The sequence below is a fragment of the Cytobacillus firmus NBRC 15306 genome (assembly GCF_001591465.1).
In the GTDB taxonomy this organism is placed as follows: domain Bacteria; phylum Bacillota; class Bacilli; order Bacillales; family Cytobacillaceae; genus Cytobacillus; species Cytobacillus firmus.
The window spans coordinates 1-45,457 of sequence record NZ_BCUY01000026.1 but is presented as its reverse complement, the minus strand read 5'-3'; the positions used below and the strand labels follow the sequence as shown (position 1 = coordinate 45,457).

At 40.5% G+C, this 45,457-nt stretch carries 53 protein-coding genes, 1 pseudogene and 1 riboswitch; of the genes and pseudogenes, 45 read left to right on the top strand and 9 right to left on the bottom strand.

All coding sequences use genetic code 11. From position 1 onward, the window contains the following. Window positions 1-113: 113 nt before the first annotated feature. On the bottom strand, window positions 114-248 hold the full coding sequence (gene mciZ / locus BFI01S_RS22440; RefSeq protein WP_082804499.1) for a Z-ring formation inhibitor MciZ: 135 nt from the start codon (window positions 246-248) through the stop codon (window positions 114-116). A 77-nt stretch (window positions 249-325) separates the two neighbouring features. On the opposite strand from mciZ, the gene BFI01S_RS09860 reads away from it, so the two are divergent. Together BFI01S_RS09860 and BFI01S_RS09855 are read left to right on the top strand one after the other, a co-directional pair. Beyond that, window positions 326-877, top strand: a complete 552-nt coding sequence (locus BFI01S_RS09860) for an NUDIX hydrolase (RefSeq protein WP_061792467.1) — start codon at window positions 326-328, stop codon at window positions 875-877. 1 nt (window position 878) lies between these two features. Next, window positions 879-2,045: an endonuclease Q family protein gene (locus BFI01S_RS09855; RefSeq protein ID WP_061792466.1), complete on the top strand. Its 1,167-nt coding sequence runs from the start codon at window positions 879-881 to the stop codon at window positions 2,043-2,045. Between the two features lie 31 nt (window positions 2,046-2,076). Here the strand turns inward: BFI01S_RS09855 and BFI01S_RS09850 are convergent, their stop codons facing one another. Further along, complete coding sequence (locus tag BFI01S_RS09850; protein WP_061792465.1) at window positions 2,077-2,640, bottom strand: GNAT family N-acetyltransferase; 564 nt, start codon at window positions 2,638-2,640, stop codon at window positions 2,077-2,079. A 174-nt stretch (window positions 2,641-2,814) separates the two neighbouring features. Here BFI01S_RS09850 and spoIIM point away from each other — a divergent pair, with 174 nt between their 5' ends. The 17 genes from spoIIM to lysA all read left to right on the top strand — a co-directional run bounded on the left by spoIIM (window position 2,815) and on the right by lysA (window position 17,208). Beyond that, on the top strand, window positions 2,815-3,459 hold the full coding sequence (spoIIM, locus tag BFI01S_RS09845) for a stage II sporulation protein M (RefSeq protein ID WP_035330065.1): 645 nt from the start codon (window positions 2,815-2,817) through the stop codon (window positions 3,457-3,459). Window positions 3,460-3,691: 232 nt separating this feature from the next. Further along, window positions 3,692-4,159, top strand: coding sequence for a ferric iron uptake transcriptional regulator (fur, locus tag BFI01S_RS09840; RefSeq protein WP_061792464.1), 468 nt, complete (start codon window positions 3,692-3,694; stop codon window positions 4,157-4,159). A gap of 275 nt (window positions 4,160-4,434) precedes the next feature. Then, complete coding sequence (locus tag BFI01S_RS09835; RefSeq protein ID WP_061792463.1) at window positions 4,435-4,662, top strand: YqzK family protein; 228 nt, start codon at window positions 4,435-4,437, stop codon at window positions 4,660-4,662. Between the two features lie 9 nt (window positions 4,663-4,671). Beyond that, window positions 4,672-5,565: a site-specific tyrosine recombinase XerD gene (xerD, locus tag BFI01S_RS09830; RefSeq protein ID WP_061792462.1), complete on the top strand. Its 894-nt coding sequence runs from the start codon at window positions 4,672-4,674 to the stop codon at window positions 5,563-5,565. A gap of 259 nt (window positions 5,566-5,824) precedes the next feature. After that, entirely contained in the window at window positions 5,825-7,009 is a 1,185-nt protein-coding gene (gene deoB / locus BFI01S_RS09825) for a phosphopentomutase (protein WP_061792461.1), read from the top strand. A 32-nt stretch (window positions 7,010-7,041) separates the two neighbouring features. Further along, a complete protein-coding gene (locus BFI01S_RS09820; RefSeq protein WP_061792460.1) occupies window positions 7,042-7,863 on the top strand; it encodes a purine-nucleoside phosphorylase in 822 nt (273 codons plus the stop codon). 106 nt (window positions 7,864-7,969) lie between these two features. After that, complete coding sequence (locus BFI01S_RS09815; protein ID WP_061792469.1) at window positions 7,970-9,274, top strand: pyrimidine-nucleoside phosphorylase; 1,305 nt, start codon at window positions 7,970-7,972, stop codon at window positions 9,272-9,274. A 147-nt stretch (window positions 9,275-9,421) separates the two neighbouring features. After that, window positions 9,422-10,585 (top strand): D-alanyl-D-alanine carboxypeptidase family protein, encoded by a 1,164-nt coding sequence (locus BFI01S_RS09810; protein ID WP_061792459.1) that lies wholly within the window; start codon window positions 9,422-9,424, stop codon window positions 10,583-10,585. 82 nt (window positions 10,586-10,667) lie between these two features. Next, window positions 10,668-10,796: a hypothetical protein gene (locus tag BFI01S_RS24345; protein ID WP_268875321.1), complete on the top strand. Its 129-nt coding sequence runs from the start codon at window positions 10,668-10,670 to the stop codon at window positions 10,794-10,796. Between the two features lie 13 nt (window positions 10,797-10,809). Beyond that, window positions 10,810-11,160, top strand: coding sequence for an anti-sigma F factor antagonist (spoIIAA, locus tag BFI01S_RS09805; RefSeq protein ID WP_061792458.1), 351 nt, complete (start codon window positions 10,810-10,812; stop codon window positions 11,158-11,160). Between the two features lie 3 nt (window positions 11,161-11,163). Continuing rightward, window positions 11,164-11,604, top strand: coding sequence for an anti-sigma F factor (gene spoIIAB, locus BFI01S_RS09800; RefSeq protein WP_061792457.1), 441 nt, complete (start codon window positions 11,164-11,166; stop codon window positions 11,602-11,604). 12 nt (window positions 11,605-11,616) lie between these two features. Then, window positions 11,617-12,375 (top strand): RNA polymerase sporulation sigma factor SigF, encoded by a 759-nt coding sequence (gene sigF, locus BFI01S_RS09795; protein ID WP_061792456.1) that lies wholly within the window; start codon window positions 11,617-11,619, stop codon window positions 12,373-12,375. A 191-nt stretch (window positions 12,376-12,566) separates the two neighbouring features. After that, window positions 12,567-13,187 carry a stage V sporulation protein AA gene (locus BFI01S_RS09790; protein WP_061792455.1) on the top strand — a complete coding sequence of 207 codons (621 nt, stop codon included), beginning with the start codon at window positions 12,567-12,569 and terminating at the stop codon, window positions 13,185-13,187. Continuing rightward, window positions 13,177-13,599, top strand: coding sequence for a stage V sporulation protein AB (locus tag BFI01S_RS09785; protein ID WP_061792454.1), 423 nt, complete (start codon window positions 13,177-13,179; stop codon window positions 13,597-13,599). Before BFI01S_RS09790 ends, BFI01S_RS09785 begins: the two co-directional genes overlap by 11 nt. Before the next feature lie 53 nt (window positions 13,600-13,652). Continuing rightward, on the top strand, window positions 13,653-14,240 hold the full coding sequence (spoVAEA, locus tag BFI01S_RS09780; protein WP_061792453.1) for a stage V sporulation protein SpoVABEA: 588 nt from the start codon (window positions 13,653-13,655) through the stop codon (window positions 14,238-14,240). Then, the gene (locus tag BFI01S_RS09775) at window positions 14,215-15,699 is read left to right on the top strand and encodes a spore germination protein (RefSeq protein ID WP_061792452.1); all 1,485 of its coding nucleotides are present in this window, start codon (window positions 14,215-14,217) and stop codon (window positions 15,697-15,699) included. Before spoVAEA ends, BFI01S_RS09775 begins: the two co-directional genes overlap by 26 nt. Before the next feature lie 189 nt (window positions 15,700-15,888). Beyond that, window positions 15,889-17,208: a diaminopimelate decarboxylase gene (gene lysA / locus BFI01S_RS09770; protein WP_061792451.1), complete on the top strand. Its 1,320-nt coding sequence runs from the start codon at window positions 15,889-15,891 to the stop codon at window positions 17,206-17,208. A gap of 26 nt (window positions 17,209-17,234) precedes the next feature. Here the strand turns inward: lysA and BFI01S_RS09765 are convergent, their stop codons facing one another. Further along, window positions 17,235-18,104, bottom strand: coding sequence for a DUF1002 domain-containing protein (locus BFI01S_RS09765; protein WP_061792450.1), 870 nt, complete (start codon window positions 18,102-18,104; stop codon window positions 17,235-17,237). Between the two features lie 480 nt (window positions 18,105-18,584). Between BFI01S_RS09765 and BFI01S_RS09760 the strand changes: the two genes are divergently transcribed. Beyond that, entirely contained in the window at window positions 18,585-18,932 is a 348-nt protein-coding gene (locus BFI01S_RS09760; RefSeq protein ID WP_061792449.1) for a GNAT family N-acetyltransferase, read from the top strand. A 103-nt stretch (window positions 18,933-19,035) separates the two neighbouring features. On the opposite strand, the gene BFI01S_RS09755 is transcribed toward BFI01S_RS09760, so the two are convergent. Both BFI01S_RS09755 and BFI01S_RS09750 read right to left on the bottom strand, forming a co-directional pair. Beyond that, the gene (locus BFI01S_RS09755) at window positions 19,036-19,557 is read right to left on the bottom strand and encodes a DUF309 domain-containing protein (RefSeq protein WP_061792448.1); all 522 of its coding nucleotides are present in this window, start codon (window positions 19,555-19,557) and stop codon (window positions 19,036-19,038) included. Between the two features lie 192 nt (window positions 19,558-19,749). Further along, entirely contained in the window at window positions 19,750-19,848 is a 99-nt protein-coding gene (locus BFI01S_RS09750) for a YjcZ family sporulation protein (RefSeq protein WP_061792447.1), read from the bottom strand. A 211-nt stretch (window positions 19,849-20,059) separates the two neighbouring features. Here BFI01S_RS09750 and BFI01S_RS09745 point away from each other — a divergent pair, with 211 nt between their 5' ends. From BFI01S_RS09745 to BFI01S_RS09655, 19 genes and pseudogenes are all read left to right on the top strand, one after another. Continuing rightward, the gene (locus BFI01S_RS09745) at window positions 20,060-20,821 is read left to right on the top strand and encodes a segregation/condensation protein A (protein ID WP_061792446.1); all 762 of its coding nucleotides are present in this window, start codon (window positions 20,060-20,062) and stop codon (window positions 20,819-20,821) included. Between the two features lies 1 nt (window position 20,822). Then, window positions 20,823-21,410, top strand: a complete 588-nt coding sequence (scpB, locus tag BFI01S_RS09740) for an SMC-Scp complex subunit ScpB (protein WP_061792445.1) — start codon at window positions 20,823-20,825, stop codon at window positions 21,408-21,410. A gap of 105 nt (window positions 21,411-21,515) precedes the next feature. Beyond that, complete coding sequence (locus BFI01S_RS09735; protein ID WP_061792444.1) at window positions 21,516-21,938, top strand: hypothetical protein; 423 nt, start codon at window positions 21,516-21,518, stop codon at window positions 21,936-21,938. Between the two features lie 28 nt (window positions 21,939-21,966). Next, on the top strand, window positions 21,967-22,455 hold the full coding sequence (locus BFI01S_RS09730; RefSeq protein ID WP_061792443.1) for a YpuI family protein: 489 nt from the start codon (window positions 21,967-21,969) through the stop codon (window positions 22,453-22,455). A gap of 143 nt (window positions 22,456-22,598) precedes the next feature. Continuing rightward, a complete protein-coding gene (locus BFI01S_RS09725) occupies window positions 22,599-23,489 on the top strand; it encodes a superoxide dismutase (RefSeq protein ID WP_061792442.1) in 891 nt (296 codons plus the stop codon). A 224-nt stretch (window positions 23,490-23,713) separates the two neighbouring features. Further along, window positions 23,714-24,865: a D-alanyl-D-alanine carboxypeptidase family protein gene (locus BFI01S_RS09720; RefSeq protein ID WP_061792441.1), complete on the top strand. Its 1,152-nt coding sequence runs from the start codon at window positions 23,714-23,716 to the stop codon at window positions 24,863-24,865. Further along, window positions 24,858-25,445: a nucleoside recognition domain-containing protein gene (locus tag BFI01S_RS09715; protein ID WP_035330092.1), complete on the top strand. Its 588-nt coding sequence runs from the start codon at window positions 24,858-24,860 to the stop codon at window positions 25,443-25,445. The genes BFI01S_RS09720 and BFI01S_RS09715 overlap by 8 nt, the downstream gene beginning before the upstream one ends. A 6-nt stretch (window positions 25,446-25,451) precedes the next feature. Continuing rightward, the gene (locus tag BFI01S_RS09710) at window positions 25,452-25,988 is read left to right on the top strand and encodes a spore maturation protein (RefSeq protein ID WP_048008123.1); all 537 of its coding nucleotides are present in this window, start codon (window positions 25,452-25,454) and stop codon (window positions 25,986-25,988) included. Window positions 25,989-26,198: 210 nt separating this feature from the next. Continuing rightward, window positions 26,199-26,924, top strand: coding sequence for a 23S rRNA pseudouridine(2605) synthase RluB (gene rluB / locus BFI01S_RS09705; protein ID WP_035330095.1), 726 nt, complete (start codon window positions 26,199-26,201; stop codon window positions 26,922-26,924). A 184-nt stretch (window positions 26,925-27,108) separates the two neighbouring features. Continuing rightward, window positions 27,109-27,633: a thiol-disulfide oxidoreductase ResA gene (gene resA, locus BFI01S_RS09700; RefSeq protein ID WP_061792440.1), complete on the top strand. Its 525-nt coding sequence runs from the start codon at window positions 27,109-27,111 to the stop codon at window positions 27,631-27,633. A gap of 19 nt (window positions 27,634-27,652) precedes the next feature. Further along, a complete protein-coding gene (gene resB, locus BFI01S_RS09695) occupies window positions 27,653-29,284 on the top strand; it encodes a cytochrome c biogenesis protein ResB (protein ID WP_061792439.1) in 1,632 nt (543 codons plus the stop codon). Between the two features lie 12 nt (window positions 29,285-29,296). Continuing rightward, window positions 29,297-30,478 carry a c-type cytochrome biogenesis protein CcsB gene (ccsB, locus tag BFI01S_RS09690; RefSeq protein WP_061792438.1) on the top strand — a complete coding sequence of 394 codons (1,182 nt, stop codon included), beginning with the start codon at window positions 29,297-29,299 and terminating at the stop codon, window positions 30,476-30,478. 236 nt (window positions 30,479-30,714) lie between these two features. Further along, on the top strand, window positions 30,715-31,431 hold the full coding sequence (locus BFI01S_RS09685; RefSeq protein ID WP_061792437.1) for a response regulator transcription factor: 717 nt from the start codon (window positions 30,715-30,717) through the stop codon (window positions 31,429-31,431). After that, window positions 31,428-33,213: pseudogene (locus BFI01S_RS09680) on the top strand (ATP-binding protein). The gene BFI01S_RS09685 and the pseudogene BFI01S_RS09680 overlap by 4 nt, the downstream one beginning before the upstream one ends. A gap of 254 nt (window positions 33,214-33,467) precedes the next feature. Continuing rightward, window positions 33,468-34,019: an RNA polymerase sigma factor SigX gene (gene sigX, locus BFI01S_RS09675; protein WP_061792436.1), complete on the top strand. Its 552-nt coding sequence runs from the start codon at window positions 33,468-33,470 to the stop codon at window positions 34,017-34,019. Beyond that, complete coding sequence (locus BFI01S_RS09670) at window positions 33,994-35,256, top strand: RsiX family anti-sigma factor (protein WP_061792435.1); 1,263 nt, start codon at window positions 33,994-33,996, stop codon at window positions 35,254-35,256. The genes sigX and BFI01S_RS09670 overlap by 26 nt, the downstream gene beginning before the upstream one ends. A 215-nt stretch (window positions 35,257-35,471) precedes the next feature. Further along, window positions 35,472-36,371: a M23 family metallopeptidase gene (locus BFI01S_RS09665; RefSeq protein WP_061792434.1), complete on the top strand. Its 900-nt coding sequence runs from the start codon at window positions 35,472-35,474 to the stop codon at window positions 36,369-36,371. Between the two features lie 68 nt (window positions 36,372-36,439). Beyond that, entirely contained in the window at window positions 36,440-37,252 is an 813-nt protein-coding gene (locus BFI01S_RS09660) for a histidinol-phosphatase (RefSeq protein ID WP_061792433.1), read from the top strand. Between the two features lie 157 nt (window positions 37,253-37,409). Further along, a riboswitch (FMN riboswitch) is annotated at window positions 37,410-37,581 on the top strand. 163 nt (window positions 37,582-37,744) lie between these two features. Next, complete coding sequence (locus BFI01S_RS09655; protein ID WP_035330106.1) at window positions 37,745-38,329, top strand: ECF transporter S component; 585 nt, start codon at window positions 37,745-37,747, stop codon at window positions 38,327-38,329. A 134-nt stretch (window positions 38,330-38,463) separates the two neighbouring features. Here BFI01S_RS09655 and BFI01S_RS09650 read toward each other — a convergent pair whose 3' ends face one another. Continuing rightward, on the bottom strand, window positions 38,464-38,712 hold the full coding sequence (locus tag BFI01S_RS09650) for a ferredoxin (RefSeq protein ID WP_026584182.1): 249 nt from the start codon (window positions 38,710-38,712) through the stop codon (window positions 38,464-38,466). Window positions 38,713-38,971: 259 nt separating this feature from the next. Here BFI01S_RS09650 and BFI01S_RS09645 point away from each other — a divergent pair, with 259 nt between their 5' ends. The 5 genes from BFI01S_RS09645 to BFI01S_RS09625 all read left to right on the top strand — a co-directional run bounded on the left by BFI01S_RS09645 (window position 38,972) and on the right by BFI01S_RS09625 (window position 43,480). Beyond that, window positions 38,972-40,030 carry a YpbB family protein gene (locus tag BFI01S_RS09645; protein ID WP_061792432.1) on the top strand — a complete coding sequence of 353 codons (1,059 nt, stop codon included), beginning with the start codon at window positions 38,972-38,974 and terminating at the stop codon, window positions 40,028-40,030. After that, window positions 40,027-41,526 carry a RecQ family ATP-dependent DNA helicase gene (locus BFI01S_RS09640; protein ID WP_061792431.1) on the top strand — a complete coding sequence of 500 codons (1,500 nt, stop codon included), beginning with the start codon at window positions 40,027-40,029 and terminating at the stop codon, window positions 41,524-41,526. The genes BFI01S_RS09645 and BFI01S_RS09640 overlap by 4 nt, the downstream gene beginning before the upstream one ends. Window positions 41,527-41,532: 6 nt before the next feature. Continuing rightward, window positions 41,533-42,132 (top strand): CPBP family intramembrane glutamic endopeptidase, encoded by a 600-nt coding sequence (locus tag BFI01S_RS09635; protein ID WP_061792430.1) that lies wholly within the window; start codon window positions 41,533-41,535, stop codon window positions 42,130-42,132. Between the two features lie 56 nt (window positions 42,133-42,188). After that, on the top strand, window positions 42,189-42,935 hold the full coding sequence (locus BFI01S_RS09630) for a LysM peptidoglycan-binding domain-containing protein (RefSeq protein WP_061792429.1): 747 nt from the start codon (window positions 42,189-42,191) through the stop codon (window positions 42,933-42,935). 86 nt (window positions 42,936-43,021) lie between these two features. Beyond that, window positions 43,022-43,480, top strand: a complete 459-nt coding sequence (locus BFI01S_RS09625; protein ID WP_061792428.1) for a YpbF family protein — start codon at window positions 43,022-43,024, stop codon at window positions 43,478-43,480. A gap of 54 nt (window positions 43,481-43,534) precedes the next feature. Here the strand turns inward: BFI01S_RS09625 and cotJC are convergent, their stop codons facing one another. From cotJC to BFI01S_RS09610, 3 genes are all read right to left on the bottom strand, one after another. Continuing rightward, window positions 43,535-44,104: a spore coat protein CotJC gene (cotJC, locus tag BFI01S_RS09620; protein ID WP_061792468.1), complete on the bottom strand. Its 570-nt coding sequence runs from the start codon at window positions 44,102-44,104 to the stop codon at window positions 43,535-43,537. A 75-nt stretch (window positions 44,105-44,179) separates the two neighbouring features. Next, a complete protein-coding gene (locus tag BFI01S_RS09615; protein ID WP_048008141.1) occupies window positions 44,180-44,440 on the bottom strand; it encodes a spore coat protein CotJB in 261 nt (86 codons plus the stop codon). Then, window positions 44,440-44,667, bottom strand: coding sequence for a spore coat associated protein CotJA (locus BFI01S_RS09610; protein WP_061792427.1), 228 nt, complete (start codon window positions 44,665-44,667; stop codon window positions 44,440-44,442). Before BFI01S_RS09610 ends, BFI01S_RS09615 begins: the two co-directional genes overlap by 1 nt. 146 nt (window positions 44,668-44,813) lie before the next feature. On the opposite strand from BFI01S_RS09610, the gene BFI01S_RS09605 reads away from it, so the two are divergent. Further along, a complete protein-coding gene (locus BFI01S_RS09605; protein ID WP_061792426.1) occupies window positions 44,814-45,446 on the top strand; it encodes a CBS domain-containing protein in 633 nt (210 codons plus the stop codon). Window positions 45,447-45,457 lie beyond the last annotated feature (11 nt).

Below are 45,457 nucleotides of genomic sequence, written 5' to 3'. Positions count from 1 at the left end.
CCCGAAATAAGGACAAAGACTAAGAACGCCACATCCTGTGGCAACGTCTTTGTGACCCACTTCCTGTGGGCCTCAACTAACAATCAGGGGGATAAGGCCCCCTGATTGAAGTTTCACTTTATTATGTTCTGAGATTCAATCCAGTCTTTTACAAGGACATACTGCCTGCTGTATTGTTTTAGTTTCTCACGGATTTCCCAGGCTTTGCCGGCCAGAATAACTCCCCTATTATGGACATACACCTTCATGCCATACTCCCCCTCATCAAGTATGATAAAATGTATGAGCAATCATTACCGGAATAGAACAGGAGTGACTGAAAACAATGAGCCGCCTAGAAGAAAAAACAATTAAAACGGAAAAAATCTTCACTGGTAAAGTCATTAGTCTGCAGGTGGAGGATGTTGAGCTGCCGAATGGCAAAACATCGAAGCGGGAAATTATCAAACATCCCGGTGCAGTAGCTGTATTGGCAGTAACAGAAGATAATAAAATAGTGATGGTTGAACAATATCGAAAAGCGCTGGATAAGATTATTGCTGAAATTCCTGCCGGAAAGCTTGAAGCAGGAGAAGAACCCAGCATTTGTGCAGAAAGGGAACTGGAAGAAGAAACGGGGTACGTCTGCACGGAAATGGAATGGCTGATCTCATTCTACACTTCTCCCGGATTTGCCGATGAGCTTGTACATCTATATATAGCAAAGGGTCTTAAGAAAAAAGAAAATGCCGCTTCGCCTGATGAAGATGAATTTGTGAACCTTTTGGAGGTAACCCTTGAGGAAGCTATATCCCTGCTGAAGCAGCAAAAGGTTTATGATGCGAAAACTGCTTATGCAATCCAATATCTGCAGCTTCAAGAGGCGCTGAAAAAATAGCATGAAGCGCTTTTTTGCTGATCTTCATATCCATATTGGACGTACTTTTACGGGAAAGCCAGTTAAAATAACAGGCGCTAAATCCCTAACCTTCACTAATATCATCAGGCATGCCCGCAATGAAAAGGGGCTTGATATCATTGGCATTATTGATTGTCATTCTCCTGAAGTCATCCTTGAAATCGAGGACTTGGCCCAAAAAGGCTTTGTAACCGAACATAAGGATGGGGGACTTCAATATGGAGATTTAACGGTTATTCCCGGGTCGGAACTTGAAATATATGATGAATCCTGTAAAGGCCCAATTCATGTCCTGTGCTACTTTCCAACTCTATCCGCAATGAAGGATTTCTCTTCCTGGCTGACAGGGTATTTGAAGAACATAACATTAAGCTCTCAAAGAATTTATGCCTCAGGCAGAATGCTGCAGGAAAAAGTAAAGGAACTGGATGGGCTTTTTATTCCTGCCCATGTTTTTACCCCGTTTAAGAGTCTATTCGGGAAAGGCGTAGAGCGGTCGCTGTCAGAGGTTTTTGATCCTGACTTAATTGATGCAATTGAGCTGGGGCTTAGTGCAGATACGATGATGGCTGATCAAATAGCTGAACTTCATAGATATACATTCTTAACAAATTCAGATGCCCATTCACTAAAAAAGATCGCCAGAGAATATCAGGTTCTGGAAATGGAAGCACCTACATTTGCTGAACTGCACAAGGCTTTGGCCGGAAAAGAAAAATGCAGGGTTAAAGCCAATTACGGGCTGGATCCTCTGCTCGGAAAATACCATCAGACTGTTTGTTCCGAATGTTTTGGCCCCTTTGATGAAGAGAATGGTAAATGCCGAAATTGCAATCACCACAAATTTATCAAAGGCGTGGCTGACCGGATCTCTGAACTAAAATCTTCAGGAGGATTGCCCGATGTACGGCCGCCTTATATTCATCAGGTCCCTCTTGAGTTCATACCAGGGTTAGGCCCGAAAATGCTCGAGAAGCTCCTGAATCATTTCGGAACTGAAATGGCCATTCTTCATGATGTTCCTTTCTCAGAAATCAGCAAAGTAATTCCTGAGAAAACAGCCATGCTTATTGGAAAAGCGCGTGAAGGAAAGCTAAACCTCCAGGCAGGGGGCGGAGGCAAGTACGGCAGAATTGTTGATTCATAAAAAAAATAGAGCCCATCGAGGCTCTATTTTTTTAGCTGCTGATTTTAGCATAAATACAAGTATCTCTAAGCTCTTTTCCATCTGCGCTTAGACTGTCATTAATCAGGATTCCTTCAAGCGTGTACCCCAGCTTTTCGGGAATTCTCCGGCTGTTAATGTTTCTCGGATCACATCTGATTTCCACTCTGTTTGCTTGAAAATGCTCAAAGGCAAACTTCGTCAAGCCTTTAGCAGCTTCAGAAATATAGCCGTTCTTCCGAAACCTTACATCTCCCCAATAGCCAATTTCAAATTTACGGACATCCCAGTCTATGCGATGCAGGCCCGTAGAGCCAACAAATACATCGTCTTCTTTCCTATAAATATGGATACGGAAATCTTCCCTTTGAATAAAATGTGCATATGACTTGCGGATGCCAGACTCCACTTCGTCTGCTGATTGTTCATTTTGTGCAAAGGGAAGCCACTTTTTAAGCTCGGAAGCAGAAGCTGAGATGGCCTCATGAACTGTTTTGCCGTCTCCGGGCAAGGCAGGCCTCATATAAAGTCTTTCTGTTTCAATTCGTTCTGGAAACTCTTTTAAGATCGGGTCCATTTTCTGAGCGCCTCCAATGACAATTTCAATAATTTTGAAAATTATAGCAAGAAACACTGGAAGTATTCAAGAACTTTTTTATCCATTAACAAGTAGCCCAATTCGTTGTCATACAATTCCGGGACAGGCATACAATTTAATATCTAATTCAGTTTTGCCTTAGGAGGAAGAGCAATGAAGAAAAAAATGTACCAGAACGCCGCAGCAGCCCACTTTCGCGAACATTCCTCAATCTACTTATTTGTTATTGTATTATTTCTCATGGGTGTCATTTTTGGGGCTATCGTTGTAAATAGCTTGAGTTTTACACAAAAAGAAGACTTATTTTATTACCTGTCTCAGTTTTTTGGACAAGTATCAGATGGGCATATTGCAGCAGCAGATGAATTATTTAAACAAAGCTTTTTCCATAATACAAAATTTATAGGGTTGATGTGGATTTTGGGAATCTCCATAATTGGACTGCCGGTCATTCTGATTCTGCTTTTTATGAAAGGCATGGTGGTTGGCTTTACAGTTGGCTTTCTCGTTAACCGCATGGGATGGGAAGGATTTTTGCTTTCCTTCGTATCGGTCCTTCCCCAGAACCTGATCATCATACCTATTTTTATAATAGCAGCAACTCTGGCTGTGTCTTTCTCTTTAAAAATGATAAGAAGACAATTTATGAAAAAAGCCGGCCAGCCCATGATGCCACTTTTCGGAAGATACATGATTGCTTTTGCTGTAGCCATTCTGTTTCTAATCGCTGCAGCCGGGGTAGAGGCGTTTATCTCGCCTGTCTTAATGAAGTCTGTTGTTAATTCAATCCAATCCTAATAGAAATCATTGCTGAAGGCAGAGCGGCAGGCTCTGCCTTTTTGCTGTACGGGAAAAGGATAAAAATTATAATATAGGGTACATATAAAGAGGTTTCAATCTATTTTGGACAATATTATAATTATTATTATATTGAATTCATTATCGTTTGTTATTTATAATTATTTTATTTTGAATGTGATCTCATTTCTGTTATAATGAGAATGTTAGTGGCGAGGGAGGGACTTTCGGTATGGAAAGCAGAATTGAAAGAATCAAAAAACAGTTGCATTCATCCAGCTATAAACTAACACCACAGCGAGAGGCAACAGTTCGCGTCCTGTTAGAACACGAAGAGGATCATTTAAGTGCGGAAGATGTCTACCTCCTAGTAAAAGAGAAATCGCCTGAGATAGGCTTGGCAACTGTATATAGAACACTTGAATTGCTGACTGAATTAAAAATTGTCGATAAAATCAACTTTGGTGATGGAGTTTCCCGGTATGACCTGCGTCAGGAAGGGGCAGCCCATTTTCACCACCATTTAGTCTGTATTGAGTGCGGAGCTGTTGATGAAATACAGGAAGATTTGCTTGAAGACGTAGAGGAAGTGGTTGAACGCCGCTGGAACTTTAAAATAAAGGATCACCGCCTTACGTTCCATGGCGTCTGCTACCGCTGCCAGGATAAACAAACAGAAACCGAAGCAGATGAAAATTAATATGATTATTGACAAAGCTTATTCTACATTAGGATAGGCTTTTTTATTTTGGTTGTTTTCGAAAGGATTGTTACTTTTTGTATCTTATTTACTGTGTTGATTGGAGCGGAAATCAACGGGCAACATTTATTTGGGCTGTTTTCAAAAAGGCAAGTGCCCTGAAGAAACATCATTTATACAAATTCAGGTATAATTCTTGTCCAAAATGGCATACCTTTTAATAATAGAAAGCTGACTATCTTTCTTTTTTATTAAAAGTTATGGAGGACCAAACCATGAAATCCTGGCTGGGCATGGCTTTTCAGACCATTAAAGTATTTGTGATTTTTACTGGATGCACAATCCTTTTTTATTATGGTATTATGTGGTTAAACGAAGAATACCAGGATTATCACCGCTATGACGAACCAAGGGGAGCGGCTGTTAAGGTGTCTGCGAGCGGAACTCATGAAGATAGGAGCTTGCTGGACCGGTTAATTCTTTTCTACTTAAACGGGGAGTAATGCAATCATATGGATGATCAGTTAAAAGACTTTATTCATTATTTACTTGTAGAAAAAGGCCTCGCCAAAAATACAATTATCTCTTATGAAAGGGATTTGAAAAGTTATCTGAAGTATCTCAAGTCGGAAGAGAAGATTACAAGTCTTGAAAATGTGCAGCGCACGCATATTGTCCAATTTCTCGGCTTTTTAAAAAAACAGGGCAAATCCTCAAAAACACTGGCCCGTCATATATCCTCCTTAAGGGCCTTTCACCAATTTCTGCTCCGCGAAAAAGCAGTTGGCCATGATCCTTCTGTCCATATAGAAACACCGCAAATGGAACGTTCGCTTCCAAAAGTATTAAACATGCAGGAAGTGGAAACTTTATTGGATCTTCCAGAAATTAAGAATCACTTTGGTCTGCGGGATAAAGCCATGCTTGAACTTTTATATGCTACAGGCATTCGGGTAAGTGAACTGATAGGCTTGAACTCAGGTGATGTTCATTTAACGATGGGCTTTGTAAGATGCATTGGCAAAGGGAACAAGGAACGGATTGTGCCTATTGGCAAAACAGCTTCTGAAGCGCTTGAAAGGTATTTAACTGAAGGAAGAGGCAAGTTTGTTTCTAAAAAGCATAGGGATGAAGCATTATTTTTAAATCATCACGGCAAACGTCTTTCGAGACAGGGTTTCTGGAAAATACTGAAGCGGCTGGCTCAGGAGGCAGGGATCGAGAAGGAGCTTACTCCACATACGCTGAGGCATTCATTTGCCACTCATCTGCTTGAAAATGGTGCTGATTTACGTGCAGTCCAGGAAATGCTTGGACATGCCGATATTTCAACCACGCAAATTTATACGCATGTAACCAAAACTCGGCTTAAAGATGTGTACAGTAAATATCACCCGCGTGCTTAAAAATAGAATCAAATCAAATGTCATAAAGCTGCCATGAAAAATAGGCAGCTTTTTCTTGTCATTTTACCTGTTTATTAGGTAAAATATAGATGTCAGACTTCTGACAAATGAAAGGGCTATGCTTTATAAGTTTTTAGAATGCAGGAATGGAGGTTTGTTCTCCTGGTCCAGCAAGAGAATCAGTGTTAAATAAACCTAAAAAGGGTACTATACGAATATGATTTTTGTAACCGTATTCAAATAATTAGGAGGTTTTCAAATGTCTGCATATACATATAAGCGCGTTTTTTTAATTGTCATGGATTCAGTGGGAATCGGAGAAGCGCCTGATGCCGATAAGTTCGGTGATAAAGGTGCCGATACGATCGGCCACATCGCAGAAAAAATGAATGGCCTGAAGATGCCGAATATGGGCAAACTGGGGCTCAGTAATATTCGCGAAATCAAAGGAATCGAAAAAGCGGATAACCCTATGGCGTTTTACACAAAGATGCAGGAAGCATCAAACGGAAAAGACACAATGACTGGCCATTGGGAAATTATGGGTTTGAATATTCAAACTCCATTTAGAGTCTTTCCTGATGGATTTCCGGAGGAATTGATTTCAGAGCTTGAATCACGCACCGGCAGGAAGATTATTGGGAATAAGCCTGCAAGCGGAACAGAAATCCTGGTTGAACTGGGAGAAGAACATATGAGAACCGGAGCTCTGATTGTCTATACATCAGCCGATTCAGTTCTGCAGATTGCAGCACATGAAGATATAATTCCAATTGAAGAACAGTACAAAATCTGCAAAATCGCACGCGAGCTGACACTTGATGAAAAATATATGGTAGGCCGTGTGATTGCCAGACCATTCGTTGGCGAGCCGGGAAATTTCCAAAGAACATCAAACCGGCATGATTATGCGTTAAAGCCATTTGACCGCACAGTAATGAATGAAATGGCAGATGGCGGACTAGATGTAGTGGCTATTGGGAAAATCTCCGACATTTATGATGGAGAGGGAGTAACTGAGGCCATTCGCACAACATCAAATATGGATGGAATGGATAAGCTGATCGAAACGTTTGATAAAGAGTTTACAGGCCTGAGCTTTGTAAATCTGGTGGATTTTGATGCATTATTTGGCCATAGACGTGATCCGGAAGGGTATGGAAAAGCTCTTGAAGAGTTTGATGAACGCCTGCCTGAAGTCTTTGCAAAAATGCAGGATGGCGACTTATTAATGATCACGGCAGACCACGGCAATGACCCTGTCCATCATGGGACAGATCATACGAGAGAATACGTTCCGCTTCTTGTTTATTCAAAAGATATGAAAGAAGGAAAAGAGCTTCCGGTCAGTGAAACCTTTGCAGATATTGGGGCGACTATAGCGGATAACTTTAAAGTAAAAATGCCGGCCTATGGCAAAAGCTTTTTGGACCAACTGAAATAATTACAATAAAAAAGCAGATGAGGAGATTGATGATGGATTACAGTAAAATTCAAAATGCGGCTGAATTTCTTAAAAATAAATATACAGGCAAGCCAAAGATTGGGCTGATTTTAGGCTCAGGACTTGGTGTATTGGCAGATGAAATCAAAGAACCGGTTAAGATTCCATACAATGAAATCCCTGATTTTCCTGTATCAACAGTAGAGGGCCATGCAGGACAGCTTGTATTTGGACGCTTGAACGGGATTGAAGTGGTTGCTATGCAAGGCCGATTCCATTATTACGAAGGATACTCATTTGATAAGGTAACCTTCCCTGTAAGAGTTATGAATGAGATGGGTGTTGAGAAGCTCATTGTTACCAATGCGGCTGGCGGAGTGAATGAAACCTATTCTCCAGGTGATTTAATGCTTATTTCAGACCATATCAACAATATGGGCAGCAATCCTTTAATCGGTCCTAATGATTCCCGCATGGGTCCGCGTTTTCCGGATATGTCAGAAGCATATTCCAAAGAATTGAGAAAACTTGCCAGAGGACTAGCCGAAAAGCTGAACCTGAAGATTCAGGAAGGAGTGTATGTCGGCAATACAGGCCCAACATATGAAACACCTGCAGAAGTTCGCATGCTGAGAACAATGGGCGGAGATGCAGTCGGCATGTCAACTGTTCCGGAAGTCATCGTTGCACAGCATTCAGGCATGAAGGTACTTGGAATCTCCTGCATCTCAAACATGGCAGCAGGCATCCTTGACCAGCCCCTTAACCATGAAGAAGTAATCGAAACAACAGAAAAAGTCAAAGCTGACTTCCTTCGTTATGTGAAAGCAATTGTTAAGGAATTTGGTGCATAACTTTTAAATTATTTTGGCGGTTATGCGGCTGACTTTTTAAGCAAAACAATAAACGATTAGAATAAAGCCATAAGAATAGAATAAATGAAAGCAGTGGTGTTTGATGATGAGAATGGTAGATCTTATTGAAAAGAAAAGAGATGGACTGGAGTTAACGGCAGAAGAAATTCAATTCGTCATTAAAGGATACACAGACGGTTCGATCCCGGATTATCAGGTAAGTGCTTTAACAATGGCTATCTTCTTCCAGGGGATGACAGAGAACGAAAGAGCCAACTTAACTATGGCAATGGTAGAATCCGGTGATCAAATTGACTTATCCAAAATAGAAGGAATTAAAGTAGACAAACATTCAACTGGCGGTGTAGGCGATACAACAACACTCGTACTGGGGCCGCTTGTAGCTGCAGTAGGTGTTCCGGTTGCGAAAATGTCAGGGCGCGGGCTTGGACATACAGGCGGAACAATCGACAAGCTTGAGGCTGTTGAAGGATTCCATGTGGAAATTGAGAATGAAGAATTTATTAAGCTTGTTAATCAAAATAAAATTGCAGTCATTAGCCAGAGCGGCAACTTAACGCCTGCAGACAAAAAGTTATATGCACTGCGCGATGTAACAGCCACAGTGGACAGTATCCCTCTCATTGCAAGCTCGATTATGAGCAAAAAAATCGCTGCAGGTGCTGACGCCATTGTCCTTGATGTTAAGACAGGCGCCGGCGCATTTATGAAGACACTTGACGATTCACGTGAATTAGCAAAAGCGATGGTCCGCATTGGAAATAATGTTGGCAGAAACACCATGGCTGTTATCTCGGATATGAGCCAGCCGCTCGGTTATGCCATTGGCAATGCCCTTGAAGTAAAGGAAGCTATCGATACATTAAGAGGCGAAGGACCTGAAGATCTGACTGAGCTATGCCTGACCCTGGGCAGCCATATGGTTTTCCTGGCGAAAAAAGCGGATTCATTGAAGGAAGCGCGTGAAAAGTTAGAGAATGCTATGAAGGACGGTTCAGCTTTAGAAACATTTAAAGTATTCCTAAGCTCACAAGGCGGAGATGCGTCAGTTGTCGATGATCCGCAAAAACTGCCTCAGTCAAAATATACATTTGAATTAGAAGCTAAGCAGGATGGGTATGTTTCTGAGATTGTTGCCGATGAAATCGGAACTGCAGCCATGCTATTGGGAGCAGGAAGAGCAACCAAGGAATCAGAAATTGATCTGGCCGTCGGCCTGATTTTAAGAAAGAAAATCGGCGACCGGGTACAAAAGGGCGATTCTCTCGTAACCATCTGCAGCAATTTCGAAAATGTAGAAGAAGTAAGAAATATGCTTTATGAAAACATTACGCTTTCCACTGAAAAAGTGGAGGCACCAGTATTAATTCATGAAGAAATAACTGAATAATATTGAAGGGAAAAGCCGCCGGGGATTTATATCCGGCGGCTTTTTGGCGCGGAGCTGACTGTTTAATTTCTTTTTAGTCTTACTGAACTGTATAAATTTTCTTTAACTGGAAAAAATGAAGGCTATAAAGAATGGAGGTATTGTGTGATGAAACGACTAGTCTCATTAATGTTAATAGCATTATTAATGGCAACAATCTTTGCTCCTTCCGGGTTTGCAAGAGAAAGCAGCGCAGATTTAGCGGATAATGTGAAGTCCGCAATTCTTATCGAGCGTGATACCGGTTCGGTATTGTATGAAAAAAACAGCGGTGAGCAGCTTCCGCCTGCCAGCATGACAAAAGTCATGACCATGCTCTTAATTATGGAAGCGATAGATGAAGGAAAGCTTTCATGGGATGAGAAAGTTCGGACAAGTGAATATGCAGCATCAATGGGCGGTTCGCAAATCTTCCTGGAGCCAGGTGAAGAAATGACCACAAAGCAAATGCTGCAGGGGATTGCCATTGGTTCCGGTAATGATGCATCCGTTGCAATGGCCGAGAGAATTGCCGGTTCAGAAGAAGCTTTTGTTGAAATGATGAATAAAAAGGCAAAGGAATTAGGCCTGAAAAATACTAATTTCCAAAACCCTACAGGCCTGTCAGCTAAAGAACATTACAGTACTGCGCATGATATGGCCATAATGGCCAAAGAGCTTCTTAAATATGAGAAAATAACTGATTTTACAGGCACATATGAAGCCTATCTTCGTGAAGACACAGATAAAAAATTCTGGCTGGTCAATACAAATCGCCTTGTGCGTTTTTATCCAGGTGTTGATGGCCTCAAAACAGGCTTTACTTCAGAAGCAAAATACTGTCTGACGGCAACAGCCGAGAAAGACGGAATGCGGGTTATAGCCGTTGTATTTGGCGCACCAACTTCAAAAGAACGCAATGCCCAAGTGACTAAAATGCTCGACTTTGCATACAGCCAATATAAGACACACCCAATGTATGAAAGAAATCACGTTCTTGGAAAAGTTGAAGTTAGCAAAGGCGAAAAGAAAATGGTTGAAGCCCTGACTAGTGAACCGATTTCCCTTTTAACTAAAAAAGGAGAAAGCATCAAGGAAATTGAACAGAAGATTACTTTAAATAAAAATATTAAAGCTCCTGTCCAAAAGGGTGATCAGATCGGAACACTAACTTTGAAAAAGGATGGAAAAGTCTTGGTTGAAAGCCCTTTGGTTGCTAAAGAAAATAGCAATGAAGCATCATGGTGGACATTGTTTAAACGATCCATGGGGTTATTTTCAAAAACTGAATAAATAACCATTTATATTTGTCGAAATACATCCCTATGATTATTATTTTTAGCGAAAATACACTAGTTTTGTCTCCAGGGAGGAAATGAAGCTTCAAGCATCGAAATTGATTCACTATAAGGGCGGATACCGGAATTTATTTAGGTTCCGGATCATCCTATCCGGAGGAAAAGCAAGAGCATTAGCGGCTTTTTCAGTTGCGGATACCAGATAAGGAGGGCAAGATAGTGAGTCTTAACATTAATTTGGAAGTAAAGCATGATGTCTTATGTATTCGTTTAAGCGGGGAACTGGACCATCATTCGGCAGATGAACTGCGTGAACAGGCGACGAGGGCGATTGAAGATCATGACATCCATCATATTATATTAAACCTTGATCAGCTTTCTTTTATGGATAGTTCAGGGCTGGGAGTGATTCTGGGCCGCTACAAACAAATCAAACAAAAGCATGGTGAAATGGTTGTTTGTGCGATTTCTCCAGCAGTGCAGAGACTATTTGATATGTCGGGTTTATTTAAGATCATCCGTTTAGAACCGACAGAAGAAAACGCACTGCAAAGATTGGGGGTTGCCTGAACTATGAAAAATGTGATGAACCTCGAATTCAGTGCGCTTAGCCAAAATGAATCATTCGCACGTGTCACTGTTGCTGCCTTTATTTCCCAGCTTGATCCGACAATGGACGAACTGACAGAAATTAAAACGGTCGTTTCTGAAGCTGTAACCAACTCCATTATTCACGGTTATGAAAATGATCCTAATGGGGTTGTCTATATATCTGTCCTGATTGAAGATGGATTCATTGATTTGACCATTAAGGATAAAGGCCTTGGTATTATGGATGTGGAGGAGGCGCGGCAGCCATTATTTACAACAAAACCTGAATTGGAAAGATCAGGTATGGGCTTTACCATCATGGAGAATTTCATGGACGAAATCGAAATCAAATCGCAGCCGGGAATAGGCACAGAGATCCGATTAAGGAAGCATTTATCAAATAGTAAAATGCTATGCAATTAAGGGAGTCTTGCTATGGATGTGGAGGTTAAAGCAGAGAAGGGCCAAACCTATTTAAAGGACAATGAAGTCAAGGAGCTAATAAAGCAAAGCCAAAGCGGAGATCAGGGTGCAAGGGACAAAATAGTTCAAAAAAATATGCGTCTTGTCTGGTCTGTCGTCCAGAGATTCTTGAATAGAGGATATGAACCCGATGACCTCTTCCAAATTGGCTGTATCGGCTTGTTGAAATCGGTTGATAAGTTTGATCTCAGTTATGATGTAAAGTTTTCGACCTATGCGGTTCCAATGATTATCGGAGAAATCCAAAGGTTCATACGGGATGATGGAACAGTAAAAGTAAGCCGTTCTTTAAAGGAAATGGGCAATAAAATCAGGAAAGCCAAAGACGAGTTATCAAAAACGCTTGGCCGCATCCCAACCGTTACAGAGCTTTCTGAGTTTCTGGAAATTTCTCCGGAAGATATTATCCTTGCCCAGGAAGCAAGCCGGATCCCATCTTCTATACATGAAACAGTGTATGAAAACGACGGAGATCCCATTACACTGCTCGATCAGATTGATGATGGCAATGAAGGAAAATGGTTTGATAAAATAGCATTAAAAGAAGCGATCCGTGAATTGGATGAGCGGGAAAGACTGATTGTTTACTTGCGCTACTATAAAGATCAGACTCAATCCGAAGTGGCGGCAAGGCTTGGTATTTCCCAAGTGCAGGTGTCGCGACTGGAAAAAAAGATACTTCAGCAAATGAAAGACGGGATGGATATTTAAATCCATCCCGTCTTTCATTTTTTTATATAACACTTCAGTGCTTTTCGACGCTTTTCAAACAGCCAATTATTGGAGTTCATGAAGCTAATATATGTAACTCATACTAAATATAGACACAAAAGCGAAACGCTCTAAATAGGCGAACCAATTTCAATTTCGAAAAGGATATTACTTTGTGGGAAGTGAGCATATTGGAAAAAACAGTTTATATTCGCTTGCGGCACCGTCTGCAAATAAGGCCCAATCAGAGAATACTGCTGAAAGATATTGCACAGGTCATTGCCGATGAAGACATTTACGAAAAGCTTTGTGCACTACCGCTTTATCAAGTAAGCGAGCAGGATCGGAATATTGTCGTTATTGACGTTATGAAGGTAATTAGGACCATAACCCAATTGTTTTCAAAAATTGAAGTCCAGTCGATCGGGCCGGCTCAAGCGATAGTCGAGGTGGTTACAAAGAAGCGCAAAGTATCATTTCCTCTCTTTCTGCTGGTTTGGCTGCTTCTGTTTATAGGTGCAGCCCTGGCTATTATGAATTTTCATGAAGACGTGAGCATGCAGGATGTACAGCTGAGAATTTACACTCTCATAACCGGAGAAGTGGACAGCCGGCCACTCATTTTTCAAATCCCCTATTCGATTGGCCTGGGGCTTGGCATGATCATTTTCTTTAACCATGTTTTTAAGAAGCGGCTGAACGAGGAGCCAAGCCCATTGGAAGTAGAAATGTTTAATTTTCAGCTTGATCTTGATAACTATTTTGCATTGAAAGAGAACAAGGAGAGTATGAAGTATCTTGATGACCATTAATGTTGTCCTGGTAATGATCATAGGATTTGCAGGCGGGCTCGCTGTTGGTTCAGGTTTTGTTGCTTTTCTGGCTGTTTTGGGCATCATCCCAAGGCTTACCCAGCTGAGCAAAACGATGAAGATGATCCATTATTATGAAACTGCAGTCGTAATGGGGGCTTTGGCGGGTGCACTGGCTACTTTATGGAATCCGGTATTACACCTGACACCCCTGCTTTTAATACCCATTGGGCTGGCTTCAGGCATATTTATTGGCATGCTGGCAGCAGCTTTAACTGAAGTATTGAATGTTTTTCCAATCCTTGCGAAAAGAATCGGTGTAGATGGAAAGATTGTCATTTTATTGATGGCATTTGTATTTGGAAAGGTGTTCGGATCACTGTTTCAATGGATTTATTTTGTAAATAAATAAGCAATCGGCTGGGCATATTTAAGAAAAATGAGGATTCGGAAAGGAAAACTGCTATGGATGATCGGAGGCACGTCATTCTTATAACTGATGGAGACGATTTTGCAAGAAAGACAGTGGAGCGTGTTGCGAAGGAAATTGGAGGAAGATGCCTATCCTTGTCGCATGGAAATCCTTCAGTCTTAAACGGTCAGCAAATCGTCAAGCTGATAAAAAAAGTCTCCCATGATCCCGTATTGGTCATGTTTGATGACAGCGGGTTTATCGGGGAGGGAGCCGGAGAGAATGCGCTGAAGTATGTTGCGTGCCATAACGATATCGATGTTCTGGGAGTCATAGCAGTTGCCTCAAAAACAAGACAGGCCGAGTGGACAAAAGTAGATGTATGTATCGATAACAACGGGGAATTGACTCCATACGGAGTTGATAAGTTCGGAGTACCCGAGATGGAAATTGGCAGAATTAATGGTGATACCGTTTATTGTCTTGATCAGCTGGATGTGCCGATAATCGTAGGAATTGGCGATATCGGAAAGATGTCTAAAAAAGATCATTATGAATTAGGTTCGCCAATAACTAAAAAGGCAGTAGAGCTTATATTGGAAAGGAGCGGCTATTATGACACGAAACAAGACGAAGGATGATAAGACACGTATATTTGAGTCCGTCCATGAAATTGAAAAGTACATGAAAAATAGAGTTGGCCTGGGAGAAAGCTTCGATCTGGGTGTCAGAAAGCTAACGATCTTAAGGAAGGATGTTCATTTCTATTATATTAATGGACTAACGGATACGAGTTATATCATTGCCATCATTGAGGGTCTGGTTGGGATCAATGACAGTGAAAAACTTTCCTCTAACCTATTTAACATCATCGAGAACAGGCTGAGGCATCAATCCATTGAGCACATTAAGACAATGGATGAATTGGTTGATCAGGTACTATCAGGCCTGATTGTCGTTGTAGGCGAGGGTGAGGGAGAAGGGCTTGTCATCGATGTCAGAAGCTATCCCGGCAGAACCCCGGAGGAACCGGATACTGAAAAAGTTATCCGCGGCTCAAGAGATGGCTATGTAGAGAATATTATAGTAAACACAGCCCTGACCCGCAGAAGGATTAGAGATGAACGGCTGCGCTTTGAAATCATGCGTGTTGGTGAAAGATCCAAAACAGATGTAGCCATTGGGTTCATTAAAGATGTGGCTAATAAGGATTTAGTTGATTTAATTAGAAAAGAAATTAAAGCGATTGAAATCGATGGCATTACAATGGCTGATAAAACAGTCGAGGAATTTCTTTTAAAGCAGGGATACAATCCCTTCCCGCTGGTTCGGTATACGGAAAGAGCAGATGTGGCAGCAGCCCATTTGCTTGAAGGGCATGTCATTATATTCGTTGATACTTCACCAAGTGTCATAATTACACCTACAACATATTTTCATCATTTACAGCATGCAGAAGAATACAGGCAATCGCCAGCAGTCGGCACATTTGTCCGATGGATACGTTTCTTAGGCCTATTGGCATCGATTGTGCTGCTGCCGCTTTGGTTTTTGTTCGTTTTGGAGCCTTCACTCCTGCCTGAAAGAATTGCGTTTGTCGGTCCCAATGAAGAAACGAATGTTCCTGTCATTGTCCAGCTGTTTCTTGCCGATGTCGGGATTGAATTTCTAAGGATTGCTGCCATTCATACACCAACTCCGCTTTCAACCGCAATGGGTTTGATAGCAGCAGTTCTTATTGGGCAAATTGCTATTGATGTTGGTTTGTTTGTGCCAGAGGTCATCTTGTATGTAGCGCTTGCAGCAATCGGAACATTTGCAACGCCAAGCTATGAATTGAGTATTGCAAATAAGATTGTAAGACTTGGCCTGCTTATTGCTGTCGCGATTTTCCATACACCAGGCTTGGTAGTAGGGCTTACACTGACCATTCTTCTGCTAGCAAGCATCAAATCATTGAACACACCATATCTTTGGCCGTTTATTCCATTCAGCCCGGTGGCTTTAACCCAAATCCTGATTCGCCGTTCGATGCCTGGCTCTAAAATACGGCCAAGCATTGTCCAGACTAAAAATCGTTACAAGCAGCCTGCAAAATAAGAAATACGCGTAATGCCGATTGCTAAGATACACGAAATATGGTAAAGTTTTTTTAATTAAATAAAGGATTAAAGGAAACAGAATAGACAGTCTCTTGTGATGCTGTCTATTTCTTTCATAAATTGATTCAGTCTCGGGGGCAAAGACATCTAGCCGATGCTCTCCTGAGGAAAAGGAAGAGGGGGAACCATGTTTTTTCACGGCACCATGAAGGTAAATGACAAAGGGCATCTTGAAATTGGCGGTATGGATACAGTTGAACTCGCCAGTCAATTTGGAACACCTTTATATGTATATGATGTGGCATTAATAAGAGAAAGAGCAAGGGGCTTTAAGAAAACTTTCGAGAAGCTTGGAATAGAAGCCCAAGTTGCATATGCGAGCAAAGCTTTTTCAACAGTGGCAATGGTGCAGCTTGTAGATGAAGAAGGTCTTTCATTGGATGTAGTATCAGGCGGAGAGTTATACACTGCTCTTGCTGCAGATTTTCCATCTGAAAGAATCCACTTTCACGGGAACAATAAGAGCAGAGAAGAATTGGAAATGGCTTTAAAGAATCATGTCGGCTGTATTGTTGTCGATAATTTTTATGAACTGGAATTATTAGCGGAGATATGTGAATCTCTTGCAGCGAAAACAAAAATTTTACTGAGGGTCACGCCTGGAATTGAAGCTCATACCCATGACTATATCTTAACCGGCCAGGAAGATTCAAAGTTTGGATTTGACCTGCAGAATGGCCAGGCTGAAAAGGCTCTGCAAATTGCTCTGAAATCAAGCTGGATTGAAACGCTTGGACTGCACTGTCATATCGGGTCTCAGATTTTCGATACAACAGGCTTCATTTTGGCTGCCAAGAAAATCTTTGAGAAGATGGCAGAGTGGAAAGAAAAACATGCATATGAACCTAAAGTGCTTAACTTAGGCGGAGGTTTTGGAATTCGCTATACAGAAGAAGATGATCCGATTCATGCATCTCAATATGTTGAAGAAATTATCGGGGAAGTTAAAAAACAGGCTAAACATTTTTCCATGAAAATGCCGGAAATTTGGATTGAGCCGGGGCGTTCCCTTGTGGGAGATGCCGGAACAACTTTATACCAGACAGGGTCGCGCAAAGAGGTTCCTAATGTAAGAAATTATCTGGCTGTGGATGGCGGCATGAGTGACAATATCAGGCCGGCCCTTTATCAGGCTAAGTATGAAGCGGTACTTGCAAACCGGGTATTGGATAAGCCTGAAGAGACAGTATCAATTGCCGGAAAATGCTGTGAATCAGGCGATATGCTCATTTGGGATTTGCCTCTTCCAAAAGCAGGGGATCAAGACCTCCTGGCCGTTTTCTGTACAGGCGCATACGGTTATTCCATGGCAAACAACTATAACCGGATCCCAAGGCCGCCTGTGGTTTTTATTGAAAATGGCGAGGCTAAGCTGGTTGTTAAAAGGGAGACATACGAGGATCTATTACGATTGGATCTGCCGATTAATGAAAAAATAAAAAATTAAGCTGCCCGCTAAGGCAGCTTAATTTTTTAGGAGAAGAAGGCTTTAACCGCGTCTATTACACTAGTGAAAAAACGCTTTAGGCTTTCTAAAAAACCCTGGCCTTCTTCACTTTCAAGGTAATTGGAAATTTTGTCTTTTGCCTGGTTAAGCTGCTCGCCGACCTGATTCCAATCGATATCAAGCTCTTTCAGCTTGTTGAATAAATCTATTAAACTTAGAATCTCCTGTTCGTTCAGAGTGATGCCAAGCTCCTTTGCTGCATTTTCGATAATTGTTCTGAGTTCTGCATCGGTTTCAGGTGAATTTTTGGCAATTTCCTCTTTAATTTTGGCAATTAATGCAGCTGCGTTCTCGTTTCCAACCGAATCGCCGAGCTTGGCTGTTTCCACCATTTCTTCATTGGCAGCCTGTTTAACATCTTCAGGAATCGTTTTTTCGGCTGAAATTTCATATGCCTTGATAATCCCTGTTAAAGCAGCTGTTCCAGAGACATTTGCAGGTGCTGTTATATAAATCTTTGCATCTTTTACACCTGCAGTAATCAAAGCATTAATGTACATTTCATCAGTGACCCAGTTAATATTCTTAGTCTCGACTTCAAGGCCGGAGCCTTGTTTTGCTACTGTGACTGCCGAAGAAGATATCGCTCTTGTTCCTATTAGAGCTTTAGAGATATAATTTCCAAGATATTGATGTTCTTCCTCATTTGAAACAGTAATGATGGTCGCATCTTTTGGAGCTTTCATTTCAGCCAGAAGCATATTTTTTTGTTCTTCTGATAGATTCTCTCCTAAAGTGACAATTACATCACCTTCCGCCATATCGGCAAATGCCTGTATCGGCAAAATAAATAATAGCGACATTATTAATAGAACTAGCGTTTTATTCCATTTCATGCGGTTTCCTCCCGGAGCAAAAATAGGGAAGCCATTTATGACAATTCTGCGGCTCGCTTAATGGCTTCCTGTAAATAGACGAATCTTTACGCGGAAAAGTTTCAATTCTTCTCTAACAGAAACCTTAGCTCAAAATTCCTATTTCAGCAAGCAGAATGGAATTATGAGAAAGAATAGTGTAAAATGAATGATAGTTTGTAAGTCATAGGATTTATATATAAATGGGGGCAGTAAGGAAATATGAAAAAAAGCAATTGGCTTCTTTTTATAATATTGCTTGTGTTAAGCATCGGATGGGGACTTGTTTACTGGTTCTTTATAGTTTAGAGCTTTGCAGCGAAGAAGGCGTTAAGGCAGCCGGTTTTATTCGAAAATAGCAACATTCAGCATGAATACATATACTGTTATGAAAAGTTTACAAATATTAAAATATGGGAAAAATAGTTTATGATGTTTTTATTCAAATAATGAGGGATTAATATGCTAATTCGATATAAAAAGTCATTTGAAAAAATTGCAATGGGTCTTTTATCTTTCATGCCTAATGAAAAAGACTTGAAAAGGCTGCAGCAGACGATGAAGCAATATGAATCAGAAGAAAATCGGCAGCTGTTTTTGTGGAAGGAAGGCGAAGATATCATTGGGCTGGTCGGTGTTACATCAAGTGATCAGACAATGGAGATTCAGCATATCTCTGTTAACCCGTCACACCGGCATCAAGGCATTGGCAAAACAATGATAAAAGCATTGGATGAACTATATCCTGGGAAAACTTTAACTGCAACGGATGAAACCAAATCTTTTCTAAGCAAATGTGATGTTAACTAACAAAAGCGGAAGTACCTGGCACAAACCCAGCATCTGCACAGCAGGACCGCTATCGGGGTTCTGCAATATACTTTGTTACATGGAAAAAGGCAGCGAATAATCATTATTCCTGCCTTTTTTTCTGATTCAGGGCATCAAGTCTTTCTTTAATAACCATGGTTCTATCTCTTCTTTTATGGCGGTGCACAATATCTTTATCTGGAAAATTGCTGTCAGAACACCAGGGAAATCCTCTGGATGCGCAGTCCTGTATGCATTTTTCCTTGAGCAAGGGATCAATAATAGGCAAGTTAACGCTGGAGTACTTTCCGCCTTTTTGAATCAGCACAAGCCTGTCCTTAAGATCCTTTTTCAATTGATCTGTATCCAGACCCAATGCCTGTATTTCTCCAGCCCTGCAATCCAAAATGCCGATTCCTTTGCGGAGGGTCCGTTCTGCACCATTAAAATTCTCTCTGCGATGATGATAAAAAGAAACTGCCATAAGAATTAATCCGACCCATGCAGACTTTTTATTGTTTGGATCCGTATTCTTCCAATACTCCTCCAGTATTTCGTGACATTCAAAATAATCACGGTCACCATGAAAATGGACCAGGAACTCGATATATTTATCAGGATACATACTTTCACTCCTTGACAATGATTACTTTATTTTATCACAGCACAATCGATTATCAGAAAAATAAAAGCCCGGCGCTTAACCGGGCTTTTACAGCTTTTTAATCTGAACAAATATATGTTGGCGCTCTTGGGTTTCTAATAGGACAGCCTCTTTTGGCAAATGTGCACAATTTGCTGTGATAAACACAGCGATTTAGCAGAACCAGGAAGCTCCGACTATAATTAATAGGATGAACAGTACGACAATTAAAGCAAACCCGGTTCCGCAATCTCCTAATCCAGCATTAGACATATAAAATACCTCCTGTATCTTTATTTCCATACATCGTATGTAGGCAATTGCCTGATTGATTGGGCGCATGAAAAAAATTCTGGTATGAAGCAGGGGCATTGCGGGCATCAGGGTTATTTTTCTATTGGATAACATCCATGAATAATCTATACTAGATATAGCCTTTTGGCATTTAAGGGAATTTATATTAGGAAAATTTGGTGGGTATTTTATGCAATATGATCATTACAACGTCAAAATAGATGCTTTTGAGGGGCCTCTGGATCTTCTTCTTCATCTTATTAACAGGCTTGAAATTGATATCTATGACATTCCTGTATCAGAAATCACCGAGCAATACCTCATTTATATACATACAATGAAGGAGCTTCAGCTTGACGTAGCAAGCGAATATCTTGTAATGGCCGCTACGCTTCTGGCTATTAAAAGCAAAATGCTGCTTCCAAAGCATGAAGAGGAAGAGCTCGAAGATGAATTTGGATTAGAAATGGAAGAAGACCCCAGAGATGAACTTGTAGAACGGCTGATTGAATACCGTAAATATAAGGAAGCTGCAGAAGAGCTTAAGGAGAGGGAACAGGATAGAAGTTTAATGTATACAAAGCCGCCTGCAGACCTTTCGGAATATGTGAATGAATCACAGCAGGAAAAAGCAGATTTGAATGTAAGTCTTTATGATATGCTTGGCGCTTTGCAAAAGTTATTAAGAAGGAAGAAACTCCAAAGGCCGCTTTCTGCAAAAGTTGCCCGCCAGGAGATTCCCATTGAAAAGCGGATGTCTGAAATTGTAGAACAGTTAAGGAGTATAAAAGGCAGGAAAAAATTCACCGATCTTTTTCCGGTATCGGACAAAGAGCATATAGTAGTAACTTTCCTGGCGGTACTGGAGTTAATCAAACGAAAAGAAATACAGGTCGAGCAGGACAAAAATTTCTCGGATATTTATGTAGCTTCCATGGAAGGAGGAAAATAGTGTGGAGATTGTTAATTGGAAGGGGATAGCTGAAAGCCTCCTGTTTGCAGCTGGTGATGAAGGCTTGTCTCTTAAGCAAATTGCCCATGTTCTGGAGGTGGAAGAGAATCAGGCCCGTGAAATCATGGACAGTCTTATGGAAGACTACAATACTAGCAGCCGCGGAATTATGGCTGTTGAATTGGCGGGGACTTTTCAGCTGGTAACGAAAAAAGAGTTTTCCCCATACCTGAAGAAGCTGGTGGAATCTCCTTCTGCCGCCTCCCTTTCTCAGGCGGCACTCGAGACACTCGCAATTATTGCTTACAGACAGCCCATTACAAGGACAGAGATTGAGGAGATTAGGGGAGTCAAGACAGAGAGACCTCTTCATACATTGTCAGCAAAAGCCCTGATTAAAGAAGTTGGACGGGCAGATGGAACAGGGCGTGCCTACCTGTATGGAACGACTAAAGAATTCCTCGATTATTTTGGCCTTAAAAGCATAGAAGAGCTTCCGCCGCTCCCGGATAAGATTAGTGAAGAAGAGGATTCATTACAGGAAGAGGCAGATTTATTCTTTGAAAAGTTCCAGGAGCTCGATTCTTGAGTTTTCTGACACATTACATAGGAAGTGTGGTAAAATAAATTTAAATTTTCCCTTTCCTTTTAATACATATTATCTTAAAACCATCGGGAAATAGGAGGGTTTTGCTTGCTGATTAAACATTGCAGGGGATATGAGCTTGAAAAAGAAAAGCCAAACACCTCGGAAGATTTTTTTAACAGAAGTGAAATTGTGTTCGAAGAAGATGGACAGGAGAAAACTTTTCATGTTTTATACGTCCGTTTCTTTGATGAATCCATGAATGAGTTCACGCCATATGACCAGGATCCAGTCTTTCAGGCTGGTTCTAGAGAAGTCCAGTTCAAGGATCTTGTTGCTCTTTCATGTTTATTGAAGAACCCGGGTTTTAGGCACCGCAAACGAATTTATCTTAATTCAAAGGCTGATTTTGCATCCTATTTTCAGGATCTGGACTTTTCCAGGCTTCCCTCCATTTTTGAAGCGCTGGAGAATAATAAATCCTATGACCTGCGATCACCTTTAGATTTCATTGTTCAACCGCAACAATAGCCAGTGTATAATTATGGGGGTGTAATGGATGGGAAATTCAATTGTTAAATCACAAATGGAAGATGTGAAAAATTTCCTAGGTAATAGCGTTGCTGCATTCGAAGATTTCTTAAATAATACAACAATTAAAGATCTTGAAGCAGAAAAACAAGGGAATGCGAATTATTATAAAAGCATCCTCTCACATGTGAGAAAACTGCTCGTATATTGTGAAGAAGGACTTGATACCAGCACGATCATATTAAAAAGTGACCCTTTTCAAAAAGGTGCTGCAGAAAAGACATTATACCGGATTTACCATCAATGCATTGAAGAGTTTTTCTCTCCGAAAAATGATGCCTGGTTTGAGAATAGCCGTTCAGCATATACAGGAAAAAACTCAATCCAGTTTCATGATGAAGTTCCGGACAGCCTGAAAACAATGTTCAGGCAGCTGGAATCAGAGTTCCAGCGGATTCGTGAGGAACTTGAATATTACGAAACCGATTACCGGACAAAAATGATTCAATCCAAATAGAAATGGAAGTTGAAGAACAGCAGGCAGCTGTTCTTTTTTTGATGGCGCGTTATATACAGATTTCCTTTTTCAGTGGAAAACGTACAAACTTTCACTCATACAAATAAAAAGTGAGCCATTATAGGAAGCGAGTGAGGGATTGTATGAGTAAAATGGAAGATTACATTAAGGACGTTACAAAATGGAACAAAGAGCTAAGAGATTTTTTAGACTCGGAGGATGTTGAACAAAACAATGAACTGTGGCAGAGGCTGGATCATTTTACCGAAATTATGGATGGAATAAACGGCCCCCTGGATATAGAAGGTTTGGAAAAGCTGCAGGAACAAGTGGACTCTCTTCATTCCGATATGGAGAATTATTTTTCCAATAGACAGCAGCTTGGAAATATCTATATGAATGAACCGTACATTTCTGCGGGAAAGCATATTTTACCCCCGCTCCCTTATGATTACAGTGCACTTGAACCGCACATCTCAGCGGAAATTATGAGGCTGCATCATGATAAGCATCATCAATCATATGTTGATGGGTTGAACAAAGCGGAGGTAATGCTTCAAAATGCCAGGAATAATAATGATTACAGCCTCGTAAAACACTGGTCCCGCGAGCTCGCCTTTCATGGCTCCGGCCATTATTTGCATACGATTTTCTGGAATAATATGAGTCCTGAAGGCGGAGGAAGCCCGTCTGGGGCACTCCTGAAGGAAATAAACAAATACTTTGGGAGCTTTGAGAAATTCAAAAGCCATTTCACTGAAGCAGCCAAGCAGGCAGAAGGAGTGGGCTGGGCAATCCTGGTGTGGTCTCCAAGAGCGCGCAGACTCGAAATACTTCAATCGGAAAGACATATGCTTTTAACTCAGTGGGATACAATCCCTCTGCTGGCTTTGGATGTATGGGAACATGCTTATTATCTGCAATATAAAAATAACCGCGGAGATTATATTAAAAATTGGTGGAATGTTGTCAACTGGAAGGATGTCGAAGACAGATATTTAAAAGCATCTGAATTAAAATGGAAGCCATTCTAAATAGGAGCAGAAAGAAGTAAGAGGGGAGTACAAAGAGTATTCCCCTCATTTTTGATGTACAAGCTATTTCCAAACCCTGAATACAAGTCAAACATAATTGTCATATCACTACTTGTCCTGCATAAACTTGTACAAATAAATGAAAAACATGCGGCTCCTCCCTTGTGGGGAGATCATGTATTTCGCTCAATCTGACATCCACAAAGGAGACGGGGTTTTGTGCAATGAAAATGTTTAGCAGGCTGATGGCCATAGCTTTGGTCACCGCGCTGATGATGATGAATTTTCCTCAGAAGACAGAGGCTTCAGTTTCAGTAAGTGCCCGGAGCGCAATATTAATGGAACAGGATTCTGGCCGTATCCTTTACCAGAAAGAAGCTAATGAAGTGAGGAGAATAGCAAGCATTACAAAAATCATGACAGCAATTCTGGCCATAGAATCCGGAAAAATGGACGATATGGTTAAAGTAAGTGATCGTGCTGTGAGAGCGGAAGGGTCATCGATATATCTAAAAGCAGGAGAAAAAATAAAGCTTGAAGATCTGGTTTACGGGCTTATGCTTCGTTCAGGCAATGACTCTGCAGTCGCAATCGCAGAGCATGTCGGCGGAAGCCTTGAAGGGTTTGGCTTTTTAATGAATAAGAAAGCTGAAGAAATCGGCATGAAGAATACCCATTTTGCAAACCCCCATGGTCTGGATGATCATGAAGACCATTATTCGACTGCATATGATATGGCTTTGCTGACCAGGTATGCAATGAATAATGAAACTTACCAAAAAATCGCAGGAACAAAGGTACACCGTGCACCAAATCCTAATGAAAGCTGGGACAGGGTATGGAAAAATAAAAATAGGCTCCTGACCGAATTATATGAGTATTGCACAGGGGGGAAAACAGGATATACAAAAAGGGCGAAGAGAACTCTTGTAACAACAGCATCGAAAGGCAGCCTTAATCTGATTGCAGTCACCTTAAACGGGCCGGATGACTGGAATGACCATATTAATATGTATGAAACAGCTTTTAGAGCCTATGATTCAGTGGAAGTCCTGCCTGAGGGAATTATATCGGATATTGATGATGAATTTTATAAAGGCAGGGTTTATATGAAGCATTCATACAATTATCCTGTTACAAAAGAAGAGAAAAACCACTTTAAAATTGATATCAAGCTGCTGAAGCCTGAATCAGAATGGGAAGACGGCAGGACAACACCTGAAGTGGTCGGTCAGGCAACCGTGTATTTTGAAGATCAGCTGATTAAAAAGCTCCCAATCTATTATAAGCATGCTGAGGTTAAAGAGGATAAGTCGCTATTAGACTATTTTAAGGGTCTTTTTACCTCAATTGCAGGGGTGAAGACAAATGGTTAATATTATTTGGGTGATGCTTACCGCGATAGGCTTAGTTTTTGCTATGATAAACGGCACCATAAATGAAGTGAACGAAGCCATTTTCAATGGTGCGAAAGAAGCGGTTACGTTATGTATCGGTCTAATCAGCATTCTTGTTTTTTGGCTTGGCATGATGAAAATTGCTGAGGACGCCGGATTGCTGAATAAGCTTGCTTCCTTATTCAGGCCAATTGTGAAAAAGCTTTTTCCAGAAGTGCCCGGTGATCATCCGGCAATGGGGTATATGCTTTCGAACATGATGGCCAATATGTTCGGCCTGGGAAACGCAGCTACCCCTCTCGGCATTAAAGCTATGGAAGAGCTGAAAAGATTGAATGGGGGAAAAAATGAAGCAAGCCGTTCTATGATAACCTTTTTGGCCATCAACACATCAAGTCTGACTTTAATTCCTACAACCGTGATTGCCATACGGATGAATTATAATTCTGCCTCGCCCACCGATATCGTAGGTCCTACTTTAGTGGCTACTTTCTGCTCTACATTGGCCGCAATAATGATTGACCGTTATTTCTATTACCGAAGAACGAGAAAAGGATGAGGTTGGATGGAGATTGTTTCAGCTGTTTCCCTTTGGTTAATTCCTATTTTAATAGGCTTTATATTAATATATGGAACATTTAAGAAAGTTCCTACCTATGAAAGCTTTACTGAAGGCGGAAAAGAAGGTATAAAAATTGCTGTATCCATTATTCCTTTTCTTGTCGGGATGCTTGTAGCCATATCGGTTTTCAGGGCTTCCGGTGCCCTGGAGTATTTTATGAATCTGATCAGGCCAGGACTGGAGGCAATTGGAGTGCCTCCTGATATCGTACCCCTGGCTATCATTCGTCCGATCTCTGGAACTGCAGCACTGGGAATGACCAGTGACTTAATTGCTGTCCATGGTCCGGACTCCTTCATAGGCAGGCTTGCCTCAGTACTGCAGGGCAGCACAGATACAACTTTTTATGTCCTGACGGTCTACTTTGGAGCAGTGGGAATCAAAAAAATGGGAGATGCCCTTAAAGTCGGGCTGCTGGCCGATTTGGCAGGCATCATAGCATCCATTGTGATCGTAACACTTGTTTTTGGCAGTATGTAGCCATTAAAGAAATCATCCAGTACAAAAGATACCTGAGTGTGGGTATCTTTTTTATTTTACTTTCAAATTCCAACTTTCAGTAATTACAGTTTATTTCTTACCTAAGCTGTTTTGACAATGGTTTGCTTTGAAAACTTGACGAATTATGTCATAATTCATTAGGAGTGAAAAAGTATGAAGTATTGTTAATAAAACTTTGAGGTGACATAAATGGAAAGATTGCAGAAAGTTATTGCCCATGCGGGGGTTGCTTCGCGAAGAAAAGCTGAAGAGCTAATGGCTGAAGGCCGAGTAAGGGTTAACGGAAAAACAGTAAAGGAACTGGGTGTTAAGGTCTCTCCTTCTGACCGCATTGAAGTGGATGGAATACCGTTGGAGAGAGAGGAGCCTGTTTATTTTCTTCTCTATAAACCAAGAGGCGTAATTTCAGCTGTTTCCGATGACAAGGGCAGAAAAGTCGTCACGGATTTCTTTGAGGGAATCAAACAAAGAATATACCCTGTTGGAAGGCTGGATTACGATACATCAGGAATTCTCATTCTTACCAATGACGGGGAGTTTGCAAATCTTTTAATGCACCCCAGTAATGAGATCGAAAAAGTTTATGTTGCCAAGTTGAAAGGCATCCCTTCAAAAGAAAAAATGAAAAGCCTTCAAAGAGGCATCGTGCTTGAAGATGGAAAAACAGCACCTGCCAAAACCAAGCTGTTATCAATGGATAAGAAAAAACAGACAGCTATAGTGGAAATCAGCATTCATGAAGGACGCAATCGCCAGGTTAGGAGGATGTTTGAAGCAATTGGCCATCCTGTTCTGAAACTGAAGAGGGAGAGATATGGGTTCCTTACTCTGCAGGGTTTATCAGCGGGGGATGCAAGAGAACTTACTGCCCATGAAGTTAAGCAGCTCCGGACACTTGCGATGAAGAAGAAATAGTCAGCTTTAGAAAAATTCATAGAAGTGTCACAGTTACGCTAATTTGTAAACAATATAGGTATGATGAAAAATGCTATAATAGTAAACAGCTATGAGGCAAAATTCTTTTCCATATGTTACATATTAATTTGTTAAGGTTCGGTCTTTTAGCCTGAATAGGATGCCTTAGGAGGGGAAGTTTTTTATGAAGAAGCAGCGACTGGTAATGAGAACAGTCATATTGCTTGTCCTTGGTGCTGCCGTGGCATATACGCTTTACGCAAATTTTACGAAAGATAAAATTCAAAAGGTTGCCGTTGGAGAAAAGGCACCTGATTTTGTTCTGACAGATATGGATGGAAATAAACACAGGTTATCCGATTATGAAGGCCAGGGTGTTTTCCTGAATTTCTGGGGTACATGGTGCAAACCATGTGAGAAAGAAATGCCATATATGAACAACCAATATAAGCAATTTAAAGATGAGGGTGTTCAGGTTTTGGCTGTTAATGTCGGAGAGACAGATTTAGCAGTAAATAAATTTTCCGAGCGTTACGATTTAGCTTTCCCGATTGTAATTGATAAGGATAGCCAAGTCCAATCGGCTTACGGAATTAATCCTCTTCCTGCCACTTTCCTCATTGATAAAGATGGAAAGGTTGTCAAGTATATTACAGGAGAGATGACGGAAGAAACGATCAAGAACTATATGGAACAGATTAAACCATAAGTTACGGGGAGTTTTATATATGAAAGAAGTAAAATGCGACTGCGGCCATGTTAATCCCATAGGTACGATACTATGTGAGTCGTGCGGAAAGGTATTGGAAGAAAAAGAAAAAGACAAGAAACTTCTCGATATGCGGTATGAAGGCAGTGCACGCCGCTCGCAAACCTATAATAAAACGATAATTGATAAAATATGGAATTTCTTCTCGTCTGTTAAGGTTGGAGTCTGGCTGATCGTAATAACGCTGATAGCATCAGCCGTTGGAACAATATTGCCTCAGGAGATGTATATTCCGCCAATCATGCCAGCTGAAGAATATTACGAAGATCAATATGGCTGGATAGGTAAATTATATTACGATTTAGGATTTCATAACCTTTATAGTTCATGGTGGTATTTGATTTTGATTGCCTCAATTGGCATTTCGCTTGTAATATGCAGTCTGGATAGGGTTGTACCTCTGTATAGAGCTTTAAAAAAGCAGAAGGTAAGCCGGCATGAAAGCTATCTGCAGCGCCAGAGGGTTTTTGGTGCGTCACAGCCAGAAGACACTGATAAGGCATTCACAATGGCAAAAGAAAAATTAAAATCCAAGAAATACAGCATCAGAGAAGAGAATGGAAACATCCTTGCCGAAAAGGGACGTTTCTCAAGATGGGGCCCATACGTTAACCATGTGGGGCTTATCATATTCTTAATCGGAGGAATGCTCCGTTTTGTACCGGGCATGTATGTTGACAAAATTCTTTGGATCCGCGAAGGCGAGACCAAGGTCATTCCGGAAACCAATGGTGAATATTACCTTAAAAATGATGGCTTCATCCTTGAAATGTACGATAAAGAGAAAGATAAAGAAGTATTTGGAGAAGCGATTGATAAAGCAGGAATGGTAGCTAAAAATTATCAGTCCAATGTCACTCTTTATAAAAAACAGGGCGATACTGTTGCAGGAGAAGAGGCAGATCTAAAGAAAGTTAAGGACTATGAAATTAAGGTAAATAAACCTCTGAAGTTTGAGAACTTTGCATTATACCAAGTAGATTATAAACTTAATGAGCTTAACAAAATGTCATTTGCCCTTACAAATAAAAAAACGGGTGAGGAATACGGGGATTTAACAGTCGACCTGAATCATCCTCAGGATGAATATGATCTTGGAAATGGCTATAAAGCGGAAGTTGTCAGCTATTTTCCCGATTTTGAATTTGATGAAAATGGGGAACCTGTTACAAAGTCCAGAATCCCTAATAATCCTGCCTTTGTTTTTAAAATGTTTACACCGGATAAGCCTGATGGCGAAATTAGTTTTGTTGCGATCAGGCAGACTATTGAACCTTTTGGTGATAATGAATACAAGATGGCCTTTAAAGGCATAGATACTAAAAATGTATCGGCCTTGACCGTCCGAAAAGATTTAACATTATGGATTATCGCATTGGGCGGCGTTATTTTCATGATAGGTGTTGCACAGGGGTCTTATTGGAACCATCGGAGAGTTTGGCTGCGCCGTGTTAATGGAGAAGTGTGGGTAGCAGGACACACTAACAAAAACTGGCATGGACTTAAAAGGGAAATTGAAACAGCATTGGATGGGACCGGAATTATGATGCCGGAAGATCAGCTGCAAAATCAAAGTGAAAAGAAAGGCTAAGGAGGAATCTGAGTGGTTACAATAAGCAGCAATTTACTATACACAGCTTTTATCCTCTATTTAATTGCTACTGTCTTTTTTGCCGGTTCTATAAAGGATAAGAACAGAACGAAAAAAGGGCCAAACAGATGGGCAGCAATTGGATTATGGATCTCGATTATCGGGTTTGCTGCACAGCTTGGCTACTTTATTACAAGGTGGATTGCAGCCGGGCATGCGCCTGTCAGCAACCTTTTCGAATTTACAACATTCTTTGGAATGTCGCTTGTTGGTGCTTTTATAGTGATTTACTTAATTTATAAAACACCTATTTTAGGAGTCTTTACGCTCCCGGTTGCGGTACTGATGATTGCTTATGCAAGTATGTTTCCGCGGGAAGTTTCACCGCTGATCCCCGCTTTGCAGAGTGATTGGCTTCATATTCACGTTACTACAGCTGCAGTTGGTCAGGCTATTTTGGCTGTAAGCTTCGCTGCTGGATTGATTTATTTAGTAAAATCAGTAGATCAAACTAAGCAAAGCAAACAGAGATTCTGGCTGGAAGCCGTTATGTTTGGCTTGGTTTGTACACTTGGGTTTATTATTATAAGCTCAAGCTTCTCAGCTTCAGGCTACAAAGCCGAATTTAACTGGATTGATAAGAACGGTCAGGAAGATGTCCTGGAATATCATTTGCCTGCTTTAACAGGTCCTCACGAGGGACAGCTGATTACGGAAGGTAAATTAGAACCGCTGGCGGAAATGCCTGCAATTATTAATGCAAAAAAATTAAATACCGTAATATGGTCTTTGGCTTCAGGTGTTATTCTGTATCTTGCTTTAAGGCTGATTCTCCGCAAAAGGATTGGAGCTGCACTTCAGCCGCTAGCCAAAAATATTAATCTTGACTTGGTTGACGAGATCGCTTACCGTTCAGTATTAATCGGATTTCCGGTCTTTACACTCGGAGCTTTGATTTTTGCCATGATATGGGCACAAATCGCCTGGACTCGTTTCTGGGGATGGGATCCGAAGGAAGTATGGGCTCTCATCACCTTCCTGTTTTATGCGGCTTACCTGCACCTTCGCCTTTCAAAGGGCTGGCATGGCGAAAAGTCTGCATGGCTTGCAGTAATCGGATTTATCATTATCATGTTTAATCTGGTTGCGGTAAACCTGGTCATTGCCGGATTGCACTCCTACGCTGGATCATAACAAGAAAAGCGGAAGCGCCTTGCTCACCCCTGACCAGCACAAGACGAGCCTTCCGGAAAGGCGTTCTTTGCCTTTTTGGAAGGATTGGCTTGTGACCTCGAGGGGGTAGGCGCTGGAGCTAGACCGTTCCCAAAATTCAAAAACAATATTCTTGATATTAATCATACAAGCCTTCACTTCACAATAGTGAAGGCTTTAATTAAAGATTTTTTATTGAACGTTAGGGGGATTTGAAAATGGAAAACCAAGTGAAAATATTGCTAGTGGATGATGAAGAAAGAATCCGCCGTTTATTGAAAATGTACCTTGAGCGTGAAAATTATTCAATTGATGAAGCAGAGAATGGAAACCAGGCTTTGTCAAAAGCCTTGGCAAATGATTACGATGTCATTCTTTTGGATTTAATGATGCCCGGCAAAGACGGCATTGAAGTCTGCAGAGAACTGAGAGAGAAAAAAGCTACTCCCGTGATCATGCTTACTGCTAAAGGGGAAGAAGTTAACCGCGTACAGGGCTTTGAAGTCGGCACTGATGATTATATCGTAAAGCCTTTCAGTCCAAGGGAAGTTGTGCTGCGCGTGAAGGCATTATTGCGCAGATCTTCTAAAACTACTTATCTTCAGACAGAAACAACAGCAAAAGATGTAATCGTATTTCCTCATTTAACGATCGATAATGATGCTCACAAAGTATTGGCTGATGGTAAAGAAGTCAGTTTGACGCCAAAGGAATATGAACTTCTCTATTTCCTGGCAAAGGCGCCGGATAAGGTATTTGACAGGGAGCATCTGCTTAAAGAAGTATGGCATTATGAATTTTTCGGAGATTTGAGAACAGTTGATACTCATGTGAAGCGCTTGCGTGAAAAACTAAATAAAGTTTCTGAACAGGCAGCCAGAATGATTGTCACCGTTTGGGGAGTGGGCTACAAATTCGAGGTTATTAATGAATGATGCTCTTTAGGAGTGTTGCCGGAAAGCTTTGGGGCACAATTCTTTTATTAGTTTCCTTTGTACTGCTGATCCTAACAGTCATGCTGCTGGAGTTTTTTGAGAATTACCATATAAATGAAACAGAAAAAGGATTATCGAATACTGCCCATAAAATAACGAGAATTTTAAAAGAACATAATCGTGAAGTCGGTTTGGAGATTTCCTGGGAGCTTGTAGATGATGTTACAAAAGTAGTCATTATTAACTCGCCAAAAGAGTACTACTATTCTCCAAACCATACAGATTCATTAAAACTGCCCATTTCCTACCTCACTGAGGAAGATGATTTAAAAGAAGTGCTCACGGAAGATAAGACTGTAAAAAAAAGTAACATCCGTTAATCCTGAGTATACAGAAGTATCCGCAGATGACGACAGCAAAATTCTTATCATTGGAGTCCCGCTTGAAGGTGACGGCAGCAATGGAGCCGTTTTTATTTATCAGTCCATCGAGGTTATGCATGAAACATTGCGTTCAACGACAAAGTTTATTTTGCTGGCTGCTGGAGTTGCCATCATTTTAACAACCATCTTTGCTTTTTTCTTATCGACAAGAATCAATGCTCCGCTAAGAAAAATGAAAGAAGCTGCCTTTGAGGTAGCAAGAGGTAAATTTGATACAAAAGTACCGATTCTGACTAATGATGAGGTTGGCGAATTAGCCATGGCTTTTAATCAGATGGGCAGGCAGCTGAAATTTAATATGAATGCTTTAAGCCAGGAAAAAGAACAGCTGGCAAGCATTTTAAGCGGGATGGCCGATGGGGTTATCACTTTCAACCGGGATGGAACGATCCTGATCACCAATCCTCCTGCAGAGCGGTTTTTGCAAAGCTGGTTTTATGAGCTGGATGACATTGAGAATAATACAGAGGAAGTCCCTTCCAAAGTAATGGAGCTCTTCCAGCTTGCTGTTAATACCGAGAAGGAACAGATTGGCGAAATTTCTATACAGGGACGTTCCTGGGTGATAATCGTCAGCCCTCTCTATAATAATAAATATATTAGGGGAGCGGTTGCAGTTATAAGGGATATGACTGAGGAGCGTAAGCTTGATAAGCTCCGCAACGATTTTATAGCGAATGTTTCTCATGAATTAAGGACGCCAATCTCGATGATGCAAGGGTATAGTGAAGCGATCGTCGATGATATTGCCGGAACGGATGAAGAGAAAAAAGAGATGGCAAGTGTTATTTATGATGAATCCCTGAGAATGGGCCGGCTTGTGAACGAATTGCTGGATCTTGCCAGAATGGAAGCCGGGCATATACAGCTGACAATGGATGAAACTGATGTAAACTCCTTTCTTCAAAGAATTATCAGGAAATTTCAGGGGCTCGCAAAAGAGAAGGAAATTATCCTGGAACATGATTTGCAAAGCATAGGTTTATCTATTCAATTTGATCCTGACAGAATAGAACAGGTTATGACCAATCTGATTGATAATGCCATCCGGCATACCCCTCATAACGGAGAGGTTAAAGTTATCGAACGGAGTGATGAACGGGGGCTGTTTATCGAAGTGAAAGATTCTGGCTCGGGAATCCCCGAAGAAGACCTGCCGTTTGTATTTGAACGTTTTTACAAAGCCGATAAAGCAAGAACACGGGGCCGATCCGGAACTGGTCTTGGACTCGCAATTGCCAAAAATATTATTGAAGCTCATAAAGGACATATTACTGTTCAAAGCAAGACCGGACATGGTACGACATTTTCAATATTTATCCCTCGAAATGACGGATAAAGCCGGAAATTATGGCGATTGTTCTTGATACACGGGAAACAATTAATTATAGGCTGGGGAAGGAGATGCAAGAAATTTCCTTCCCTTTCTTTTTGAATTATAATGAAAAGGCATTGGCCTGGCGTTTATGATGGCAAGGGAGTAATCCTCCGCCCAAACAGGCTCTTGCGCTTTTCTGCAAAATAATAATATAGTTAAACTGTAACTTTTTTTAGAGAGAGAACGACTATTTTATTGAACGGGGAGGGAAATTCATGGACTCCGTTTTTGATGAACTTTATAAAAAATACCATCAGGACGTTTTTCAATTTCTTTTTTATATGGTCAAAAACAAGGAACTGGCTGAGGATTTAGTCCAGGAAGTCTATATAAGGGTATTAAAGTCATATGAAAGATTTGAAGGGAAAAGCAGCGAAAAAACGTGGCTCTTTTCAATTGCGCGGAATGTTGCCATTGATTCCTTTTGCAAGCAAAAGGGCTGGAAACAAAAAATTATAGAGAAATTTGACTGGTCAACTCAGCAGGTGAAGGATGAGCTCCCCTTGCCTGAAGAAATTGCTGTTCAGCGAGAAGAAATTCAGATGATCTATCGCTGTCTGGATTTATGCACCATTGACCAGAGGCTTGTCATTATTATGAGATATATACATGAACTCACCATTACTGAAACAGCTGATTCACTTGGCTGGACTGAAAGTAAGGTGAAGACAACACAGCATCGTGCGTTGAAGGTGCTAAAAAATCATATGGAACATTTTAAGGCAAAGGAGGGAATGGATAATGAAGGAATCAAAGTGGAGCGATGAGCAGCTTCAGGAATTGCTGAGCCAGATGCCTAAAATTAAAGATAATCGTGACCCGAGAGAAATTTATCAAAACATAGAAATCAAGATGGGCAAACAAAAGAAAAGAACATGGATCCTGCCTGCTGCAGCAGTGGCTGCTGCCTTGCTCCTGCTTTTCATTCTTGCCCCAAACCTTATGAATTGGCAGGAGTCTGCTGATAAGCACGTCGAAATTCAATCAGATCAGACACAATCATCTGAACAAATAACAAGTGACAATAACAGCATATCTGAAGCGAAAGACGAAGAGTCAGACCCGGAACCTCTTGCAAGAGAAGAAGATCCACAAGAGGACCATGCGCAGCTTTCCGGTGACCCGGAAAAAGAATCAAACGATGATATAAGCATGAAGTCTGTTTCATCCGAAATAAGCCCTACTGCCGTTTATGAAGAAGACTTGGCTGGAAAAGAATTCCTGACCTATGCGATTCCGGATAAGGAGGCTCAAAATATCGTACCTGTGAGCGTTCTAGTTGATGATGACCCGGACAGGTCGAAATTTGCTTTGTTTGAAGACACGATGAGTAAACTTACTGAAGATGCATGGGGTTTAGAAGAATATTATCCTTTAAAAGCAAATTTAACTCATGACCAGGAAAATAATATCCTGACAGTTGATGTGCCGGTGGATCACCCATATAGTATGTCCTCCACCGCAGAGTTACTTTTAGAGAAGGTTTTGGCGAATATAATGAATAATCTTGATATAGAAAAGATTGACCTCAGAACGGAAGGGAAAGTCGGCATTGAGTTCAGCCATTATGGATATAGAGAGGAATTTATCCCGGAAAATAGCACTGGTAACTTAATTTATTATTTCTTATATCCTAATGGTGCTGATTCAACACCATTCCTGGTCCCGATAAGAGAAGAGCTCAATTCGGTAAAAGATGCTCTGAAAGCCATGAAGCAGAATAGGACTGAAAATAATTTACAGGCATCCATACCGGATGATATTGATTTTGAAATAGAAGAAATTAAGGATAGCAAACTCATAATCCGTTTTAATAATGAATCAGAAATAATTGATAATGCATCAACGCTTCATGCGATCGAAGCAATCCTTCTTACTGCAAAAGACTTCGATTTCGACACGGTCAAATTGGAAAATGCAGATGTTGATAAAATTGGCAAGTTTGATCTTACTGAGGAATTAAAGGTACCGGTAGCAGCTAACAAACGAGATTTGCCAAATTAGAAAGGCGGCCCAATGTGGCCGTCTTTTCCATTTTAGGATAAAGTTCCTCCATATCTGCATAAAAACCATACTGCTGGAAGAATACTAATCACTGTGCTTTTAAGAGCTTTATTGTTAATTGTTCTAAAAGAGTACAAGCTGTCATAGTGTGAAAGAGGGTGCGGAAAAAAAGGCACTCGTACGGATATTTCAGCTGACATCATAGGAGGAAAAGAATGAAGGATTACATAAGGCGTTTCTTTATCGCAGGAATAATGGCTCTTTGTGTGAGTCTGCTATTTCTGGGAGGGAAGCATTCTAAAGCTGCTGAGCCTAAAATTTCTGAGTTGACAGAGCATTGGGTATGGCCGGCAAATGGTGTAATTACAGACACGTATGGGACAAGAAGTGGTCAGCATAAAGGCATTGATATTGCTGGAGATTCCGGCTCTCCGGTTTATGCTGCTGACGCTGGAATTGTGTCCAGGTCGTATTACTCTCAAACGTACGGAAATGTGATATTTATTAAGCATAGCAACCAAACTGAAACAGTATACGCCCATTTGAATAAACGATTATCTGCTGAAGGTGAAAAAGTTGCGCTCGGACAGAAAATCGGAATGATGGGAAGCACGGGTGACTCTTCAGGAGTCCATCTTCATTTTGAAATACATACGCAGGCATGGACAGCTGATAAAATAAATGCAGTTGATCCCACTGTGGCATTTGGCATGGGAGAAGTTGGACAAGCTGTAAATGCAGCGGTAAGAAATGAAAACGCACGTGAAGTTTCAGCCTGTCCGTCTAATTTTGATTCGGGTCAAATAACAAATGATTCAGGGGATACCTACCATATAGTTAAAACCGGGGAAACATTATGGACCATCGCTGTACATTATAATCTGCAGCCCGGGGCTATTGCCGGTTTAAATAATATTAATCCTGATCACATTTTTACAGGTCAAAAGCTGTTGATAGAACCCGGCAAAATTAGCGAATACACTGTTAAACAGGGAGATACTTTAACTTCTATAGCAAAAATGCATGATACAACAGCAGAAGCTATTAAAGAGTTAAACAAAGCAAATTCAGATGTTATAAATATTGGACAAATTCTCATCATTCGCAAAAAATAGAATAGAAATGATTGCAACGCTTTACTCCCTTAAAGTATAATGGGTAAAAAACTGGGGGAGTTAGAGAAATGCTTACAGACTATCATAATCATCTTGAAAATGGCACGTTAAGCCTGGACTATTTAAAAAAATTCACAGATGCTGCAGCCCAAAAAGGGATTGAATCTTTCGGAGTTTCGGAGCATGCATACCATTTCTATCAGACAGCAGACATTTTGCAAAATCCATGGGTAAACGAAAGGCGCTTTTATGATATGAAAGACTATGTGAATGTTTTTCATGAAGCGTGGAGTAATAATATAGATGTGAAAATGTCAATCGAAATGGACTACACGCCGGGCAAGCATGATGAAATGGCGAAGTTCATTAACAGTTACTCATTTGATTATGTGATTGGATCCATTCATTGGGTTGGAGATTTCGGCATAGATCTTGCTGAATTTAGAAAAGAATGGGATAAACGGGATCTTTATGATGTGTATCGTAAGTATTTTGATCAAGTGGTCACATTGGCCGAATCAAATTTATTCGATATTGTAGGTCATTTAGATCTCGTAAAAATCTTTAAATATGTGCCCCAGGACGAAGAGTTTTTGCTGGAACAGTACGATCGTGCAGCAAATGCACTGGCAGAATCCAAGACATGTGTTGAGATCAGCACAGCCGGTCTGCGAAAGCCGGTGGGTGAACTATACCCGGACAAACGTCTCCTGCAGAAATGCTATGAGAAAAATATACCGATTGTTCTTTCATCCGATGCGCACTTTCCTGAACATGTAGGTGCCGATTTTGATAAGGCAATTGCACTTGCAAAAGAAGTAGGATATCAGTCCATCATGACTTTTTCCAAAGGAGAAAGAAAAGAATATCCGCTTGGATAATACAAAAAGGATGGCAGATTGCCTCCTTTTTTTGTATTATCCATAAAAATTCGAATAGGTATGGACTTGCATATATATATGGTATCTAATACAGGTAAACAAATTCCTTCACAGAATAACTTTTTTTCAGTATAATTAATCTGTAATAATAAATACGGTCTATCTTCGGGGCAGGGTGAAATTCCCGACCGGCGGTGATGGGTCAGTCTTGACTCTAAGCCCGCGAGCCTGAGAGAAGCGTTTTGATCAAAAAACGCTTTGCATTTTATTGGGCAGGATTTGGTGCGATTCCAAAGCCGACAGTACAGTCTGGATGGGAGAAGATGGAGGTTCTGCAGACGTTCAAAAAATGCAGGTTTTGAACGTTATTAAGCGTGCCTTTGCAATTCTCCCTCAAGTTATTTTTAGCTTGGGGGTTATTTATTGCGAAGATATTTGCTTAGCCGAACCTTTCTTCTATAGGAGAGATAGTCCTAAAAAGGAGAGAGGAACTTGAAAAAACTTAATATCAAATCAATGGTTGCCATCGGAATGCTAAGCAGCATCTCTTACGTATTAATGCTGCTCAATTTTCCAATCCCGCCGTTTCCGCAATTTTTGATGATTGACTTCAGCGATATTCCTGCATTAATCGCAGCGTTAATCTTTGGCCCGGCGGCAGGAATATTAGTGGAGCTTATTAAAAATATTCTTGATTACTTCATGACAGGGAGTGCAACAGGTGTACCTGTTGGACATATTGCAAATTTTGCGGCAGGCATTTTGTTCGTCTTGCCTACTTATTATGTATACAGCAAGCTAAAGACAAAAAAAGGCATGACGTTTGGGCTCGTAATCGGCACCATGGTTATGGCTGTCATTATGAGTGTGCTTAATTACCTTGTCATACTGCCGGCATATACATTCTTCCTGAATTTCCCGGCAATGTCAGCGCCTGAAATGAGAACCATGATTGTGACAGGGATTTTGCCATTCAATATTTTAAAAGGTTTTATTATTTCAATTGTTTTCATGCTCATTTTTACACGCATGAGAACCTGGGTAGAAAAGCAGGCTGTAATGAAAAGTGCAGCATAATATATAAATTTAAAGCAGCGGCAAATGTTCCGCTGCTTTTTCAATTTGAATTTGAATTGAAAGTATTATAAAAAACTCCCTTTCAAGTTGAAAGGGAGCAGTAGCTTAACAAAGATTAGAGTATGGCTGAAGGATTATTCGTATTTTAGCGGATCGCCATCAAAAGCGTCATCAGCGACTTTGATTGAATCGGTTGGGCAGCCTTCGAATGCATCCATCATATCGTCAATTAATACATCAGGAATCTCAACGATACCCTGGTTATCATCAAGGGTAACAAATGCAATGCCTTCATCATCATAATCATAAATGTCCGGTGCAGCTGCGCCGCAAGCTCCACATGCAATGCATGTTTCTTTGTCAACAATTGTATACTTTGCCATGAAAAAAACCTCCCAAGAATTAAACAATTAATCTTCCATCAAGATGATGGTAACACATTCCTCACATCCTATTGTAAAACTGTATGTTCAACTTTTCAATAGAAAATGTATTGAGAATGCTTATCACATAAGGGTTTAGGCATAATTTACCCTGTTAGAAATAATTAAAACGGCCTGCCGATTTCTTTCATGATAAAATAGATGTAAGAAAATGAAGGTAATGAACAAGAAAAAAATCTTAAGCTGTAAGGTGAACATAATGCATATATCTTATTTGAAAACTGTAATAATGTACTGTGTTAATGAGCTGCAGGGACAAAGAACTATTTATTCCATTTTACATTTGCTGAATGGAAAAAAGTCTTCCCAGACCATCCAAGATGCTCATTTATTTCAACTAACCCCGCTTTTTCGTTCATTTGGAAATTTAAGCAGGGGAGTTCTGGAGCATCTTGCAGAAGAAATCATTAACAGCAGCTGGATGACTGCCATTGAAGAAAAGCATTACATTTTGACTGCAGAAGGGAAGAGAGAGCTGGAAAGATCTCTTTTAGAATGTCCAATACCTTCTTCATTAAACGGATGGCTGTATCATAGTACAGGTGAATTGTTTTGGGAGAGGATTACTCTTTTAATTCAGGTAATATCACATTTAAATTATAACAATGCAAAATACCTTCCTATCCAAAGAAAAAGAGATGTTCATGAATGGCTGAAAGACTTTCTGAGAACATCCGGGATTGCCCGCAATGAAGTTGGGGTTATGCTGTACAGGGAACTTGGCCAGTGCCTCGAAGAGCTAAGTGAAATTAATCCTGCTGTGCTGACATTGAGGCTGACAGGCTATAACCGTATTGGCCTCACAGCTGTTCAGGCATCAGAGCTGCTCCGCATCAATCAGGATTATTACCACCATCAGTTCCTTGGAGCTATTCATCATATACTGGAAAGTGTAAAAGAAAATCCTGCAGAATTTCCGCTAATCGATAAAATCATGAGTGGTTCAGGAAATGAAGTTCAGCTAACATTGTCAGCTCAAAAGACTTATTCTCTGTTAAAACAGGGACTGGACTTGGATGAAATAGCGAAAATAAGAAGATTGAAAAAAAGTACGATTGAGGATCATGTTGTGGAAGTAGCGTTAAACGACAGAAGCTTTAATATCTCTCGTTATGTCTCGGAGGAAAGACAGAAACTGATCATTAACGCGGCCAACATTGCAGATTCCTTGCAATTAAAACAAATACGTCAAATAGTGCCTGAATCAGATTATTTTGAAATCAGATTAGTAATGGCAAAGCTTGGAGAGAGACAATGAGACTGGAAGCGCTATTGCAAAGCAAATTTGGATATCCTGCATTCAGACCGGGACAAAAGGAAATCATTGAATCCGTGCTCGCAGGCAGAAATACTGTTGCCATGCTGCCTACAGGTACAGGTAAATCTCTTTGTTATCAGCTGCCGGGATATATGATTGAAGGCCAGGTGATTATTATTTCTCCTTTGCTGTCCTTAATGCAGGATCAGGCTGAACAGCTTATGATGAATGGGGAAAAAAAGGTGATAGCATTCAATTCTTTTTTATCCCGCTCAGAAAAAAGAAAGGCATTAATTAACCTGAATCAGTATAAGTTTATCTTTATTTCACCCGAAATGCTTTATTATGAATCAGTACTATCTCAGTTGCAGAAATTGTGCATCGCTTTATTTGTTGTTGATGAGGCTCATTGCATCTCCCAATGGGGATATGATTTCAGGCCTGATTATCTAAAGCTTGGCGAAGTGAGACAAAAGATAGGGAACCCGGTTACACTCGCTTTAACTGCCACAGCTACCCGTGAGGTTAAAGCAGACATAAAAAAGTCACTCGGCATACTGGACTGCAGTGAATTTATTTACTCCGTTGATCGTCCTAATATAGCACTGACTGTAGAAAAGGCAGATAATTTCCGTGTGAAAACAGAGAGGCTTGTGGAGCTTGCTGAGACCCTTGAGGGTCCTGGCATTATATATTTTTCCAGCAAAAAAATGGCTGAGCAAACAGCAGATCTGCTGAGGGAAAAAGGAGCTAAAAGAGTGATGGCTTATCATGGGGGAATGGACCACGAAAGCCGCATCCTTGTGCAGCAGCAGTTTATCCACGGGCAGCTCGATCTTATTTGCGCTACAAGCGCCTTTGGCATGGGAATTAATAAAGATAATATCCGGTATGTGATACACTTTCATATGCCTCTTCAGATTGAATCTTATTTGCAGGAAATTGGACGGGCGGGGAGAGATGGAAAACAAAGTATAGCTATTATGCTCTATGCACCCGGTGATGAGCAGCTTCCCCTGCAGATTGCAGAAAATGAATTACCGGATAAGTCTCAAATTGATTGGATCACCGGCTGGATGGAAGAAAACCCGAATGCGATCATGAACATCAGTGCTTATGAAGAGCAAATTAAGCAGCGTTCAGGTTTAACAGATATTCAGTGGAGAATATTTTATGATTTTTTTGAACGAAAAAACAAATCTGGACTGGGTTATAAAAGGATTCTGCAGGAAATGAATGGGTACTTTGAAGACAGAATCAAATTCAAAAGAAATAGCATTGAGGAAGTATACAGATGGATTCACAAGGAAAATTGCCGGAGAGAGAATATTCTTTCCTACTTTGATGAGGAAAAAAATACCTCAGTTCAATTCTGCTGTGATATATGCGGTTTACAATTTGAAAATTTCATAAGAAACACAAAATCAGATAATCAGGATAAAACGTTCTATGATTGGAAAAATCATTTAGAATATCTCCTGATTCCAGGTGAGTGAACCAAAATGAAGAAAAGATACGAGGATATCATTAAGGAATTGACTGACAAGGAACTATTATTTCATCTTTATCTTACTCAGGTGCTTATTTTAGCCATTGCATTCATCCTAAGTATTATATTATTTAACAGCTTTGAAGAATTCCAGGCTCTTTTTGTACTTGATGATATTAATATTCTTGTAATTGGAGCAGCGGCAGGATTGGCTGTTGTCCTGATTGATATTGTCTTGATGAAGCTCCTCCCTGAGGAAATGTATGATGACGGAGGGTTAAATAAGAAAATCTTTCAAAACCGCCATTTTCTTCATATTGCTTTTATTGCAGCCGTTGTGGCTATAAGCGAAGAACTTCTGTTCAGGGGTGTCATTCAGACCCATTTCGGACTTGTGATATCAAGTCTTATTTTTGCGCTTGTTCATTATCGATATCTTTTTAATTGGTTTTTGTTTGTAAATATTATTACATTAAGCTTTTTTATAGGTTATATTTATCATATAACCAATAATTTGCTTGTTACGATTGTTATGCATTTTCTGATTGACTTTCTTTTGGGTATTCTTATTCGAAAACGGTACCTGAACAGAGGAAAATGTAATGAACAATAGTTAACACCAGCATTAAATTAACTTCTAATGATTTTTTTTACAGGAAGGGATGAAACATGAATAAAGAAGACCCTTATAGAGATCAAGCTGAAAGACTACGCAAGAAGATTGACAGAAAACAGGAAAAGGGAGACAGCGGGCAAAAATCCGCTCTGCCGCCGCGGAGCCGAATCCATCAGGAAAAAAGAAAAAAAAATAAATGGAGAGTTAAATACCCTGTTATTCGCCTGCTGGCTTTATTTTTTATCCTGCTCCCGATTACCATTTTCAGCATTTATCAATATGTAAGCAGTGATAAAAGCATTAATACCGGGTTAAATGCAGAATCTGAAGAAATAGGTTCTGAAACGGTCGTTTTTGCCACAAATGATGAAGGTGAAGGGACGACCATAGAAGCAAGAGAAGAGCAGGAAACTGAGAAACCTGAACAAGCTGAGAAACCTGAAAATACTAAAAAAGCTGAAGAGTCACAAGAGCAAGATGCTGCCAGCGACCAGCAGGAAAAACAGACTCCTCAAAAGCCTGATGAAGAAGATAAAGGTTCTGAATCTGCTTCTGAACAGCAGGCCCGTCAAACAGCTTCTGATAGTACAGACTCGTCGAAAACTTCCGGGACACAGGAAGAATTAAATAAGGAAGGCAAAGTTGTCTACCATACGGTTAAACCAAAGGAAACAATCTTTCGAATTGCCATGACCTATTATAAATCCCAATCCGGAATTGAAATAATAAAGCAAGCCAACAATTTGCCGTCAAATGAAATACAAACGGGCCAGGTATTAAAAATTCCGCTTGAGCAATAAAAGAGTCTAAGACATTTGCTGTCTTCTCTCCCAGGCATAGAATAATGTACAAGCTCATACATTATTATGAAAGGGAGGGAGCGTTTTTGGAATCGCCGATTAGAATGCTTGACGAACGTACAGACCAGGCAACTAGAAAAATGCTAGAGAAAGTTGTGGAGAGAAAACATAAGTTTGATCGATTCAAGTCCTGGCATTTGATTGCCATGTGGGCGACCGTTTTTATATCCTTTTTGTTCTTTTTTTATCTTTATAAAAGTGTTATGCAGCCTTACTCTTACTCGTTTGCATCGATGTTTTCGGCCTTTGTCAATCAGTCTGCAAATTTCTATTTACTTGTTTTCACGGTTGGCCTTTATGGGTTTATGAATCTTCTGAGAGAAAAAAGAGATAAAGCAGAAAAAGAATTTCATGCACTAAGGTGTGAAATAATTGATAAGAGCAAAGATCTCTGGAAAAAAGAAGATGAATGGAAAAATCGCCATAACGTTTTCGAAATGATGAAAAAAAATTATGATATAAACCTTTATCATGAAAACAAATGAAAAATAAACCAAATGGAAAAAGAAGCAGCCTGCCTGCTTCTTTTTGTTAAGTATTTAGAAGAATTTCTTTTTATCCCGTTCTTCTTTTAGAATCTCAACGGCTTCTCTGAAGCGCTGTGAATGGATGATCTCTCTTTCTCGTAAAAATCGGAGTCCGTCATTAAGATCCGGGTCATCACTCATATTAATAATCCACTGATAGGTTGCTCTTGCTTTCTCTTCTGCGGCGATATCCTCGTATAAATCTGCAATTGGATCGCCTTTTGCCTGGATATAAGAAGCTGTCCAAGGCACACCTGCAGCATTATGATAAAACAGAGCATTATCATGGTTAGCATAATGGGCATCCAGGCCGGCAGCCTTCATTTGATCAGGCGTAGCATCCTTCGTTAATTTGTAAATCATTGTGGCGATCATTTCCAGATGGGCGAATTCCTCTGTTCCAATATCTGTGAGAAGCCCGATGACCTTATCAGGTATAGTATAACGCTGATTCAAATATCTTAGTGCGGCAGCAAGTTCACCGTCCGCACCCCCATATTGTTCTATTAGATACTTTGCCAGCTTAGGATTGCAAGTGCTTACCTTCACCGGATATTGCAGTTTCTTTTCATAAACCCACATTTTATTCTCAGCCTCCTTTGGAAGTCCGTTAGTAGCCTTGAGCGCCTCCCCATTAAGAAGGCGCCTGAAAATCAACTATACCTGCCATGGCCACGGGGGATCATCCCAATTCCATGGCTGTCCCGAATAGCTGTGGCCAAATTGCATTAATGGACCATATTTGCTTTCAATGGCATTTCTCAGTTTTTTCCGTTCTTTTGCATAATGGTTGAATTGCTTAATGGCTTCTGTATCATTATTGTGAGTATCAAGGTATAAAGTCAGCTCGACAAGAACAAAGTCTACAGCCTGAAGCTGTTCAAGAAGCTGGTAGTAATCTGCGGGTAATTGTTTCATTACTGCTGTCCCTCCCTGGATTTTTCATAGGGACTGTACCATGGATCATAGAAAGCCTTCCGCAGAGTTCCTGTTTTTAAGGCCTGCATTGGTGTAAATTGTTCCAGTCCTGGCGGCTGAAAACCCATATAAAGGTTTGGAGGTGTGGAATAAGTTTTGACCTTTATAGGAGTGCAGGGGTCAAAGGGGCTAACATATGGGTGCCAGGTCTTGCGGAGTGTATTCATCATAATCCCTCCTTTTTATGCGTCATTGAAACTTATGAAAAGCACAGTGATTTTATGATCGTTTACTCCAATAAAAAGAGGGGAAAGTTGAATAAATGGCGAATTAAATGTTAGGTCTAATTAATATTACTCTTGAGGTGATGGCAATGTTTGTGAAAAGTATTATGATCCCTAAACATAACTGTAAAACGATCAGACAGGATGAAGCATTGAAAGATGCTCTTGATTTGCTTGAGGACAACCAGATTGATGGACTTCCTGTGTTGGATGGCGATCAATATGCCGGCATAATTACCAGATATGGAATATATGAGAACTTCTTTTTGTCAGGAAAATCAAAGGAAGAGTTTCTTGGAGGAACACTCGTAAAAGATATTGCCACACATCAGGAGCAATATTTACAGGGGAATGAAATTTTTGAAAAAACACTGCTGGATTTAAAGGATTTTCCTTTACTTGCTGTTTTGGGCGAAAACCGTAAATTTCTGGGCATCGTTACCCGCTTCGATGTTCTGGCTCAATTTCAATCTGCCTTCGGGACGAACAAACCCGGTGTCAGGATTGCGTTTACCTCTGTGGAAGCGGAAGGGCGAATTGCCCGTTTGGCCGAAATCGCCCATTATTTCCATGAACACATCATTTCCCTTGTTACTTTTGATGAAACAGACAAGCTGGTCCGCCGCATCGTGATGAAAGTAGAGAAAAATGATAATATGGATAAGTTCATCAGCCGGCTTGAAAAATCAGGCTTTCGTGTTCTTGATATTACAGAAGATTAATGTATATATAG

What these genes read in the sequence shown, in the direction of transcription:
- BFI01S_RS09685 (WP_061792437.1), top strand. Translation starts at nt 30,715, where the DNA reads ATGGAAAACCAAGTGAAAATATTGCTAGTGGATGATGAAGAAAGAATC.
- spoIIM (WP_035330065.1), top strand. Translation starts at nt 2,815, where the DNA reads ATGAAGAAAAAAATGTACCAGAACGCCGCAGCAGCCCACTTTCGCGAA.
- resB (WP_061792439.1), top strand. Translation starts at nt 27,653, where the DNA reads ATGAAAGAAGTAAAATGCGACTGCGGCCATGTTAATCCCATAGGTACG.
- mciZ (WP_082804499.1), bottom strand. Translation starts at nt 248, where the DNA reads ATGAAGGTGTATGTCCATAATAGGGGAGTTATTCTGGCCGGCAAAGCC.
- BFI01S_RS09715 (WP_035330092.1), top strand. Translation starts at nt 24,858, where the DNA reads ATGGTTAATATTATTTGGGTGATGCTTACCGCGATAGGCTTAGTTTTT.
- BFI01S_RS09810 (WP_061792459.1), top strand. Translation starts at nt 9,422, where the DNA reads ATGAAACGACTAGTCTCATTAATGTTAATAGCATTATTAATGGCAACA.
- BFI01S_RS09630 (WP_061792429.1), top strand. Translation starts at nt 42,189, where the DNA reads ATGAATAAAGAAGACCCTTATAGAGATCAAGCTGAAAGACTACGCAAG.
- BFI01S_RS09650 (WP_026584182.1), bottom strand. Translation starts at nt 38,712, where the DNA reads ATGGCAAAGTATACAATTGTTGACAAAGAAACATGCATTGCATGTGGA.
- BFI01S_RS09750 (WP_061792447.1), bottom strand. Translation starts at nt 19,848, where the DNA reads ATGTCTAATGCTGGATTAGGAGATTGCGGAACCGGGTTTGCTTTAATT.
- BFI01S_RS24345 (WP_268875321.1), top strand. Translation starts at nt 10,668, where the DNA reads ATGAAGCTTCAAGCATCGAAATTGATTCACTATAAGGGCGGATACCGG.
- BFI01S_RS09755 (WP_061792448.1), bottom strand. Translation starts at nt 19,557, where the DNA reads ATGTATCCTGATAAATATATCGAGTTCCTGGTCCATTTTCATGGTGAC.
- BFI01S_RS09615 (WP_048008141.1), bottom strand. Translation starts at nt 44,440, where the DNA reads ATGAAACAATTACCCGCAGATTACTACCAGCTTCTTGAACAGCTTCAG.
- BFI01S_RS09605 (WP_061792426.1), top strand. Translation starts at nt 44,814, where the DNA reads ATGTTTGTGAAAAGTATTATGATCCCTAAACATAACTGTAAAACGATC.
- BFI01S_RS09815 (WP_061792469.1), top strand. Translation starts at nt 7,970, where the DNA reads ATGAGAATGGTAGATCTTATTGAAAAGAAAAGAGATGGACTGGAGTTA.
- lysA (WP_061792451.1), top strand. Translation starts at nt 15,889, where the DNA reads ATGTTTTTTCACGGCACCATGAAGGTAAATGACAAAGGGCATCTTGAA.
- BFI01S_RS09710 (WP_048008123.1), top strand. Translation starts at nt 25,452, where the DNA reads ATGGAGATTGTTTCAGCTGTTTCCCTTTGGTTAATTCCTATTTTAATA.
- BFI01S_RS09640 (WP_061792431.1), top strand. Translation starts at nt 40,027, where the DNA reads ATGAGACTGGAAGCGCTATTGCAAAGCAAATTTGGATATCCTGCATTC.
- BFI01S_RS09645 (WP_061792432.1), top strand. Translation starts at nt 38,972, where the DNA reads ATGCATATATCTTATTTGAAAACTGTAATAATGTACTGTGTTAATGAG.
- BFI01S_RS09775 (WP_061792452.1), top strand. Translation starts at nt 14,215, where the DNA reads ATGACACGAAACAAGACGAAGGATGATAAGACACGTATATTTGAGTCC.
- BFI01S_RS09820 (WP_061792460.1), top strand. Translation starts at nt 7,042, where the DNA reads ATGGATTACAGTAAAATTCAAAATGCGGCTGAATTTCTTAAAAATAAA.
- BFI01S_RS09665 (WP_061792434.1), top strand. Translation starts at nt 35,472, where the DNA reads ATGAAGGATTACATAAGGCGTTTCTTTATCGCAGGAATAATGGCTCTT.
- cotJC (WP_061792468.1), bottom strand. Translation starts at nt 44,104, where the DNA reads ATGTGGGTTTATGAAAAGAAACTGCAATATCCGGTGAAGGTAAGCACT.
- BFI01S_RS09785 (WP_061792454.1), top strand. Translation starts at nt 13,177, where the DNA reads ATGACCATTAATGTTGTCCTGGTAATGATCATAGGATTTGCAGGCGGG.
- BFI01S_RS09850 (WP_061792465.1), bottom strand. Translation starts at nt 2,640, where the DNA reads ATGGACCCGATCTTAAAAGAGTTTCCAGAACGAATTGAAACAGAAAGA.
- BFI01S_RS09745 (WP_061792446.1), top strand. Translation starts at nt 20,060, where the DNA reads ATGCAATATGATCATTACAACGTCAAAATAGATGCTTTTGAGGGGCCT.
- BFI01S_RS09610 (WP_061792427.1), bottom strand. Translation starts at nt 44,667, where the DNA reads ATGAATACACTCCGCAAGACCTGGCACCCATATGTTAGCCCCTTTGAC.
- BFI01S_RS09730 (WP_061792443.1), top strand. Translation starts at nt 21,967, where the DNA reads ATGGGAAATTCAATTGTTAAATCACAAATGGAAGATGTGAAAAATTTC.
- BFI01S_RS09660 (WP_061792433.1), top strand. Translation starts at nt 36,440, where the DNA reads ATGCTTACAGACTATCATAATCATCTTGAAAATGGCACGTTAAGCCTG.
- rluB (WP_035330095.1), top strand. Translation starts at nt 26,199, where the DNA reads ATGGAAAGATTGCAGAAAGTTATTGCCCATGCGGGGGTTGCTTCGCGA.
- fur (WP_061792464.1), top strand. Translation starts at nt 3,692, where the DNA reads ATGGAAAGCAGAATTGAAAGAATCAAAAAACAGTTGCATTCATCCAGC.
- BFI01S_RS09720 (WP_061792441.1), top strand. Translation starts at nt 23,714, where the DNA reads ATGAAAATGTTTAGCAGGCTGATGGCCATAGCTTTGGTCACCGCGCTG.
- xerD (WP_061792462.1), top strand. Translation starts at nt 4,672, where the DNA reads ATGGATGATCAGTTAAAAGACTTTATTCATTATTTACTTGTAGAAAAA.
- resA (WP_061792440.1), top strand. Translation starts at nt 27,109, where the DNA reads ATGAAGAAGCAGCGACTGGTAATGAGAACAGTCATATTGCTTGTCCTT.
- BFI01S_RS09760 (WP_061792449.1), top strand. Translation starts at nt 18,585, where the DNA reads ATGCTAATTCGATATAAAAAGTCATTTGAAAAAATTGCAATGGGTCTT.
- BFI01S_RS09855 (WP_061792466.1), top strand. Translation starts at nt 879, where the DNA reads ATGAAGCGCTTTTTTGCTGATCTTCATATCCATATTGGACGTACTTTT.
- spoVAEA (WP_061792453.1), top strand. Translation starts at nt 13,653, where the DNA reads ATGGATGATCGGAGGCACGTCATTCTTATAACTGATGGAGACGATTTT.
- BFI01S_RS09765 (WP_061792450.1), bottom strand. Translation starts at nt 18,104, where the DNA reads ATGAAATGGAATAAAACGCTAGTTCTATTAATAATGTCGCTATTATTT.
- BFI01S_RS09670 (WP_061792435.1), top strand. Translation starts at nt 33,994, where the DNA reads ATGAAGGAATCAAAGTGGAGCGATGAGCAGCTTCAGGAATTGCTGAGC.
- spoIIAB (WP_061792457.1), top strand. Translation starts at nt 11,164, where the DNA reads ATGAAAAATGTGATGAACCTCGAATTCAGTGCGCTTAGCCAAAATGAA.
- BFI01S_RS09725 (WP_061792442.1), top strand. Translation starts at nt 22,599, where the DNA reads ATGAGTAAAATGGAAGATTACATTAAGGACGTTACAAAATGGAACAAA.
- BFI01S_RS09835 (WP_061792463.1), top strand. Translation starts at nt 4,435, where the DNA reads ATGAAATCCTGGCTGGGCATGGCTTTTCAGACCATTAAAGTATTTGTG.
- sigF (WP_061792456.1), top strand. Translation starts at nt 11,617, where the DNA reads ATGGATGTGGAGGTTAAAGCAGAGAAGGGCCAAACCTATTTAAAGGAC.
- BFI01S_RS09635 (WP_061792430.1), top strand. Translation starts at nt 41,533, where the DNA reads ATGAAGAAAAGATACGAGGATATCATTAAGGAATTGACTGACAAGGAA.
- BFI01S_RS09860 (WP_061792467.1), top strand. Translation starts at nt 326, where the DNA reads ATGAGCCGCCTAGAAGAAAAAACAATTAAAACGGAAAAAATCTTCACT.
- deoB (WP_061792461.1), top strand. Translation starts at nt 5,825, where the DNA reads ATGTCTGCATATACATATAAGCGCGTTTTTTTAATTGTCATGGATTCA.
- sigX (WP_061792436.1), top strand. Translation starts at nt 33,468, where the DNA reads ATGGACTCCGTTTTTGATGAACTTTATAAAAAATACCATCAGGACGTT.